Annotated in this window: 50 protein-coding genes and 1 pseudogene (2 of these 51 cut by a window edge); 23 read left to right on the top strand and 28 right to left on the bottom strand. The window is 71.4% G+C overall.

The features are described 5' to 3' along the window. The 7 genes from CRP56_RS09015 to CRP56_RS49070 form a co-directional block, all read right to left on the bottom strand. A protein-coding gene (locus CRP56_RS09015; RefSeq protein ID WP_097262024.1) for a lipopolysaccharide biosynthesis protein crosses the window boundary here: on the bottom strand, positions 1-2,560 show its 5' portion. 1,247 nt of this gene lie to the left of the window's left edge; only the first 2,560 of its 3,807 coding nucleotides appear in the window; its start codon is at positions 2,558-2,560; the stop codon falls past the left edge of the window. Continuing rightward, positions 2,553-3,344, bottom strand: a complete 792-nt coding sequence (locus CRP56_RS09010) for a polysaccharide deacetylase family protein (protein WP_179850973.1) — start codon at positions 3,342-3,344, stop codon at positions 2,553-2,555. The genes CRP56_RS09015 and CRP56_RS09010 overlap by 8 nt, the downstream gene beginning before the upstream one ends. Then, positions 3,341-4,327, bottom strand: a complete 987-nt coding sequence (locus CRP56_RS09005) for a glycosyltransferase (protein WP_097262019.1) — start codon at positions 4,325-4,327, stop codon at positions 3,341-3,343. Before CRP56_RS09005 ends, CRP56_RS09010 begins: the two co-directional genes overlap by 4 nt. Continuing rightward, positions 4,324-5,145, bottom strand: coding sequence for a glycosyltransferase family 2 protein (locus CRP56_RS09000; protein ID WP_097262017.1), 822 nt, complete (start codon positions 5,143-5,145; stop codon positions 4,324-4,326). Before CRP56_RS09000 ends, CRP56_RS09005 begins: the two co-directional genes overlap by 4 nt. A gap of 377 nt (positions 5,146-5,522) precedes the next feature. Further along, entirely contained in the window at positions 5,523-6,620 is a 1,098-nt protein-coding gene (locus tag CRP56_RS08995; protein ID WP_097262014.1) for a GNAT family N-acetyltransferase, read from the bottom strand. A 1-nt stretch (position 6,621) separates the two neighbouring features. Next, positions 6,622-7,029 (bottom strand): hypothetical protein, encoded by a 408-nt coding sequence (locus CRP56_RS08990; protein ID WP_257040321.1) that lies wholly within the window; start codon positions 7,027-7,029, stop codon positions 6,622-6,624. A 166-nt stretch (positions 7,030-7,195) separates the two neighbouring features. Further along, on the bottom strand, positions 7,196-8,407 hold the full coding sequence (locus tag CRP56_RS49070; RefSeq protein WP_097262012.1) for a S8 family peptidase: 1,212 nt from the start codon (positions 8,405-8,407) through the stop codon (positions 7,196-7,198). A 316-nt stretch (positions 8,408-8,723) separates the two neighbouring features. On the opposite strand from CRP56_RS49070, the gene CRP56_RS08980 reads away from it, so the two are divergent. After that, on the top strand, positions 8,724-9,518 hold the full coding sequence (locus tag CRP56_RS08980; protein WP_097262009.1) for an SGNH/GDSL hydrolase family protein: 795 nt from the start codon (positions 8,724-8,726) through the stop codon (positions 9,516-9,518). A 3-nt stretch (positions 9,519-9,521) separates the two neighbouring features. Here the strand turns inward: CRP56_RS08980 and CRP56_RS08975 are convergent, their stop codons facing one another. The 4 genes from CRP56_RS08975 to CRP56_RS08960 form a co-directional block, all read right to left on the bottom strand. Then, on the bottom strand, positions 9,522-11,111 hold the full coding sequence (locus CRP56_RS08975) for a serine/threonine-protein kinase (protein ID WP_097262006.1): 1,590 nt from the start codon (positions 11,109-11,111) through the stop codon (positions 9,522-9,524). Positions 11,112-11,186: 75 nt separating this feature from the next. Further along, a complete protein-coding gene (locus tag CRP56_RS08970; RefSeq protein ID WP_097262004.1) occupies positions 11,187-12,767 on the bottom strand; it encodes a HoxN/HupN/NixA family nickel/cobalt transporter in 1,581 nt (526 codons plus the stop codon). Beyond that, on the bottom strand, positions 12,764-14,140 hold the full coding sequence (locus tag CRP56_RS08965; protein WP_107484043.1) for a tetratricopeptide repeat protein: 1,377 nt from the start codon (positions 14,138-14,140) through the stop codon (positions 12,764-12,766). The genes CRP56_RS08970 and CRP56_RS08965 overlap by 4 nt, the downstream gene beginning before the upstream one ends. Before the next feature lie 178 nt (positions 14,141-14,318). Next, positions 14,319-15,851, bottom strand: a complete 1,533-nt coding sequence (locus CRP56_RS08960) for a DUF4331 domain-containing protein (RefSeq protein ID WP_179850972.1) — start codon at positions 15,849-15,851, stop codon at positions 14,319-14,321. A gap of 209 nt (positions 15,852-16,060) precedes the next feature. Between CRP56_RS08960 and CRP56_RS08955 the strand changes: the two genes are divergently transcribed. The 3 genes from CRP56_RS08955 (at position 16,061) to CRP56_RS08945 (ending at position 17,841) form a co-directional block, all read left to right on the top strand. Next, positions 16,061-16,603 carry a sigma-70 family RNA polymerase sigma factor gene (locus CRP56_RS08955; protein ID WP_097262001.1) on the top strand — a complete coding sequence of 181 codons (543 nt, stop codon included), beginning with the start codon at positions 16,061-16,063 and terminating at the stop codon, positions 16,601-16,603. Next, a complete protein-coding gene (locus CRP56_RS08950) occupies positions 16,600-17,445 on the top strand; it encodes an anti-sigma factor (protein WP_097261998.1) in 846 nt (281 codons plus the stop codon). The genes CRP56_RS08955 and CRP56_RS08950 overlap by 4 nt, the downstream gene beginning before the upstream one ends. Before the next feature lie 126 nt (positions 17,446-17,571). Further along, positions 17,572-17,841 carry a hypothetical protein gene (locus tag CRP56_RS08945; protein WP_097261995.1) on the top strand — a complete coding sequence of 90 codons (270 nt, stop codon included), beginning with the start codon at positions 17,572-17,574 and terminating at the stop codon, positions 17,839-17,841. 235 nt (positions 17,842-18,076) lie between these two features. Here CRP56_RS08945 and CRP56_RS08940 read toward each other — a convergent pair whose 3' ends face one another. Together CRP56_RS08940 and CRP56_RS08935 are read right to left on the bottom strand one after the other, a co-directional pair. Next, complete coding sequence (locus CRP56_RS08940; protein WP_097261993.1) at positions 18,077-18,859, bottom strand: ABC transporter permease; 783 nt, start codon at positions 18,857-18,859, stop codon at positions 18,077-18,079. Continuing rightward, entirely contained in the window at positions 18,856-19,806 is a 951-nt protein-coding gene (locus CRP56_RS08935) for an ATP-binding cassette domain-containing protein (RefSeq protein ID WP_097261990.1), read from the bottom strand. The genes CRP56_RS08940 and CRP56_RS08935 overlap by 4 nt, the downstream gene beginning before the upstream one ends. Before the next feature lie 63 nt (positions 19,807-19,869). Between CRP56_RS08935 and CRP56_RS08930 the strand changes: the two genes are divergently transcribed. Next, entirely contained in the window at positions 19,870-20,586 is a 717-nt protein-coding gene (locus CRP56_RS08930) for a TetR/AcrR family transcriptional regulator (RefSeq protein ID WP_097261987.1), read from the top strand. Here the strand turns inward: CRP56_RS08930 and CRP56_RS08925 are convergent. Genes CRP56_RS08925 through hmgA form a run of 3 tightly spaced genes read right to left on the bottom strand, consistent with a single transcriptional unit; the run spans position 20,583 to position 23,867 of the window. Continuing rightward, entirely contained in the window at positions 20,583-21,737 is a 1,155-nt protein-coding gene (locus CRP56_RS08925) for a type ISP restriction/modification enzyme (protein WP_097261985.1), read from the bottom strand. The genes CRP56_RS08930 and CRP56_RS08925 overlap by 4 nt on opposite strands. Positions 21,738-21,763: 26 nt before the next feature. Next, complete coding sequence (locus tag CRP56_RS08920) at positions 21,764-22,513, bottom strand: GntR family transcriptional regulator (RefSeq protein WP_097273858.1); 750 nt, start codon at positions 22,511-22,513, stop codon at positions 21,764-21,766. Positions 22,514-22,541: 28 nt separating this feature from the next. Then, positions 22,542-23,867, bottom strand: a complete 1,326-nt coding sequence (gene hmgA / locus CRP56_RS08915) for a homogentisate 1,2-dioxygenase (RefSeq protein ID WP_097261983.1) — start codon at positions 23,865-23,867, stop codon at positions 22,542-22,544. A gap of 179 nt (positions 23,868-24,046) precedes the next feature. On the opposite strand from hmgA, the gene CRP56_RS08910 reads away from it, so the two are divergent. The 10 genes from CRP56_RS08910 to CRP56_RS08860 all read left to right on the top strand — a co-directional run bounded on the left by CRP56_RS08910 (position 24,047) and on the right by CRP56_RS08860 (position 36,479). Beyond that, a complete protein-coding gene (locus tag CRP56_RS08910) occupies positions 24,047-24,652 on the top strand; it encodes a hypothetical protein (RefSeq protein WP_097261981.1) in 606 nt (201 codons plus the stop codon). Then, positions 24,649-25,278 carry a TetR/AcrR family transcriptional regulator gene (locus CRP56_RS08905; protein ID WP_097261979.1) on the top strand — a complete coding sequence of 210 codons (630 nt, stop codon included), beginning with the start codon at positions 24,649-24,651 and terminating at the stop codon, positions 25,276-25,278. The genes CRP56_RS08910 and CRP56_RS08905 overlap by 4 nt, the downstream gene beginning before the upstream one ends. A 139-nt stretch (positions 25,279-25,417) precedes the next feature. Continuing rightward, complete coding sequence (locus CRP56_RS08900) at positions 25,418-27,649, top strand: molybdopterin oxidoreductase family protein (protein WP_097261976.1); 2,232 nt, start codon at positions 25,418-25,420, stop codon at positions 27,647-27,649. 122 nt (positions 27,650-27,771) lie between these two features. Next, positions 27,772-29,178: a CitMHS family transporter gene (locus CRP56_RS08895; RefSeq protein ID WP_097261974.1), complete on the top strand. Its 1,407-nt coding sequence runs from the start codon at positions 27,772-27,774 to the stop codon at positions 29,176-29,178. A 22-nt stretch (positions 29,179-29,200) separates the two neighbouring features. Further along, positions 29,201-30,439, top strand: a complete 1,239-nt coding sequence (locus CRP56_RS08890) for an MFS transporter (protein WP_097261972.1) — start codon at positions 29,201-29,203, stop codon at positions 30,437-30,439. A 102-nt stretch (positions 30,440-30,541) separates the two neighbouring features. Next, on the top strand, positions 30,542-31,180 hold the full coding sequence (locus CRP56_RS08885; RefSeq protein ID WP_097261970.1) for a hypothetical protein: 639 nt from the start codon (positions 30,542-30,544) through the stop codon (positions 31,178-31,180). Positions 31,181-31,265: 85 nt separating this feature from the next. Next, complete coding sequence (locus CRP56_RS08880) at positions 31,266-32,156, top strand: class F sortase (protein ID WP_257040307.1); 891 nt, start codon at positions 31,266-31,268, stop codon at positions 32,154-32,156. A gap of 172 nt (positions 32,157-32,328) precedes the next feature. Further along, positions 32,329-33,672, top strand: coding sequence for an ABC transporter ATP-binding protein (locus tag CRP56_RS08875; protein WP_097261968.1), 1,344 nt, complete (start codon positions 32,329-32,331; stop codon positions 33,670-33,672). A gap of 327 nt (positions 33,673-33,999) precedes the next feature. Further along, on the top strand, positions 34,000-35,388 hold the full coding sequence (locus tag CRP56_RS08865) for an aldehyde dehydrogenase family protein (protein ID WP_097261966.1): 1,389 nt from the start codon (positions 34,000-34,002) through the stop codon (positions 35,386-35,388). A gap of 11 nt (positions 35,389-35,399) precedes the next feature. Then, positions 35,400-36,479 carry a Zn-dependent alcohol dehydrogenase gene (locus CRP56_RS08860; protein WP_097261963.1) on the top strand — a complete coding sequence of 360 codons (1,080 nt, stop codon included), beginning with the start codon at positions 35,400-35,402 and terminating at the stop codon, positions 36,477-36,479. 19 nt (positions 36,480-36,498) lie between these two features. Here CRP56_RS08860 and CRP56_RS08855 read toward each other — a convergent pair whose 3' ends face one another. From CRP56_RS08855 to CRP56_RS08845, 3 genes are all read right to left on the bottom strand, one after another. Next, positions 36,499-37,416, bottom strand: a complete 918-nt coding sequence (locus CRP56_RS08855; protein ID WP_179851298.1) for a DMT family transporter — start codon at positions 37,414-37,416, stop codon at positions 36,499-36,501. A gap of 163 nt (positions 37,417-37,579) precedes the next feature. Further along, positions 37,580-38,314, bottom strand: coding sequence for an ArsR/SmtB family transcription factor (locus CRP56_RS08850; protein ID WP_097261959.1), 735 nt, complete (start codon positions 38,312-38,314; stop codon positions 37,580-37,582). A gap of 34 nt (positions 38,315-38,348) precedes the next feature. Continuing rightward, on the bottom strand, positions 38,349-38,990 hold the full coding sequence (locus CRP56_RS08845) for a TetR/AcrR family transcriptional regulator (RefSeq protein WP_097261956.1): 642 nt from the start codon (positions 38,988-38,990) through the stop codon (positions 38,349-38,351). A gap of 78 nt (positions 38,991-39,068) precedes the next feature. On the opposite strand from CRP56_RS08845, the pseudogene CRP56_RS08840 reads away from it, so the two are divergent. From CRP56_RS08840 to CRP56_RS08830, 3 genes and pseudogenes are all read left to right on the top strand, one after another. Next, a pseudogene (locus tag CRP56_RS08840) lies at positions 39,069-40,209 on the top strand (acyl-CoA dehydrogenase family protein). A gap of 69 nt (positions 40,210-40,278) precedes the next feature. Then, a complete protein-coding gene (locus CRP56_RS08835; RefSeq protein WP_059196614.1) occupies positions 40,279-40,566 on the top strand; it encodes a YiaA/YiaB family inner membrane protein in 288 nt (95 codons plus the stop codon). A gap of 103 nt (positions 40,567-40,669) precedes the next feature. Continuing rightward, positions 40,670-41,293 carry a TetR/AcrR family transcriptional regulator gene (locus tag CRP56_RS08830; protein WP_097261954.1) on the top strand — a complete coding sequence of 208 codons (624 nt, stop codon included), beginning with the start codon at positions 40,670-40,672 and terminating at the stop codon, positions 41,291-41,293. A gap of 21 nt (positions 41,294-41,314) precedes the next feature. On the opposite strand, the gene CRP56_RS08825 is transcribed toward CRP56_RS08830, so the two are convergent. Beyond that, complete coding sequence (locus tag CRP56_RS08825) at positions 41,315-41,776, bottom strand: MaoC family dehydratase (RefSeq protein WP_097261950.1); 462 nt, start codon at positions 41,774-41,776, stop codon at positions 41,315-41,317. A 91-nt stretch (positions 41,777-41,867) separates the two neighbouring features. Here CRP56_RS08825 and soxR point away from each other — a divergent pair, with 91 nt between their 5' ends. Next, complete coding sequence (gene soxR / locus CRP56_RS08820; protein ID WP_097261947.1) at positions 41,868-42,353, top strand: redox-sensitive transcriptional activator SoxR; 486 nt, start codon at positions 41,868-41,870, stop codon at positions 42,351-42,353. Positions 42,354-42,434: 81 nt separating this feature from the next. Here soxR and CRP56_RS08815 read toward each other — a convergent pair whose 3' ends face one another. The 3 genes from CRP56_RS08815 to CRP56_RS08805 form a co-directional block, all read right to left on the bottom strand. Next, positions 42,435-43,502 carry an RNA ligase (ATP) gene (locus tag CRP56_RS08815; RefSeq protein ID WP_097261945.1) on the bottom strand — a complete coding sequence of 356 codons (1,068 nt, stop codon included), beginning with the start codon at positions 43,500-43,502 and terminating at the stop codon, positions 42,435-42,437. 106 nt (positions 43,503-43,608) lie between these two features. Continuing rightward, entirely contained in the window at positions 43,609-44,340 is a 732-nt protein-coding gene (locus CRP56_RS08810; RefSeq protein WP_097261942.1) for a 3-keto-5-aminohexanoate cleavage protein, read from the bottom strand. 140 nt (positions 44,341-44,480) lie between these two features. Beyond that, positions 44,481-45,083 (bottom strand): hypothetical protein, encoded by a 603-nt coding sequence (locus CRP56_RS08805; RefSeq protein WP_097261940.1) that lies wholly within the window; start codon positions 45,081-45,083, stop codon positions 44,481-44,483. Positions 45,084-45,304: 221 nt separating this feature from the next. Here CRP56_RS08805 and CRP56_RS08800 point away from each other — a divergent pair, with 221 nt between their 5' ends. Beyond that, on the top strand, positions 45,305-48,091 hold the full coding sequence (locus CRP56_RS08800; RefSeq protein WP_097261937.1) for a penicillin acylase family protein: 2,787 nt from the start codon (positions 45,305-45,307) through the stop codon (positions 48,089-48,091). Positions 48,092-48,109: 18 nt separating this feature from the next. Here CRP56_RS08800 and CRP56_RS08795 read toward each other — a convergent pair whose 3' ends face one another. Then, positions 48,110-49,426 (bottom strand): serine-threonine protein kinase, encoded by a 1,317-nt coding sequence (locus CRP56_RS08795; protein ID WP_097261935.1) that lies wholly within the window; start codon positions 49,424-49,426, stop codon positions 48,110-48,112. 107 nt (positions 49,427-49,533) lie between these two features. Next, positions 49,534-50,769: an exo-beta-N-acetylmuramidase NamZ family protein gene (locus CRP56_RS08790; RefSeq protein ID WP_097261933.1), complete on the bottom strand. Its 1,236-nt coding sequence runs from the start codon at positions 50,767-50,769 to the stop codon at positions 49,534-49,536. Positions 50,770-50,931: 162 nt separating this feature from the next. Here CRP56_RS08790 and CRP56_RS08785 point away from each other — a divergent pair, with 162 nt between their 5' ends. Genes CRP56_RS08785 through CRP56_RS08775 form a run of 3 tightly spaced genes read left to right on the top strand, consistent with a single transcriptional unit; the run spans position 50,932 to position 54,000 of the window. Beyond that, positions 50,932-51,705, top strand: a complete 774-nt coding sequence (locus tag CRP56_RS08785; protein ID WP_097261930.1) for an SDR family oxidoreductase — start codon at positions 50,932-50,934, stop codon at positions 51,703-51,705. Then, positions 51,702-53,369 carry a class I adenylate-forming enzyme family protein gene (locus CRP56_RS08780; protein WP_097261927.1) on the top strand — a complete coding sequence of 556 codons (1,668 nt, stop codon included), beginning with the start codon at positions 51,702-51,704 and terminating at the stop codon, positions 53,367-53,369. The genes CRP56_RS08785 and CRP56_RS08780 overlap by 4 nt, the downstream gene beginning before the upstream one ends. A gap of 37 nt (positions 53,370-53,406) precedes the next feature. After that, positions 53,407-54,000 carry a TetR/AcrR family transcriptional regulator gene (locus tag CRP56_RS08775; protein WP_097261925.1) on the top strand — a complete coding sequence of 198 codons (594 nt, stop codon included), beginning with the start codon at positions 53,407-53,409 and terminating at the stop codon, positions 53,998-54,000. Here CRP56_RS08775 and CRP56_RS08770 read toward each other — a convergent pair. From CRP56_RS08770 to CRP56_RS08760, 3 genes are all read right to left on the bottom strand, one after another. After that, positions 53,936-54,859, bottom strand: coding sequence for a LysR family transcriptional regulator (locus CRP56_RS08770; RefSeq protein WP_097261922.1), 924 nt, complete (start codon positions 54,857-54,859; stop codon positions 53,936-53,938). The genes CRP56_RS08775 and CRP56_RS08770 overlap by 65 nt on opposite strands. Before the next feature lie 171 nt (positions 54,860-55,030). Continuing rightward, positions 55,031-56,245 (bottom strand): acyl-CoA dehydrogenase, encoded by a 1,215-nt coding sequence (locus CRP56_RS08765; RefSeq protein ID WP_097261919.1) that lies wholly within the window; start codon positions 56,243-56,245, stop codon positions 55,031-55,033. A 6-nt stretch (positions 56,246-56,251) separates the two neighbouring features. Further along, a protein-coding gene (locus CRP56_RS08760) for a phosphotransferase family protein (protein WP_097261917.1) crosses the window boundary here: on the bottom strand, positions 56,252-57,116 show its 3' portion. It continues 158 nt past the right edge of the window; the window shows 865 of its 1,023 coding nt (coding positions 159-1,023); its start codon lies beyond the right edge, outside the window — the gene reads right to left on this strand; its stop codon occupies positions 56,252-56,254.

Below are 57,116 nucleotides of genomic sequence, written 5' to 3'. Positions count from 1 at the left end.
TCGCCGCGAACAGCCCTATGACCACCATGAGGAGCACGGCCCGCTGACGGCGGTCGGTCGGTTCGACCTCCACCTCGCCGGGGCGCTTCTTCGTCCAGATCACGCGCGGGGCGCGGAAGTAGACGAGGAGGATCGCCGCGAAGACCAGGTAGAGGAGGTAGGTGAAGCCCTGGGGGGAGAAGTAGTCCTGGCCGACCCAGCCGGACAGCACGAACACCCACAGGCCGGTCCACTTGGCCTTCCAGCTCGCCCGCATCGAGCGCACCAGCAGGAACATCGGGGCCAGATAGAGGAGTTGGATGGCCAGCGGCCACCAGCGGATGAGCTCGGTGAAGTCCGTGACCCCGCAGGCCTGGGCGACGAACGCGGCCGCCGCGAAGAAGCCGGGCCAGCTCCAGCGCGCGTCCAGGTCGGGCACCGCCGACCCGGTCCGGTCGATGTAGTCGAGGAAGCCCAGATGCTGCCAGGCGGTCGCGAAGCGGGGTTCCGTCTCGATCACCGCGGGCAGCGCGTGCAGGGACACCACGGTCGCGAGCAGCGCGATCAGCAGCAGCGCCTTGTGCTCGCGGTTCAGCCACAGCAGCGAGCCGAAGGCCACCACGAGCAGGGCCGCGCCGAGCAGGGTGGTCTTCGGCAGCACCGAGATCAGCCCGAGCCCGCCCATCCGGTCCAGGTCGGTCTCGCCGAGGCGCAACGCGGGCACCCAGTAGAGCAGGAGTGCGGTGGTCAGCAGACAGCCGAGGATCACGCCGACGCGCGTGGGGTGGAGCCGGTCGCGCCAGGAGAGAGGCGGGTCCGGGTCGGGGGCCGGTTCCTCGTCGAGCTGTACGGTGCCCTCTTCTCGTACCTCCGCCTCGTACGGCTCGAACGGCGCGTCCACCTCCGCGTCCGGTGTCTGCACCGGGCCCAGGGACGCCTCCGACCCGGGTTCCCGTTCCTCCACCGGCAGCCCCACCTCGGGCAGTTTCTGCGCCCAGGTCGGCCGGTGCGGTGCCGGGCGGACGGCGGGGAAGCCGGTGGGCGGGGTGCCGGGGCCGGGGCGGACGTCCGGGCGGCGTTCCAGGTGGTCGAAGTCGACGTGGATGCCGAGGGCGAGGGTGTCCTGGTCGAGCGCCCAGGCCGGCCCGCGCCTGCGCGTGCCCGACGGGAGGGGGGCCTCGCGCGTTCCCAGGTCGGAGAGGTCGCCGTCGGGTGCCGTGTCCTCGGGGACGGCATCGGCCGGCGCGGCCCGCACGGTCCTGTACAGCTTCGGCGCGGCGATCGCCACGATCACCGCGAGCGAGGAGATCTCGGCGACGCCCGCGCCGGTCAGCCCCATGCGGGGGAGCAGGATCAGCGTGAGGCCGAGCACCAGGGCGCACAACAGGCCCTGCAACCAGGCGAGTCCCGCGGTGCGGCTCTGCGCGCGCAGCACCGCGAAGTACGTCTCCATGACGACCCGCAGCACCGCGCCGACCGCGAACCAGCGCAGCAGCGGGGTGGCCGCGTCGGCGTACCCAGAACCGAAGACGCCGAGGATCCAGGGCGCCCCGAAGAACAGCACCCCGGCGACCGGCAGCATGATCCGCGCCATCCGCTTGAGCGCCGCCCGGGTGTTGGCGGCCAGCCGCCCCGGATCGTGCGAACCCTCGACGGTCAGGGAGGCGCCCATGTTGATGGCGAGCAGGTTGCAGGTGCCGCCGATGGTGGTGGTGATGTAGAAGTACGCGTTGTCCTCGGAGCTGACCTGTGAGGCCACGATCACCGGGACGAGATAGACGACGGCCAGCGAGAACAGCGAGCCGGTGTAGTCGCCGGCGAGGAACCGGCCGACCTCCCTGACGGTCGGCGGGCGCGCGTGGTCCTCGGTGGCCTTCACATGCCGGGGCACCAGCCGCCGGAACACCAGCCAGCCCAGCGGCAGCACCGACACCGCGATCGCCGCGACCCACGACACGAAGACACCGGCCGTCGGGATCGCCACCGCGAACGCGACCAGCAGCCCCAACTTGACGGCGGAGAACACGGTGTTGCCGAACGGCACCCAGATCGCGCTGCGCAGCCCGGTCAGCACCCCGTCCTGGAGGGTGAGCAGGTTCCAGGCGACGACGGCCGCGATGAAACCGAGCCCGTTCACCGTCCCGTGCAGGAAGCGGTACGACGGCCCCCACATGTCCAGCGTCAGCAGGAAGACACCGGCGGCGAGCGCCACGAGCACCGAACTGCCCGCGTACGTACGGAAGATGAGCCGTCCGGTGGCGCGGCCAGAGACCGGGATGAAGCGGGCCAGGGCGCCGGTCAGGGTCACCGCGGTCAGCCCCGCGAGGAACTTCATCGCGGCGATCGCGGCGGAGCCCTGGCCGACCGCGGACTCGGAGTAGTAGCGGGCGGCGGCCAGCCAGAAGCCGAGGCCGAGCACGGCGGAGATACCCGTGTTCAGCATCAGGGCGTAGGCGTTGCGGAAGAGTTGATTGCCGCCGGACGGGCGCCCCATGCCGGGCAGGCGCAGCCGGCGCCCCGACTGCTGGGGCGCTTCGGTCGCGGGCTCGGTCGACTCGGTGGTGGTCGTCGTGTCAGACACGGGAACGGATGGCCTTCCGGCGGACCTGGCGTGCTCTTCGGACCATGGCGTATCCCTTGGTGAACGCGCGGTCCCGGGCGAAGGTACGGGCGATGGCCCGGCCTTCGATCAAGCGCTGGAACTCCTCGGCGTCCGTGGCGCGGCGCACGGTGACCCGCAGCAGCGCGTACGGCCCCTGCCGGCGCCGCGCGAGTCCGTTGCCGACGGCGAGGGCCTGGGCGTACCCCGTCTCGCGGACCCGCTCGCGGACCCGGCGGCTGGAGTAGCCGTAGGGGTAGGCGAACGAGACCGGGGCGGCGCCGAGTTCGTCGGTGACGATCTCCTTGCAGAGGATCAGCTCGCGGCGCAGGCTGTCGTCGTCGAGCTGGTCGAGCTGCGGGTGGGTGTGGCTGTGCCCGCCGATCTCCACGCCCTCGGCGGCGAGTTCGCGCACCTGCGGCCAGTCCAGCATGGTGTCCAGTGCCTTGCCGTTGTCGTGCGGGCCGCGCAGCCACGCCGTCGACACGAACAGGGTGGCGGCGAAGCCGTGCTTGGCGAGCACGGGCAGGGCGTGCCGGTGGACGCCCTCGTAGCCGTCGTCGAAGGTGACCAGGACGGGGCGCTCGGGCAGCGGGCGGCCGTCGCGCCAGTGCGCCGCGAGCTGGGCCGTGGTGATCGGCGTGTGGCCCAAGTCCCCGATGAGGTCCATCTGTTGGCCGAAGGCCTCGGGCGTCACCGAGAGGTCGCGGGTGGCGTCGCTCGGGTCGGTCGCGATGGCGTGGTACATGAGGATCGGCACGCTCATCTCGGTCCCCCTTCGATCGGCGCCACCTGGAACGCGGCGCCCCCCTTCCGGGTCCGTACGCTCCCCACGACGTACCCGCCGGCAGCCGTCAGCACCCCCGCGACGATCGCGCCCGCCCGCCCCGCGCCGCCCGGCCGGGCCAGCACGGCGTCGCGCAGCCCGCGGGCCACCCCGGCGGGCAGCACCCGGGTGGCGTACCGGCGTTCGGACTCAAGCCCCTTGCTCGCGCCGACACTTCGGGCCACCAGCGCCTTCGACAGGCCCTCGGCGTAGGCGCGCGTGCGGAAGTACCCGAAGTGCTCACGCGCCTCGGGCACCCGGTGGTGGATCACCGCGCGGTCGTCGATCAGCAGCACCGCGTCCGGTCTGGCCCGGCTGAGCCGGATGCACAGCTCCGTCTCCTCACAGCCCAGCGGGCGCTTGTCGCCGTCGCGCCCGATGCCGGTGGCGAACCCGCCGGCCGCGTCGAACGCCGTACGCCGGAACGAGGCGTTGCCGCCCAGGACGTTGCGCACCCGTACCCGGCCCTCGGGCAGGCCCTTGTAGGTGCAGCCCACCACCCAGTCGAACTCCGCCGGGAACCAGGCGGGACGGCGGCCCGACGCCCAGATCGGCAGGGTGCGCCCGCCGACGGCCATCACCTTCGGGTCGGCGTACCCGGCGGCGAAGTGGCGCAGCCAGTCGCGCTCGGCGACGGCGTCGTCGTCGAGGAAGGCGATCACCTCGCCGTACGAGGCGGCGATGCCGGTGTTGCGGCCCGCGGACAGGCCTCGGGGGCCCGCGTTGGCGAGCACCCGTACCTCCGTGACCTCCTTGTACTCCTTGGCCAGCCGGTCCAGGAGCGCCGGATTGTGGTCGACGACCAGCAGTGTCTCCCGCGCCGGATACGACTGCGCCCGCACCGAGGAGACCGCCGCGAGGATGTCCTCCCAGCGGTCCTCGGTGTAGACGCAGATCACGACGGAGACGTCGGGACCGCTCAAGACACCTCTCCCCGGACCGAGTCGAGCAGCGGGGAGTGGTGGGCCTGGCGGCGCAGCTCACGCCGGTTGGAGCGCTCGCCGAGGATCACCTTGAGCACCCGGAACCCGTCGCGCACCGCGCGAAGATTGCTCGCGCCGTGGATGCGGAGGTACTCGTAGCTCGGTATCTCCTGCACCTTCAGGCCGGCCTTGACCACCCGGATGTTGATCAGGGTCTCGATCTCGAAGCCGGTGCAGTCGAGGTCGATCTTGTCGAGGCAGTGCCGCCAGAACGCGTTGTAGCCGTAGCAGAGATCGGTGTAGCGGGCGCCGAACTTGCGGTTGACGATCGTGCACAGCGCCCAGTTGCCGAGCTTGCGGATGAAGGTCATGTCGTCGGTGCCGCCGCCGTTGGCGAAGCGGGAGCCCTTGGCGAAGTCCGCGCCCGAGAGCAGGGCGGAGACATAGCTGAGGATCTCGTTCCCGTCGGCCGAGCCGTCCGCGTCGACCATCACGATGATGTCGCCGGTGCACGCCTCGAACCCGGTGATCAGCGCGTCGCCCTTGCCCTTGCCGGTCTGCCGGACGACCTTGACCTCCGGCCACAGCTCGCGGGCCACCTCGACGGTGTCGTCGGTGGAGTTGCCGTCGACCAGGACCACTTCGTGGATCCAGTCGGGCAGCGTCTTGAAGACGTACGGAAGGTTCTCCGCCTCGTTCATGGCGGGGATCACGACACTTACCGGCGGCGCGATGGCCAGGTGAGTGGAGACGGGCCGGTACTTACCGGCTGTCGGCGGCTCCTGGCCCGTTGCCGCCGGGCGCAGAACAGAGCTCATGAGTCTGGTTCCCTCTCGTCCGGCTGGACCGCCCGCCCCTGGGCGACCCGGCTGCTGTCCGGTTCGAAAGGGGGGTTGTTTCACCTACGGCATGCCGAAAGGGATCTCCGAGCACGCCCGGGTGAGCTGGCAAAGCCTGGCCGACGAGGAATACGGTCGCCGGTCGCGCGGCACGACCCGGTCACCGGTGCGGTCACCGAGTACGGCACCCCCCTACCGCGCCCCGCGCCGGTCTGTCACGGTCCTTGAGCCCTCCCCTAGTACCGCTGACGACGGACCGATGCGGGTGAGATGTATGACGGTATTGACGATTGAACCCCTATGGCAAGACCTGGAACCAGGCCTCACGTTTTTGTTGGTTTGACCGTTACGGAGCCTTATTGGTTGTGCGAACGCAGCCTTCCAAATTTCTTGAGCATCCGGTCGGCCGGCGCGAACAGTTCCGGCCGGGACTGGACGGTGTTGCGCAGCGCCCGGACGGGGGCGCGGCGCGCCCGGTGCCCGATCGCGACCGGGTGACGCCGGGTCACCCACCCCTCCGACACGGTGATCTCCCGGGTCTTCAGGGCGTCCTTGTACTCCTTGTGCCCCCGGCCGAGATCGAGGTACGCGATCCCGTCGGCGGCGGCCGCCTCGGCCATCCGCAGATGCAGCACCAGCCCCGGCGAGTACTTCGCGTAGGCCGGGTCGTACGCCGGGAACCAGCACGCGAGGACCCGCTCGGTGCGCAGCCCGAAGTGCGCCGCGACCGGCCGGTCGCCCGCGTACAGCACCGACAGGATGCCCGCGAACGGCTCGGAACGGGTGTGGAACAGCTGCTGCACGAGCCGGCTGATCCAGTCGTGGGCGAACCGGTCGCTGCGCCCGGTCCTGCGGTACTGCGCGGACTTCCAGCTCATCAGGGTGTGCAGCACCGCCGGGTCGCGCTCGTCGTGGACGTACCGCACCCCGCCGGCGTCCCGGCCGAGCCGGCGTTCCTTGGCGAGCGTGGTCCGGGTGAACTTCGGTGCCTGGGACCGCAGATGGCACAGATAGGCGTCGTAGCCCTGGTCGACGTCCATGACCGGGGACGGGTAGCTTCGCCGGGCCCCCGCGGTGAACGGCTCCTGGGCCGCCACGAGGTGGTCGAACTCCCAGACGGCGAGCCCACAGGCGCGCAACAGCTCTCGCGTGTCGCACACGAACCCGGGCCGGTGGACCAGCCCCTGGGCGTCCGAGACGCCGAGGCCGACGGCCCGGCCGACTCCGGACGCGGTCCGCTGGAAGGGGAAGAAGGCGGCGGGCTCGCCGTCCTCCCGTACGACCGCGATCCGCACGCCCCGCCGGCACCGGCCGACGGCGAGCGTGAACTCGGGGGACAGGAACGGGTTCGCCAGCTCGGGCGAGCCCTGCAGATGTGCCTTGGACTGCAACGACGTCCACGCCGCCCGGTCGGCGGCGGTCAGCTCGCCGGGGCGGTACACGCTGATGTCCACGTCAGGCAGTCCGTCCCGGCCTCGTACGGCCGCGTCGCCGTCGTACCCACAGCAGCAGCAGGAGCAGCGCGCTGATCGCGGTCACCGCCACGACGCCGCCGCGGTAGGACCACCGGTGGGTGGCCAGCATTCCCTGCGCCACCAGCATGTTCACGACGACCGAGCTGGCCAGGGCGGTGAGCACCCGGGCGAGCGGTTCGAGGCCGCGCAGCGCGACGGCGAGGGCGACGGCGGGTGCCGTCAGCAGGAAGAACAGGGTGAACGGGCCGCGCAGCGGCGAGCTGGCGCCGGTCAGCGCGAGGAGCGCGCCGAACCCGCCGACGGCCGTGGCGGCGCCCGCGAGCAGCGGCGAGAGGTCTCTCGCCGAGCCTTGATCCTTTGGAGATGTCCTGATACGGATGGTCTGCATTGGCGACTTTGCCCCCTGAAGCGCCGGATGCCGGGCTTCAATGTGACCCAGGCGCGTGGCGGCCGTCAAGGGTCTGAGGACCTGTGGGGAGGGATGGTCCGGACCACGGGACGAGTGTTCCCCGGAGGCGCAAGTCGCCTCCGGGGAACGGAAGTTCACGTGTGGGCTACGGGACGACCTTGAGGAGCTTGTTCGGCGAGCCGCTGCCCGCGCTGGTGACCACGCCGGAGGTGGCGCCGTTCACCAGGGCCGAGGCGACCGTGGCCGGGGAGGCCGAGGTGTGGCCGGCGAGGTAGACCGCCGCGGCGCCCGCGACGTGCGGGGTGGCCATCGACGTGCCGGAGATGGTGTTGGTCGCGGTGTCGCTCGTGTTCCAGCCCGCCGTGATGGAGGAGCCGGGCGCGAAGATGTCCAGGACCGAGCCGTAGTTCGAGTAGCTGGCCTTGGCGTCCGTGCTGGTCGTGGCGCCGACGGTGATCGCGCTGGCGACGCGGGCCGGGGAGTACGAGGAGGCGTTGGCGGAGCTGTTGCCCGCCGCGATGGCGTAGGTGACGCCGCTCGCGATGGAGTTGGAGACCGCCGTGTCCAGCGAGGTGGAGGCCCCGCCGCCGAGCGACATGTTGGCGACGGCCGGGGTGGTGTGGTTGTTGGTCACCCAGTTGATGCCCGCGATCACACCGGCCGTGGTGCCCGAGCCGCTGTCGTCGAGCACCCGCACCGCCACGATCTTCGCTTTCTTGGCGACGCCGTAGGTGCTGCCCGCGATCGTCGTGGCCACATGGGTGCCGTGGCCGTTGCCGTCGGAGGCGGTGGTGTCGCCGTCGACCGCGTCGTAGCCGTAGGAGGCACGGCCGCTGATCTGGGTGTGGGTGATGCGCACGCCGGTGTCGATGACGTAGACCGTCACGCCGCTGCCCGCGCTGTCCGGGTAGGTGTACGTGCCGGAGAGCGGAAGCGCGGCCTGGTCGATGCGGTCGAGGCCCCAGGGGGCGCTGGACTGCGTGGTGTCGGTCAGCTTCACGACCTGGTTCTGCTCGACGTGGGCCACGGCCGGGTCGGCCGCGAGTCTGCGGGCCTCGGTCGCCGAGAGGGTGGCCGAGTAGCCGTTCAGCACGGTGCCGAACGTCTTCTTGACCGTGCCGCCGTACTCCTTGACCAGGTTCTTGCCCGCGGCCGAGCTCGCCTTCAGGCCGGCGGACCCGGACTTGAGCGTGACGATGTAGCTGTCCTTGATCGCGGTGGGGGAGTCGGCGGCAAGGACCTTGCCCTCGGCCGGGGCGGCCTGGGCGGGGAGGGTGGTGAGCCCGCCGACGAGGGCGGCGGTCGCCAGGCCGGTTATCGCGGCGAACCGGAGCTTCTTGCTACGCAGTTGTGCCATTACGAGGGAGTCCTCCTCATAGGCGACGCGCGCCGGGGTCGGGCGGGCGTCTGTGGGGGGTGCGCGCGTGATCGCGCACACGACCCGGAACGTCGCGTTCCCGTCTCGGGCTGAGTAAAGACTCGGTCATCTACGGGCGTGGCTCAAGGGTGTTGAGCACCCGTCAACAAACCTGTCATGCCCACGTAATCAAACACCGTGCGAACGCGCCGGGTCGCGGTGTGTACGACCTGAAAAGTCTTGGCATGGACACTTCCCGTCAACACGCGTAGTTGCTACGACGGTTGTGGCAGAGATCCTGCTAAAGGGAGGTTCCATGAGACGTTCCCGATTTGCCGCTTACGTCACCTCGCTCCTCCTCGCCGCCGGCGCCGCCCTCACCGGGGCGACCTCGGCTCAGGCGGCGACCGGCCCCTATGTGGCCCTCGGCGACTCCTACTCGTCCGGGGTCGGCGCCGGCAGCTACATCTCCTCCAGCGGCGACTGCAAACAGAGCACGAAGGCCTACCCCTACCTCTGGGCCGCCGCCAACTCACCCTCGTCGTTCAGCTTCAAGGCCTGCTCGGGCGCTCGAACGGGTGATGTTCTGGCGAACCAGCTCGGCACCCTCACCACCAGCACGGCGCTCGTCTCGATCAGCATCGGAGGCAACGACGCCGGCTTCTCCGACGTCATGACGACCTGTGTGCTCCAGTCCGACAGCGCCTGCCTGTCCCGCATCAACACCGCCAAGGCGTACGTCGACTCGACGCTCCCCGGACAGCTCGACTCCGTCTACTCGGCGATCCGCAGCAAGGCCCCCAACGCCCATGTGGTCGTCCTCGGCTACCCGCGCTTCTACAAGCTCGGCACCACCTGCGTGGGCCTGTCAGAGACCAAGCGCTCGGCGATCAACGGCGCCGCCGACTACCTCGACGCCGCCGTCGCCAAGCGCGCCGCGGACCACGGCTTCACCTGGGGTGACGTCCGCGGCACCTTCACCAACCACGAGATCTGCTCCGGCAGTTCGTGGCTGCACAGCCTGAACTGGCTCAACATCGGCGAGTCGTACCACCCCACCGCGGCCGGCCAGTCCGGCGGCTATCTGCCCGTCATGAACAGCGCGGCCTGAGCCTCACTCGGTAGCAGTCGGAGAGACGGAGGCCCCGCCCGTCGGGGTCTCCGTCTCGCACGTCACCGAGAACGGCACGGAGTTCGACGTCCGGTGCTGCGGATCGCGCACCTCGACACTGATCTCGTTCCGATACGTCCCGCTGTCGTCGTACGTCGTCACGAACGCCGTGTCCTGCTTGGACTTGCCGCCCCCCTCGGAGAACACCAGCGTCTTCCAGCCCTGGTCCATGACCTTGCCGTCCTTGGACTTCCAGCGGTACGTCACCTGCGCCGGCAGCCGGCTCACCGTGATCGTCGCCGTGAAGGAGGGCGCCTCGGACTGCGCCGGCGGACACGTCCCCGCGTAATCCGTGTGCGCGCCGGACAGCACGACCTGCACGGTCTGCGGCGCGGGCGCGCTCGTGGTGGGGGTGGCCGGCTCGGACGACGAGGGCGGCGGCGCCTCGGTGTCCTGCCCCGGCGAACTGGCCGTGGTCTCGCTCCGGCTGGTGCTGCTGCCGGTACGGGCGTCGCCGCCATCGCCGTCGCCCCGGTTGAGCAGGGCGTACGTCAGCCCCGCTGCCGCCAGCGCCAGAGCGGCGACGCCCGCGATCAGGACGACCGCGGCACGGCGGTTGCGCTCGGGAGGCTCGGGCGCCGTCGTCGGCGCGGCCCGCGTGGGAGCCGTGGGCGGCAGCGGCGCCGTCGGCGGCTCCTCGCGGTGTCCGGCGAACGTCGGTGTATACGGAAGGGGCCCCGGCGGGACCGCGCCCGAGCGCAGCGTGCCTCCGGCCGCGATGATCCGCAGATCCTGCTCGGCGCGGTCGGCGGGCAGCCGCTCGGCCGGGTCCTTGCGCAGCAGCCCCTCGATGACGGGGGCGAGCGGACCGGCCCGGTGCGGGGTCGGCAGCTCCTCGTCGACGATCGCGCGCAGGGTGCTCAGCGGGGTGTTCTGCCGGAACGGGGAGTTGCCCTCGACCGCCGCGTACAGCAGCACGCCCAGCGACCACAGGTCCGACTCCGGACCCGGCGTACGCCCCAACGCCCGCTCCGGGGCCAGGAATTCGGGCGAGCCGATCACCTCGCCGGTCATCGTCAGCGCCGAACTGCCCTCGACCATGGCGATGCCGAAGTCGGTGAGCACCACCCGCCCGTCGTTCGACATCAGCACGTTGGCCGGCTTCACGTCCCGGTGCAGCACCCCCGCCTCGTGCGCCGCCCGCAGCGCGGAGAGGATCTCGGCGCCGATGTGCGCCGCGCGCTGCGGCGACAGCGGGCCCTCGGCGTCCAGCACGTCGGCGAGCGAGACGCCCCTGACCAGCTCCATGACGATCCAGGGGCGGCCGTCCTCGGTGGCCACGTCGTACACCGTCACCACGTTCCGGTTGGCGACCCGGGCCGCGGCCCACGCCTCCCGCTCAAGGCGGGCGTACATCCGCTCCACCTCGGAGGCCGGCAGCCCGGCCGGTGCCCGCACCTCCTTGACGGCGACCTCGCGGTGCAGCACCTCGTCACGGGCGCGCCACACGGTTCCCATGCCGCCCTCGCCGAGCGGGGACAGGAGGCGGTACCGGCCGGCGATCAGACGTTCACGGCCCGGCTCTTCGGACACGGGCGTCCCCCATTCGCAACGTTCGCAGCGTTCGCGACTCGGCCTGACTTCGCGTGATTTCTCCCCAAAAGTAGCTCAGCCGAGTGCGGATGCCGCCCCCTTGAGCACCAATCCAGCCCCGAGCGCCACCACGAGGAACGCCGACAACAGGGGCGCGTGCCGCCGCACGAGTGCCGTGACCGGATGCGTGGTCCAGCGCGGACGCCGGTCCAGCAGCCGATTCATCCCGGTACCCAGCCTGACGACGGCGAATCCCGCCGCGCTGAGCGTGAGGGCGAGTCCGACGCCGTACGCGACGACGAGCAGGAACCCGAACCAGGCCTGCCCGAGCGCCATCGCGCCGACGAGCACGACGACCGCGGAGGGGCTGGGGACGAGCCCACCGGCGAAGCCGAGGAGGATCGTGCCGCGGAGGGTGGGGGCGATGGAGTGGGTGTGGGTGAAGCCGCCGTGGGTGTGTGTATGGGTGTGGGAGTGACTGTGGTCGTGGTGGTGGTCATGGTCATGCGCGTGACCGTGGTCATGGTCATGGTCATGTGCGTGGCCGTGATCGTGGTCGTGACCGCCGACCAGCGCCAACTCGCGCTGGGGGGCCGGGGCAGGTGCGTGCGCGTGCCCGTGGGCGCGCTGGTGCCAGGCCCGTCGTACGAGGGTCAGCCCCGCCCCCGTCACCAGTACCCCGCTCGCGACGCCCAGCCAGGTGATGACCGAGGGCGCCGCTCCCGAGCCCGCCGTGACGAGGAGGCCCAGGGCGACCACACCGAGGGTGTGGGTGACCGTGACCGACGCGGCCAGGGGCATGACGTCCTTGAGGCGGGCCTTGCCGCCGCGGGCGGTGGCCACCGCGGCCATGAGGGTCTTGCCGTGGCCCGGTGCGAGCGCGTGGAGCGCGCCGAGGGCGACGGCGATGAGAAGGGCGAGCGCGGCGAAGCCCACGGTGAGGTCGTGGCGGGCGACCAGGGAGTCCAGCGCCCGCGTCCAGCGGTCGGCGCCGCGCGGCAGGACGGAGGCGGCCGGGGCGTCCTCGCGGTCCTCGGCCAGGGCGGGCCCGCCGGGGCGGACACGCACGGAGGCGGTGGTGGTGTCGGCGGGGGAGGAGAGCAACTTCCCGGGGTAGCTGGTCAGTTCGTGGGAGACCGAGGTCTTCGGTACGTCCGACGCGGTGAGGGTCATCCGGTCGCCGCGCGCGGTGATCTCCCGCCAGCCGGGCCCGGAGTCCGTCCCCGCGCTGTGGAAGGTCAGCGCCACGGTCGCGTCCTCGGGGAGCGGCGCCGTCAGCTCGCACTCCACGCGGAGGGTGTGCAGCCCGGCCTGACCGGGCCGGACCGTCGCCTTGCTGCTCCGGACGCTCAGGCTCGCCGCGGCGCCGTCGACCGTGACCTCGCCGCCCTGCGCGGCCGTCTCGCAGCGCTGCCGGGCCCACCCGGTCATGCCCTGCTTCTCGATGTCCGGCTCGGCCTGCGTCGCCGGGATCTCGGCCAGGTCCTCGACATGGTCGACGCGGAGCTGTCCGGGGGCGGCGACGAGTCCGTCGTAGCGGTTGACGGTGAAGTTGCCGAGGGGGTGCGCGCTCGCGCTGCTGGAGGGGACGAGCACGAGCGCGCACACGGCCGTCAGGACGGCCGCACCGGAGGCGAACAGGCGACGGGACTTCACTTGGCCGCCTCCAGGGTCTTCAGTGCCTTACGGGCCTCGGCCGCGCCCAGAGTCGAGAAACCGGGGTTCAGCTTCAGCGCGGCCTTGAGGTGGGAGCGGGCGTCCTTGGTGTGGCCCGTGGCCCGCTCGATGATGCCGCGGTGGTAGAGGAACGCGGCGTTGCGGTAGCCGGTGGCGGTGGCCTGGCGGGCGTAGGGGAGGGCTTCGGCGTCCTTGCCGTTGACGTGCAGGGCCCACGCGAGGGCGTCCGCGGTGTGCACGGTGTGCCGGCGTTTCCACTCGGCGCGGGCCGCGCGCAGCGCCGCGGCCTTGTCGCCGTGGTCGGCGGCGGCGAGGGCGGTGTCGAGGTCGGCGTTGACGCCGTTGGCGCGGGCGAGGGCGATCCAGGCGTCGACGAGCGCGTACTGGTCGTCGGCCTTCTCCTGGTCGCCGGCCTGCTGGTACAGCTCGCCTAGTTCGACGAGCGGGCCGGGCAGCGGATAGCGGGCGACGACGTCCGCCATGGTCTTGAGGGCGCCGGCCCGGTCGCCGCTCGCGGCCTGGGCGCGGGCCCGGCCCTCGAGCGCCGGGATGTAGTCCTCGTCGGCGGCGAGCGCGCGGGCGTAGTCGGTGAGGGCGGCCTTGTAGTCGCCCTGGTTCCACGCGAGTTGACCGAGCTGGGCGGCGACGTACGCCACGTCGCCCGGGGTGGTCGCGGAGCCGAGGGCCTGCTTCAGCACCCGCTCGGCGGTGCCGACGTCGCCGCGCAGCTCCCTCACGTAGGCGTACCGCGTGAAGACCGGGATGCCGGGCTTGCGGTCGTCGGCCGTGTCGGCGGCCTTCGCGGCGTCGCCGTAGCGGCCGAGTTCGACGAGGGCGTCGACGCGGGAGGACAGGGCGCGTTCGTCGTAGGGGTTCTGCTTCAGCACCTGGTCGGCGTACTTCAGGGCGTCGGCGAACTGGTGCCGGGCCGCGGCGAGGGCGGCGCGGCCGGCGAGGGCCTGTTCGTTGTCGGGCGCCAGCTTCAGGGAGCGCGCCAGGGCCTTGTCGGCCTGCGGGTAGCGGGACGGGTCGCCCTTGGTGCGGGCCTGCTCGACGTAGGCGAGACCGAGGGTGGCCCAGCCGCCGAAGTCCTTGGGCTGGGACCGGAGATGGTCCTGGAGGGAGGCGATGCTCGTGTCGAGGTCGCCGCCGGTGAGCAGCGCCGGTGACACGGCACTCGGCGCGGCGGCGGCCGTCGTCGTGGTGCCGCCGTCCCGCAGCGCGCCGACGGCGATGGACCCGGCGGTCAGCGCGATGGCCAGCAGCACGGCCGACCCACCGAGCCGCACCCGCCGCGCGACGGCACTCTCGGCCGACGTCTCCGACTCATCGGCGTTCGTACGCGAGGCCATGCCCTCTCCTAGTTACGAGGCTTGCTGTGCAAGGAAGTTGATGAGCGTGCGACGCGGCCCGCACCGTGGGGGTTGAGTATGTGCGGGCCGCGCCAGTCGAGGGGGGACGACTGCGGATGCTTGGGGGCGCGGGGAACTGCGCGACCAGCCCCCACACACCCGCACCCGAGGAACCGGCCTAGTACGCCCGAGACCTCATCCGCCGCCACCACATGAGACCGCCTCCGATGAGCAGGATCCCGGCGGCGCCCGCCCCGGCAGACGCGGCGATCAGCGTCGTGTCGTCCGACCCTGAAACCCCGGCCGGCTGCAACGCGTCACCCAGCTGGTTGCGGACGTCGGCGCCGTCCGTCGTGCCCTTGGCGAGCGGCCCCCGGGACCCCTCGGTCGGCAGCGCGACGTACGGGAAGGACTTCTCGAAGTCCTTGTCGTTCTTGTCGACGGCGTCGCCCAAGTCGTTCTTGGAACCGACCAGTTCACCCTCGACGACCTGGAGCGACGCGTCGATCACGTCGTCCGTCAGACGGCGCCCGTTCGGGAACCCGGCGTTGTCGCCATCAAGCACACCGAGCCGCTTCGGAGAATCGGTGGGCTTGATGGACGTGTTGAGGCGCAGCTCTTCTGCGGGCCGCACGTAGGGCGGCTGATTCAGCCCCTTCACTCCCTTGAGGAACACGTCCACGAGGTCGTTGCGAGGCTCCTTCGGGGCGGGGATCTTGTAGATCGCCTCGATGAGCTTCGGCAGTTCGGGGTTGGTCACGTTCTTCAGGAACTGCGCGTCGTCCGTGGGCACGGACGCGTTGAACTTGTCCTTGTCCTTCAGCGGGTTGACGACCTCATTGACGAGCGGGTTCCCGAGGCGCGAGACCTGGGAGTAGTAGCCCCGGGCGTTCCTGCGCTGGGTCGTCGACCAGATGCCCACGACCGGCTGGTGCGAGGACTCGGCTATCACGTCGTTCGGCACCTGGAGGGCGATCGAGTTGACGTTGTAGCCCTTGAGCGTGTCGTTGCCGACCTCGCTGAGGTTCCCGCCGTACAGCAGGTCGAAGACGCGCAGGTCCGCGAAGAACGGGTCGTCGGCCTGGCCGGCGAAGGCCGTCGCGTCGCCGGGAAGCTTGTAGACCGCCTGGTCGCGCAGCTTCTCGTAGTTCGGCATGGACGCCTTGCCGACGTTCGACGGCGCCACCGGGATGTCGTCGGCGACCTTCGTCTTGTACTGGACCCTGCCGTACTTCAGCCGGAAGAGCTCGATGTCGTACGTCTGCGTCACGTTCAGGTCCGGGTCGTCGAGGCTGTCGACGACGCCGGTGTTGTACAGGAACGACTTCTTGTTCTTGACGTGCGTCTTGAAGGTGAAGCGGTAGAGCAGGTCGCCCTGTCCGTCACCGTTGTTGTCGATGTGGACGTCGTACTGCGCGTCCTCGGCGAACTGGTAGAAGTTCGGGCCGCCCCCGGGCTCCTCGAACGGGATCCAGTTGGCGATGATCGTCGTCGAGTCCGGCTTGTCGGGGCTGACGAACGCGTACAGGTCGGTGTTGTCGTACTGCGGGGTCCCCGAGATCAGCGGGGCCTCCCGGTGGCTGGAGGCGGAGGCCGCCCCCGGTTCCAGCGTGGCCACGCCGGCGGCGGCGAGCCCGCCGGTGGCCAGCGCAGCGCAGATGAGGGTCGCGAGGCTCCTGCGCCCCGCACCGCTCCTGGAGTTAGGTGTCATGCCGTCCGTCCTCAGTCCCAACTTGCCTGACGCTGGGGGATTCGGAGCGGGGGGCGGGCCGGATTGGTCGAACCTGAAAACTTATTTCCTCGCAGTTGGACCCGCGTTTTCGGCCTTCTGATCCGTAACCCCATCCGGAGGTGTGTTCGTTGCGAATACCTCGTGAGACGGGGCGGCCCAGATGTGGACTCGCGGGAGGGGGAGACGAGTTGGAGGCGGACGAGCTTCTGGTACTCGTGGCCGGCGGTGACCAGAGGGCATTCGAGAAGCTGTACGGACTGGTGTCCGGGCCGGTGTTCGGCCTCGTACGGCGTGTGGTGCGCGATCCCGCGCAGTCCGAGGAGGTGGCCCAGGAAGTGCTGCTGGAGCTCTGGCGGTCCGCCGCGCGGTTCGACCCCGGCCGGGGCAGTGCCCTGTCCTGGGTCCTCACCCTCGCCCACCGGCGGGCCGTGGACCGGGTGCGCAGCGCCCGCGCGGCCGGTGAGCGCGAGCAGCGCGAGGCCTGGCGTGCCCACCACCCCGCCTTCGACCAGGTGACCGAGGAAGTGGAGGCGGGGCTCGAACGCGAGTGGGTGCGCCGCTGCCTGGAACGGCTCACCGACCTCCAGCGGCAGTCCGTCACCCTGGCCTACTACGACGGTTACACCTACCGTGAGGTGGCCGAGCGGCTCTCGCTGCCGCTGGGCACCGTCAAGACCCGGATGCGCGACGGACTGACCCGGCTGCGCGAGTGCCTGGGAGGTGTGGCGTGAGCCTGCTCGACAAACTGCTGCGCCGCGACGACCCGCACTCGCTGGCCGCCCCCTACGCCCTGGACGCGCTGGAGCCGGCCGAGCGGACCCGCTTCGAGAAGCACTTGAGGAACTGTCCGGTCTGCGCCGCCGAGGTCCGCGCGCTGTCCGAGGACGCGGTCCGGCTGGCCTGGTCCACGGCCGCCCCGCCGCCGCCCGCGATGCGGGACCGGGTGCTGGCCGCCGTCCGCACGACCGCACAGGAACAGCCGGTGCGCAGCACGCACGCGCCACAGCTCCCGGCGCATGTCTGGGGCCGCCAGGCGCCGCCCGCTCGCTCCGGGGGCCGGTCCCACGCTTCCGGCAGTGGGGGGGCGCCCCGCGCACGCCGCCCCCTGTTCGTGCCCTTCGCCACCGCCACGGCCGCCGCCGCTCTTGTCGTCGCCTCCCTGTTCGCCGTACAGGCGAACCAGACGCAGGACCAGCTGAACGCCGAGCGCGCCCAGGCACGTGAGATCGCCCACGTTCTCGCGGCTCCGGACGCCCGGGCCAGCACCGGCAAGGACGCGCGGGGCCGCAGCATCGGCGTGGTCGCCTCCGCGGCGGAGGGACAGGCGGTCATCACCCTGAGCGGATACGACGACATCCCGAGCGACCGCGTGAACCAGTTGTGGCTCATGCGCCCCGGCGCGCAACCGCGCTCCCTGGGGCTCTTCGACGCCGACACGCCCTTGGTCGCCAACGGTCTCGACAAGTCCGCCACGTCACTCGCTGTGACCGTCGAGCCCGATGGTGGCTCAGTGCAACCCACCAGCCAGCCGGTTGTCCAACTCGCCCTGAAATCGGTTGGATTCGGAGAGTAATCAAAGAGGGGTCGTCAACGCCCTTACGGGGAAGGTGAATCCTGTGACCTCGATACACGCGTGCCCCGTGGGGGCGATAGGGTTACCCTGCCCGGGCCGGGTGGACTCGTACGGGTGGGGAGTGACATGGAACAGATAACAGTGCGGAGCAGGGCGAGGGTCCCTGCCATCACCTGCGGGAGCAGCGCGACCAGTTCGCGTCTCGACCGCCATCTCGCGGTGCTGGGGGGTCCCGCCGTGCCGCAGCAGAAGACGGCCGAGGCCACCACGCTGATGCGGGAACTGACAGCGCGTGAGCCCGTACGCAACCACAGCGACCAGAAGGCGCGGGTCCGTCGGGTCTCGCTCTTCGCGCCGCTGCGCCGACTGCGTCGTTCGCTGTTCGGCGGGCACTGAGCTCCCGACTCGCGCTCGGGCGGTCGCCCCGGTCCGGCACGGCGCCGCGACCCCGTCGTCCGTCATCCCCACGGCATGCGGCACCCTCCGGGGTGACCGCCCGGCGCGAGTACACACCTTCCCCCCGCCCGCATGAACTCGTCGGCGACACCCACCCGTTGACGAAGAAGCCCCGGGATCACCCGGGGCTCCTCTGTGCCTGTGACCGCTCAACTCACCCGTCGGTCACCGGAATTCATCCCTCGCCGCGCGCGTACCGGCGCACCCCGAGCGGTACGAACACCGCCAGCAGCACCGCGCACCAGGCCAGCGACCCGGCGACCGGATGCGCCACCGGCCAGGCGGCACCCTCCGGGACCGGCGCGTTGCCGAACAGGTCCCGCAGGGCCGTGGTGAGCGCGCTGATCGGATTCCACTCGGCGATCGTGCGCAGCCAGCCCGGCAGGTTGCCGGTCGGGATGTAGGCGTTGGACAGCAGCGGCAGCATGAACGTCGCGCTGCCCAGCTGACCGGCCGCCTCCTCGCTCCGCGTCAGCAGCCCGAGGAAGATCCCGGCCCAGGTGCACGCGAACCGGAACAGCAGCAACAGCCCCACGGCCGCGACCGCCTCGAGCGCCGACCCCTCGATCCGCCACCCCACCGCGAGCCCGACGAGCAGGAACGGCACCGTGCCGACGGCCGTGACGAGCACGTCCGCCACCGCCTGTCCCACCGGTACGGCGGCCCGGCTGACCGGCAGGGTGCGCAGCCGGTCCGTCACGCCCCGGTGGACGTCCTGCGCGGCCTGGAACATGCCGGTCATGATCCCGTTGGCGGCGGTCGCCACAAGGAGGCCCGGCACCAGGAACGAGCGGTACTCCGCGCCCGGCATCGCCAGCGCGCTGCCGAAGACATAGCCGAAGAACAGCAGCATGCTGATCGGCATGGTCTGGGTCAGGATCACCAGCGCCGGGTTGTTGCGGACCCGCAGCAGCTGGCGGCCCAGCATGGCCGTCCCGTCGAAGGCGAGGGTGCTCATGCGGCGACCTCCTGCTCTTGTTGGGCTGTCAGACGCAGGAACACGTCGTCGAGCGTGGGCGGTTTCAGGCTGGCGTCGAGCAACGGCACCCCGGCCGCGTCCAGTTCACGCACCAGCCGGGGCAGCGTGAGCGTGGTGTCCCGGGTGACCGCGCCGACGGCCGCCCGCTCGTGGTCGAACGTCGGCCGTCCGCCGGTGAGCCGGTCGAGCACGCCCGCCGCCTCGACGAGCACCTCCGGATCGGCGACGACGACCTCGACGTAGGTGCCGATGACGGCCTTGAGCTGGGCCGGCGATCCGGTGTGGGCCACCAGCCCCCGGTCCACCAGGGCGATGTCGTCGGCGAGCTGGTCCGCCTCCTCCAGGTACTGCGTGGTCAGCAGGACCGTCGTGCCGTCCTGCTTCAGCGCGCGTACCGCGTCCCAGATGGCGCCGCGGCTCGCCGGGTCGAGGCCGGTCGTCGGCTCGTCCAGGAAGAGGATCTCGGGGCGGCGGACCAGGCTCGCCGCGAGGTCCAGTCGGCGGCGCATCCCACCCGAATAGGTGGACGTGGGCCGGTCGGCGGCCTCGGTCAGCCCGAAGCGCTCCAGCAGCTCACCGGCCCGCTCGTTCGGCGCCCGCATCCGGTGCAGCCGGGCGAACAGCCGCAGGTTCTGCCGCCCGGTGAGGTCCCCGTCGACCGACGCGTACTGCCCGGTCACGCCTATGGCGCGGCGTACGGCGGCGGCCTCGCGGACCAGGTCGTGCCCCGCGACGCTGGCCGACCCGGCGTCCGGGCGCAGCAGCGTCGTCAGCAGCCGTACCGCCGTCGTCTTGCCCGCCCCGTTCGGCCCGAGCACCCCGCAGACCGTGCCCCGCGGGACGGCGAGGTCCAGCCCGCGCAGGGCGCGCACCTCGCCGAACCGCTTCTCCAGACCCTCACTAAGTACAGCGTACGTAGTAGTCATGAGGTGACCATAGCGCACTACGTACGCTGTACGTAACTAGGATGGTGGCCGAGGTGATGATCGATGGCGGGCCGAGCGGCCGTACCCGAAGTGATCTGGGCGCGCCCCGAGCGCGCCGGCCGTGGGCCGAAGCCGGCGTACACCCGTGCCGACATCGCGGCGGCGGCGGTGCGGATCGCCGACGCGGAGGGGCTGGACGGGGTGTCGATGCGGCGGGTCGCGGCCGAGCTGGGCTGCGGGACCATGTCGCTGTACAACTACGTCCCCCGTAAGGAGGACCTGTACGAGCTGATGATCGACGCGATCGGCGCCGAGCACGAGATCCGGGAACCTTCGGGTGACTGGCGGGCCGACATGCTCCGCAACGCGATGGAGACGCGCGGGATCATGCACCGGCACACCTGGGTGCCGCGGCTGATGTCAGGGGTCTACGGGTTCAGCCCGAACAGCCTGCGCTACCTGGAGCACTGCCTGGAGTGCCTGGAGCCGCTCGACCTGCCGTTCGCCACCAAGACGGAGCTGGTCGCGCTGCTCAACGGGGTGGTGACCACGTACACCGCGAACGAGATCGCCACGGCTGAGCGGACACGGTCGATGCCATGGTCAGAGGAGGAGGAGAACGCGGTGCGGATCGCCTACCTCGGGAGTCAGGTGGCGACCGGGGCGTACCCGAGGCTGGCGGCGGCGTTCATGGAGCAGAGCGGGCCGATCGATCTGGAGGGGGTGTTCCGGCGGGCGTTGGAGCGGGTGCTGGACGCGTTCGATCCGGAGAGGCGCTAAAGCAGGGTGAGTTGACCCTCGGGGCCTTCTTCGTGACCGTCGAGCACCGACGCCGGCCCCCGAGCCCAGTCCGGCACCGGCAGCACGCCCGCCCTGCGCAGGTCCGCCGCCCTGATCCCGGACGTCAACTCGTCCTCCAGCGGCTCCACTTCCGCCAGCAGCGCCAACACCGTGATGAGCTCCAGCAGTTCCGATGTCCACGTCTGGGTCCAGGTCGCCGGGCGGATCGCCGCCAGCGTGCCCGGCTCGGGTTCCGCCGTCCGGGCCGTGAACCACTCCTCCAGGACCCGGACCCCGCTCACCTCGTAGTCCCAGGCCTCCGGCGGTACCGGGGAGATGCGGCCCTCGTCCAGGTGGAGGGTCTCCTCGTCGCGGTCGTAATGCAGGGTGAGGGGGCGGGAGGGCAGGGGAGCGCGGACGTAGGGGCGGCGGCCGCCCGGCAGCCGGGGGCGTTCGCCGTCGCGGCGCATGAGCCACAGCAGGCGGTGGCCCGACTCCACGCCCCGCGCCCAGAGTTCGGGGTCGTCGGTGAGCGGGACGGCCAGGTCGGGGCGGATCGCCGTCATGATCCAGGCGAGGACGTCCAGAGGAGCGGGCTGCCGGCCCAGACGCTCGCCCAGCAGCGCCAGCAGCCCCGGCGCCAGGTTCGGTTCGGTGCCTCCGGGGCGGCGGTACAGCGGGCGGACGCGGCCGGGCCGCAGCAGCGGGAACAGCGACGTGGCGACCAGCAGCGGGCCCGGGCCGCCGCCCGCCGTCTCCGCCACGAACACCTGGTCGTCGTCCGCCACCCGCCACAACTCCGGGCGGGCGGAGTCGATCAGACGGTGGTCGGGGATCAACCACTGCTCGTCGAAGGGGGCGTACAGCACCCGGACGGGCTCGGGGCAGGGGCCGGTCGCCCGGATCAGCTTCTCGGTGCCGCCGGTCCGGCCCGGCAACTGCCCCACCGCCGAACGCAGGGTGCGCGAGCGCGTCGGCTCGAACAGGGCCTCGCGATCGGGGCCTTCGGCCTTCAGCAGCGCGTCCCAGCGGGCTTTCAGGGATGCGGAGTCGGGGCCCGCCGGCCACCCCCGGCCGAGCCGCGGCGGTGCGACGGACCACGGCATGAGGTCCGCGAGCAGCGGAGCGTCGTCGTGCGTCACGCTGGGCATCGTACGACTTCGATACGGCACCGGGGTCAGGTCGCCTCCAAGGTCACCGTGAAGGAGAAGCGGTCGCCGCGGTAGTGGATGACCGCCGCGTCCAGCACCTGCCCCTGCGGGTCGTAGGTGACACCGGTGTAGTGCAGGATCGGGCTGAGCAGCGGGACTTGGAGCAGCTGGGCCGTCTCCGGGTCCGCGAGCCGCGCCTCCACGGTGTCCGTGATGCGCCCGATGTCCGCGCCGACGACATCGCGCAGCACCTTGGTCATGGGCCAGCGGACGAGGTCTTCGGGGTCGATACGGGCGGCGAGTTCGGGGCGGACCCAGTTGCGGGCGTGGTTCGTCGGCTCGCCGGTCTTCTCGTCCGAGCGCAGCCGGTGGTACGTCCCCACCTCGTCCAGCCCGGGGAAGTACTCGGTGAGTTCGCCCGGCACCGGCCCCCTGCCGTGGGCGAGGAGTTCCGTGGTCATGCCGGACTGCTGGGCCACGATCGCGTCCACCGAGCCGAGCAGCCGCACCGGCGCGGTCCGCAGCGCCTTCGGCTCGATGAACGTGCCGCGTCGGCGGTGGCGGGTGATCAGCCCCTCGTCCTCCAGCTCCTTCAGCGCCTGCCGCATGGTCAGCACGCTCACCCTGTAGTGCCCCGCCAGCTGCTCCTCGGTGGGCAGCCGCAGCGGGTCCCGGGGCGAACGGCCCAGTATCGAGGCGCGCAGCGACTGCGACACCTGATACCAGAGCGGCAGTTTGCGGTTCAGGACGATCGAGTCCGGGGCGAAGGAGGTCACGGGGAACATCCGTACCGGTAGGGGATCTTCAGTGCAAGGGGCGGAAGTGCCGCTCCATGCTCTGCCACACGTCGTCGTAGTGCCGTTGCAGATGGTCCGCGCGGGCCGCGTGCGCGGTGAGCGTCACCGGCCACCGCGTCTCGAACATGAACGCCAGCCCGTCGTCCACCTTCTGCGGCTTCAGTTCGGCCGCGCTCGCCTTGTCGAAGGTCTCCCGGTCCGGACCGTGTGCCGACATCATGTTGTGCAGCGATCCGCCGCCGGGCACAAAGCCCCCGGGGCCGGAAGTCTTCGCGTCGTAGGCTCCCTCGATCAGGCCCATGTACTCGCTCATCACGTTCCGGTGGAAGTACGGCGGCCGGAAGGTGTCCTCGCCGACCAGCCAGCGCGGCGCGAAGACGACGAAGTCGACCCCGGCGAGCCCGGGGGTGTCGCTCGGCGACGTCAGCACCGTGAAGATCGACGGGTCCGGGTGGTCGTACGAGATCGTCCCGATGACGTTGAAGCGGCGCAGGTCGTAGACGTACGGCACGAGGTTGCCGTGCCAGGCGACGACGTCCAGCGGGGAGTGGTCGTAGGTGGCCGTCCAGAGGTTGCCGCAGAACTTGTTCACCACCTCCACCGGGCCCTCGACGTCCTCGTACGCGGCGACGGGTGCCTTGAAGTCCCGGGCGTTCGCCAGGCCGTTGGCGCCGATCGGGCCGAGGTCGGGGAGGCGGAAGGGGGCGCCGTAGTTCTCGCAGACGTAGCCGCGGGCCGACGCGTCGAGGAGCTCCACCCGGAAGCGGACGCCGCGCGGGATCAGGGCGACATGGCCGGGCTCGGCGTGCAGCAGCCCGAACTCGGTGCGCAGCAGGAGGCCGCCGCGCTCCGGGACGATCAGCAGCTCGCCGTCGGCGTCGCTGAAGACCCGGTCCATGGAGTCGGTGGCGTGGTAGAGGTGCACGGCCATGCCGGAGCGCTGGGCCACGTCGCCGTTGCCGCCGAGGGTCCACAGGCCGGCCAGGAAGTCGGTGCCCTCGGCGGGCTCGGGGAGGGGGTTCCAGCGCAGCCGGTTCGGGTCGGGGACGGACTCGGTGAAGGGGGCCGTACGGAGCCGGCCGTTGTGGGTGTGGGTGAACGCCGGGTGGGCGGCCGAGGGGCGGATGCGGTACAGCCAGGAGCGGCGGTTGTGCGCGCGGGGCTCGGTGAAAGCCGTGCCGCTCAGTTGCTCCGCGTACAGGCCGAGGGGGGCGCGCTGCGGTGAGTTGCGGCCCTCCGGCAGGGCCCCCGGGGCCGCCTCCGAGCTGTGCTCGTTGCCGAACCCGGAGAGGTAGGTGAGTCCCTCCGCGGTCTTCCGCATGTCCCCGCTCATGATCGCTCCCTCGCGGTCTGATTCCTATGGTCCACCGTAGGATTGCGATTTCGCCTCCGCAAGAGGTGCCCCGAGCCCGCGCCGGACGGGGGTTGGGGGTCCGGCCTCCTCATCAGGGAGGAGGAGAACCCACCTCCAGGGGGATCCGACTTCCGGACGGCTGTTCTACTCTCGCCGTCATGACGTGGACGCGGGCCCTCCCGGCCGCGCTCGCGGTCTGTGTCCTAGTGCTGACCGGAACCGCGAGCTGCGACGCCGGCGATGCGGGGCAGAAGGAGAAAGCGGTCTCACCTTCACCGGTGGGCAAGGTCCTCAAGGACACCGACGAGGAAGGGCGGCACTACCGCGAGGTGGACGGCAAGGACGCCCCCGAGGTCGGCATCGAGGTCACGCCCGACACCGACGGCGGCTGGGACGTACGCCTGACCCTCACCCGCTTCCGCTTCTCGCCGCCGGGCGCCAGGGCGACACCGGTGGAGGGGCGCGGGCTCGCCTACCTGTACGTCGACGGCGACCTCGTCACCCGGCTGCGCACCCCTGAGTACCGAATCCCCGGCGACCTCGTCCCGCGCGGCACCCACACCGTCACCGCCCGGCTCTACGCCGACGACGGCACCGTGTGGGCGGCCGACGGCGACCCCGTGGAGAGCACGGCGGACATCACGGTGTCCGGCGCGGAGGGCACGCCGGACACGTCGGTCTCCCCGGACGTACTGAGTGCACCGGGCACGTATGTGCGTACTGGGGGGCGAGGTTCACCGGACCGCGCCGGAAAGGCATCATGAAGCCCGTGCCCCACGCGACACCCGCGACCCCCGAGCCGCCGCTGCGCCGAGCGCCCGTGCAGCGGCGCAGCGCCGAACGGCTGACCAGGATTCTCGACGCCTGCGCCGACCTCCTCGACGAGGTCGGCTACGACGACCTGAGCACCCGGGCCGTCGCCCAGCGGGCCGGCGTCCCCATCGGCTCCGTGTACCGCTTCTTCGGCAACAAACGGCAGATGGCCGACGCCCTCGCCCAGCGCAACCTCGAACGCTTCAGCGAGCAGGTCGGCGAACGCCTCAAGGGCGCCGACGGAGGCTGGCGGGACGCCCTGGACGCCGTCCTCGACGAGTACCTCGCCATGAAGCGCACCGCGCCCGGCTTCTCCCTCGTCGACTTCGGAAACCAGATCCCGGTGGGCACCCGCGCCGAACCCAACCACCGCGTCGCCGACCGCCTCACCGCACTCCTCTCCGGCTACCTCGACCGCGAGCCCGACGAGGACCTGCGCCGCGCCTTCCTCGTCGCCGTGGAGACCGCGGACACCCTCGTGCATCTGGCGTTCCGGATGGCGCCGGAGGGGGACGAACGGATCATCGCGGAGGCCCGGGAGATGATCCGCGCCTATCTCGCGCGCGTGCTGGACTGACCTCAGCCTGCGCGGCCCCCGCGCAAGCACTCCGCTCCCTGTCGACCGCGGCCCGCACCGCCCCCGCGCAGGGGCTCCCCTCCATGCCTACTGGTCGGTATGCTCGGCCAGGACCGGCACCGCTGCCCCGGGAGGACCCGTGTCCCGCACCGCCCTGCGTATCTGCCCCCTGTGCGAGGCCACCTGCGGCCTCACCCTCACCATCGAGGGGACCCGGGTCACCGGCGCCCGCGGCGATCGCGACGACGTGTTCAGCCGGGGCTTCATCTGCCCCAAGGGCGCCTCCTTCGGGGCCGTCGACGGCGACCCCGACCGGCTGCGCACCCCGCTGGTCCGCAAGGACGGCGAGCTGCGCGAGGCCACCTGGGAGGAGGCCTTCGACGCGGTGGCCGTCGGGATCAGGACGGCCGTGGAGCGGTACGGTCCGAACGCCGTCGGCGTGGTGCTCGGCAACCCCAACGTGCACACCATGGCCGGCGCCCTCTACCCGCCGGTGCTGCTCGCCGGCCTCGGCACCCGCAGCGTCTTCACCGCCTCGACGGTCGACCAGATGCCCAAGCACGTCTCCAGCGGGCTGCTCTTCGGCGACGCCAACGCGATCCCGGTGCCCGACCTCGACCACACCGACCATCTGCTGCTCATCGGCGCCAACCCCCTCGAGTCCAACGGCAGTCTGTGCACCGCCCCCGACTTCCCCGGCAAGCTCAAGGCGCTCAAGGCCCGCGGCGGCACCCTCACCGTCATCGACCCGCGCCGCACCCGCACCGCCAAGCTCGCCGACCGCCACCTCGCGATCCGCCCCGGGGCCGACGCGCTGCTGCTGGCGGCGATGACGTACACCCTCTTCGAGGAAGACCTCGTCGACACGGGGGAGTTGACCCCGCATCTCCAGGGGCTCGACGAACTCCGTGACGCCGTACGGGACTTCACCCCCGAGGCGGTCGCCGACGCCTGTGACGTCGACGCCGGCACCATCCGCACCCTCGCCCGTGAACTCGCCGCCGCGCCCACCGCCGCCGTCTACGCCCGCATCGGCAGCTGCACCGTCCCGCACGGCACGCTCGCCAGCTGGCTGGTCGACGTGCTGAACATCCTCACCGGCAACCTCGACCGGCCCGGCGGCGCCCTCTTCCCGCAGGCCGCCACCGACCGCACACCCCGGCCCGCCGGCCCCAGCCACGGCTTCGCGCTCGGGCGCTGGCACTCCCGGGTGAGCCGGCACCCCGAGGCCAAGGGCGAGCTGCCGATCTCCGCGCTCGCCCAGGAGATCGACACCGCGACCGAGGAGGGCGAGCCGATCCGGGTGGTCGTCACCGTCGCCGCCAACCCCGTCCTGTCGGTGCCCGACGGCGACCGGCTCGACAAGGCCCTCGGCGGGCTCGACTTCATGGTTAGCGTCGACCCCTACCTCAACGAGACCTCGCGCCACGCCGACGTCGTGCTGCCCCCGCCGCCGCCCTCGCAGAGCCCGCACCACGACTTCGCCTTCAACACCCTCGCCGTCCGCAACCAGGTCCGCTACACCCGCCCCGCGGTCCCGCTGGAGCCCGGCCGGATGGCCGAGACGGAGATCCTCGCCCGGCTGGTCCTCGCCGCGACCGGCATGCACGGCGCCGACCCGTCGGCCGTGGACGACCTGGTCATCGGGCAGACCCTCGGCAAGGCGGTCAAGGAGCCGTACTCGCCCGTGCACGGCCGTGACGCCAAGGAACTCGCCGGTCTCCTGACCGGCGTCACCGGCCCCGAGCGACGGCTCGACATGATGCTGCGCCTCGGTCCCTACGGCGACGGCTTCGGCGTACGACCGGACGGGCTGAGCCTGGAGAAGCTGCTGGCACATCCGCACGGCATCGACCTCGGGCCGCTCGCCTCCCGGCTGCCGCAGCCACTGAAGACCCGCAGCGGGAAGGTGGAGCTGCTGCCGCAGCCGATCGCCGACGACCTGCCGCGCCTGCGGCAGGCCATGGCCGAGCGCGCCGATGGGCTGGTCCTCGTCGGCCGCCGTCATCTGCGCTCCAACAACAGCTGGATGCACAACGTCCCCGCCCTCACCGGCGGCACCAACCGCTGCACCCTGCACATCCACCCCGAGGACGCCGCAGGTCTCGGGCTCGTCGACGGGCAGGCGATCGGGGTGAAGGGGGCCGGGGGAGCCGTGACCGCGCCCGTGGAGATCACCGACACCGTGCGCCGGGGCGTGGTCAGCCTCCCGCACGGCTGGGGTCACGACCGCCCCGGGACCCGGATGAACCACGCCGCCCAGGACCCCGGTGTCAACGTGAACCAACTGCTCGACGGCCGTCTCCTGGACCCGCTGTCAGGCAACGCGGTCCTCAACGCCGTACCGGTCAAGTTGATCACAAAGCTGTGACCTGCAGTTTTGCGCTTATTGCTCGCACGTCAACGTCTTGTTAACACCGCTTGACGGCGCCTAACGTCCATCGCACCGCCGGCCCTGGTGGGAGTTCAAGGGCGAACGTTAGGTATCCACTCATGCTGACCATCCTCGGCTTCGCCATGATCGCGACCTTCCTGGTCCTGATCATGATGAAGAAGATGTCGCCGATCGCGGCGCTCGTACTGATCCCGGCACTGTTCTGTGTGTTCGTCGGTAAGGGCGCCAAGCTCGGTGACTACGTCATCGACGGCGTCACCAGCCTCGCCCCCACCGCGGCGATGCTCATGTTCGCGATCGTCTACTTCGGTGTGATGATCGACGTCGGCCTCTTCGACCCGATCGTGCGGGGCATCCTGAAGTTCGCGAAGGCCGACCCGATGCGGATCGTCGTCGGCACCGCGATCCTCGCCGCGATCGTCTCCCTCGACGGCGACGGCTCCACCACCTTCATGATCACCGTCTCGGCGATGTACCCGCTGTACAAGCGCCTGAAGATGAGCCTGGTCGTGATGACCGGTGTCGCCGCCATGGCCAACGGCGTGATGAACACCCTGCCGTGGGGCGGCCCGACCGCCCGTGCCGCCACCGCGCTCAAGCTCGACGCCAGCGACATCTTCGTCCCGATGATCCCGGCCCTCGCGGTCGGCCTGGTCGGCGTGTTCGTCATGTCGTACTTCTTCGGACTGCGCGAGCGCAGGCGCCTGGGCGTGCTCACGCTGGACGAGGTCCTGGTGGAGGAGAAGGAGTCCGAGACGGTTCTCGTGGGCGCCGGTTCCGGTAACACGAAGGCTCCTGTGACCTCCGGAGGAGCCGGCAACGGCACCGGCACGGACGCCGAGGACGACGAGGAGCAGGAGCGCTTCACGGTCCTCGACCCCCAGCGCGCCACCCTGCGTCCCAAGCTGTACTGGTTCAACGCCCTGGTCACCGTCACCCTGCTGACCGCCATGATCATGGAGTGGCTGCCGATCCCGGTGCTGTTCATGCTCGGTGCCGCGCTCGTCCTCACCGTCAACTTCCCGCACATCCCCGACCAGAAGGCCCGGCTCGCCGCCCACGCCGACAACGTCCTCAACGTCTCCGGCATGGTCTTCGCCGCCGCCGTCTTCACCGGCGTCCTCCAGGGCACCGGCATGGTCGACCACATGGCCCGCTGGATGGTCGACGTCATCCCCGAGGGCATGGGCCCGCACATGGCCCTCGTCACCGGCGTCCTGAGCCTTCCGCTCACCTACTTCATGTCCAACGACGGCTTCTACTTCGGTGTCCTGCCGGTCCTCGCCGAGGCCGGCGCCGCCCACGGCGTCTCGCCGCTGGAGATGGCCCGCGCCTCCCTCGTCGGCCAGCCGCTGCACATGTCGAGCCCGCTCGTCCCGGCCGTGTACGTCCTGGTCGGCATGGCCAAGGTGGAGTTCGGCGACCACACGAAGTTCGTGGTCAAGTGGGCCGCGCTCACCTGCCTGATCATCCTCGGGGCGGGCATCCTCTTCGGCATCATCTGACCCTCACAGGGAGAACCCGATCATGGTGCCCGGCAGGAACCGCGGCTGGCTGCTCCGCCTCGTCATCGCCTTCAGCTTCGCGCAGGGGGCGGTGTCGATGGCCCGGCCCGCCGTCTCCTACCGGGCCCTTGCGCTGGGCGCGGACGAACAGGCCATCGGCGTCATCGCGGGGGTCTACGCCCTGCTCCCGCTGTTCGCCGCGGTCCCGCTGGGCCGGCGCACCGACCACGGCCGCTGCGCGCCCCTGCTGCCCGTCGGCGTGGTCCTGATAGCGGGCGGCTGCGCACTGAGCGGTGTCGTCAACTCCCTGTGGGCGATGGCGATCTGGAGCGGCGTGATGGGCCTCGGCCATCTCTGCTTCGTGATCGGCGCGCAGTCCCTGGTCGCCCGCCAGTCCGCCCCGCACGAACAGGACCGCAACTTCGGCCACTTCACCATCGGCGCCTCCCTCGGCCAGCTCGTCGGCCCGGTCGCCGCGGGCGCGCTGATCGGCGGCAAGGACATGGCCGGCACAAGCGCGCTCGCCCTGCTCGTCGCGGGGGCGGGCGCCGCGGTCGCGTTCACCTCGCTGTGGCGCATCGAGGACCGTACGGCGGTCAAGTCCCGTGCGGAGCAAGGCGACCGGGTCCCCGTCGGACGCATCCTGCGCGCCCGGGGCGTTCCCGCCGGCATCTTCATCAGCCTCGCCGTCCTCTCCGCGACCGACATCCTCACCGCCTACCTCCCGGTGGTCGGCGAGCACCGCGGTATCGCCCCCTCCGTGATCGGCCTCCTGCTCAGCCTCCGCGCGGCGGCCACGATCGCCTGCCGGCTGGTGCTGACCCCGCTGCTGCGGCTGCTGGGCCGCGCCATGCTGCTGACGGTCACCTGTCTGCTGGCGGCCCTGCTGTGCGCCGGCATCGCGCTGCCGGTGCCGGTGTGGGCGCTCGCGCTGATGCTGGCCGTGCTCGGCTTCTGCCTCGGCGTCGGACAGCCGCTGTCCATGACGACGGTCGTGCAGGCGGCCCCCGACGGCGCCCGCTCCACCGCCCTCGCCCTGCGCCTGACCGGCAACCGCCTCGGCCAGGTCGCCGCACCGGCCACGGCCGGCCTGGTCGCGGGCGTCGCGGGCGTGGCGGCCCCCTTCGTGATGCTGGGCGCGCTGCTGCTCCTGTCGGCGGGGGTGGCGCTGCGGTCGCCGGCGCGGCCGGCCGGGGAGGCGGGGGCGGCGCCCGGGTTCCGCCGTTCGGGAACGGCTGTGGGCCGTAAGGAGGATGCCTGACGGTGTGTCGGGCCGTGTCCTCACGCATGAGGCGGCACATGTGACACAGAGTCAGACGCGATGCGATTTGTATGAAAATCGCCTGACTCGGAGGAACTACGCATGCCCATCGCCGCCCGTCCCCGCCGCGCCAGCGGCCGTACAGCAGCCCTCGCCGCGCTCACCGTCGCCGCCGGCACCGTACTGATCGGCGTACCTGGCACCGCCGCGGCGGCCCCCGGCGACAACGGAGACGTCAAGATCCACAACCCCGACACGGACCCCGGCGACCCCAGGAACGAGCCGAAGGTCTGTGAGTTCTATCTGGACGCCCTCAACTTCGACGCTCTTGAGCACTTCACCTACACCATCGACGGGCAGGGCAACGGACCGAACGCGGGCACCGGGCACCTCTCGGGCAGCGCCACGGCAGACGCCAACGGTGCCGCGCACACCGGGACGCTGACGCTGCCCGACGGGCTGTACAAGCTCGTCTGGAAGGGCGACAACTGGCAGGGCGCGGGCAAGCAGAAGGTGTTCACCGTCGACTGCACGAGCCCGAGCCCCAGCCCGACGCCGACCCCGACGTCGACGAGGCCGGGCGGCGGTCCGGGCGGCCCCAACGGCGGCCCGCCGGCCGGCGGTGGCGGACTCGCCCGGGACGCGGCGATGGGGCCGGTCGCCGGTGCGGCGGCAGTGGGTCTGGCCGCGGCCGGCGGTGCGGTGTGGCTGCGGCTTCGCCGTCGCCCGCATGGCGCGTAGCGGTCCCAGGCGCGCGCCTCGGCGCGGGCACCGGCCCGGACCACGGCGCCCGACGCGGGCCTACCGGCTGGCGCGGACGGCGGCGGTGGCCGGATGCCTGATCCTGGCCGGCGTGCTGTGGACGCACGACGAGGATCCCGGTGGGGCGGCGGCGACCGACGAGACGGTCGCCGCCGCCGGGCGGGGGATCGCGGGCGGGGTGGGGGCCGGTGGTGGGCCGGGTGCCGCCGGAGCTCCGGGTGTACGGGGCGAGGTGGGCCCCGCACCCGAGGAACTGCCCGCCAGAGGCACCGGCCTGCACCTGCCGCCGACCGCCTCGACCGCCCCCGCGGCTCCCGGCGCTCCAGGTGCTCCAGGCGCGCCGGGCACTCCAGGCGCCGACAGCGCTGGGCAACCGGCGACCGCGCCCGGCGCGCGCCGGGCACCGGCCCAGTCGGCCCGCCCCGGCGCGCAGGGCGTACGTCCGCCTCGCCACCGGGCGGCTCCGGCGCTCCGCACCCTGCCGCCCTCCCGGGCCACCCGGATCCTCATCCCCTACCTGGACGTCGACGCCCCGGTCACAGACCTGCGCCTCGACCGGAACCGGCGCCTGGGGGCACCGCCGGGTGATGATCCGAACCTCGTGGGCTGGTACCGGGACGGTCCCGCTCCCGGCGGGCAGGGCACCGCCGTGGCCGTGGGTCATCTGGACACCGACACCGGCGGCGCGGTCTTCGCGGGCCTGTCCGAGCTGAAGCGCGGACGCCTGATCGAGGTGCGGCGGGCGGACGGTCGTACCGCCGTATACACCGTCGACGCCATCCGGGAGTTCGAGAAGGCGCACTTCCCCGACCGGGAGGTCTACGGCGCCCGGGGCCGCGCCGAGCTGCGGCTCATCACCTGCGGTGGCAACTATGACCGCAGAAAAGGCTACTCGGGCAACCTTGTCGTCTTCGCCCACCTGGTGGCGGCCCGGGAGGCACCCGCCCGGCGCTGAATCTGGCCGTCCGGTTTCTCACCTGCTGGACCGTGCCGTCCGATCCTGCCCATTCTCTTCCCCCGGCCGCACACATTCCGTTAACTTCCGTGACCCATAGGCCCCGTGCGACTCGCCCGGGGCATTCGGCCACGGAGCAACAGCGCTCAGTCAGCCCCCGGGGGCACCTGCCATGACACGCGCCATCTCTCTGCACGACGTGAGCAAGAGCTATACGCGAGGCACCCGGGTGGTGGACCGGCTGACGCTGGACATCGCCCCGGGTGAGTTCCTCGTGCTGCTGGGACCCTCCGGGTGCGGCAAGTCGACGGTGCTGAGAATGATCGCCGGTCTTGAGGACATCGACGAGGGCGACCTGTTTCTCGACGGCGAGTTCGCCAACGATCTCCCGCCGTCCGGCCGGGACATCGCGATGGTCTTCCAGAACTTCGCCCTGTACCCGAGCATGACCAGCCGCGACAACATCGGCTTCCCGCTGCGCATCGAGACCCCCGGCGCCGACCCGCGCCCGCGCGTGGACGCCACCGCCCGCATGCTCGGCATCGAGGACCTCCTCGACCGCTTCCCCGCCCAGCTCTCCGGCGGTGAACGCCAGCGCGTCGCCATGGGCCGGGCCATCGCCCGCCACCCCTCGGCGTTCCTGATGGACGAGCCGCTGTCCAACCTCGACGCGAAACTCCGCAACCACCTGCGCGCCGAAATATCCGCGCTCACCCGGGAGTTGGGCGTCACCACGGTCTACGTCACCCATGACCAGGCCGAGGCCATGTCGCTCGGCGACCGGGTCGCCGTGCTGCGCGGCGGCGTCCTGCAGCAGGTCGGCAGCCCGCGCGAGGTCTACGCGCTGCCCCGCAACGTCTTCGTCGCCGCCTTCATCGGCACTCCGCGGATCAACCTCCTCCAGGGCCTGGTTCGCGCCCCGTTGGACGGCGCGATGACCATCAGCCTCGGCAAGCAGTACCTCCGGCTGCCCGAACCCCTGTCCCTGGACCACCAGTTGCTCCGCGTCCAGCAGGGCCGCGAGGTCATCGTCGGCCTGCGCTCGGAGGCGGTGCGCATCGCCAAGCCGTCCGCCGCCCGCCCCGGCGAGATGCCGCTCACCGGCCTCGTCGAGCACGTGGAGTTCCAGGGCCACGAGAACCTCGTCCACTTCAACACCGGCTCCCGCCCGGCCGTCGTACCCGACCTGGAGGCCCCGCGCCCGGCGGCCCGCCCGGCCCGGCGCCGCCGCCGCGAAGGCGGTCCCGGCGTCCTGGACCGCCTCCGGCAACGCGCCGACGCCCTGCGCGCGGGCCCGGTCGTGGTCATGGACCGCCCGGCCGAGCCGGCTCCGCAGCCGGCGCCCGCGGAGGGCCGCCTCCCCGGCGACCTGATCGTCCGCACCACCCCCGACCTCCAGCTCCGCCACGGCATGCACGTCCCCCTCCTCGTCGACCTCGCCCATCTGTTCGTCTTCGACCAGCACGGCGAACGCATCTGCCCGGCCCCGGCCCGCCTGCCCGACCTGGAGGAGTGAACCCCGGCGCGGTGTCCGGGCGCGGCGGAGCGGATCCCGCTGGGCATACGTCCCCGGGCTTCCCGCACGGGCTGACCGTGCAGAACGGGCGCGGGCAGTGACGGGACGCCAGCGGGACGATCGAGAAGGAGCGGTCGTAAGAGCTGATCCTGCTGTACCCGGTGGCGCGCGCGGGCGCGAGTGACCGGAAGATCGAGGAGATCCGGCGCGCGTACGAGAGTCAGCTTCTGGCCGCGTGGGGCGGGAGCGTCTGGCATTCGAAAACTAACGTCGCTAGTTTATGAGCCGGACGACGACACGGGCACGCCCCCGCCGGGAGGACGCACGATGAAGGCACACGACGGCATGTACATCGACGGCACATGGCGGCCCGCCGCCGGCCGGGACGCGATCGAGGTCGTGAACCCGGTCGACGAGCAGGTGATCGGCCGGGTCCCGGCCGGCACCGCCGAGGACGTCGACACCGCCGTACGGGCCGCCCGTGCCGCCCTCCCGGCCTGGGCCGCCACCCCGCCCGCCGAGCGGGCCGCGCGCCTCGCCGCGCTCCGGGACGTCCTCGCGGCCCGCAAGGACGAGATCGCCGAGACGGTCACCGCCGAACTCGGCTCGCCCCTGAAGTTCTCCCAGAACGTGCACGCCGCCGTCCCGATCGCGGTCGCGGGCTCGTACGCCGAACTCGCCGACACCCACGCCTTCGAGGAGAAGGTCGGCAACTCGACCGTCTTCCACGAGCCCATCGGCGTGGTCGGCGCGATCACGCCCTGGAACTACCCCCTGCACCAGGTCGTCGCCAAGGTCGCCCCGGCGCTGGCGGCCGGCTGCACGGTGGTCCTGAAGCCCGCCGAGGACACCCCGCTCGTCGCCCAGCTCTTCGCCGAGGCGGTCCACGAGGCCGGGGTGCCGGCAGGCGTCTTCAACCTCGTCACCGGTCGCGGCCCGGTCGCGGGCCAGGCCCTCGCCGAGCACCCGGGCGTCGACCTGGTCTCCTTCACCGGCTCCACCGCGGTCGGCCGCCAGATCGCCGTCACCGCCGGTGCCGCGATCAAGAAGGTCGCCCTCGAACTCGGCGGCAAGTCCGCCAACGTGATCCTGCCCAGTGCCGACCTGGCCAAGGCCGTGAACGTCGGCGTCGCCAACGTGATGTCCAACTCCGGCCAGACGTGCAGCGCCTGGACCCGCATGCTGGTCCATCGCGACCAGTACGACGAGGCCGTGGCGTTCGCCGCGACCGCCGCCGCCAAGTACGGCGACCGCATCGGCCCGGTCGTCAATGCCAAGCAGCAGGCCCGGGTGCGGAGTTACATCGAGAAGGGCATCGCGGAAGGCGCCCGGCTGGTCGCCGGGGGCGCCGAATCCCCGCGCGAACAGGGTTACTTCATCGCCCCGACCGTCTTCGCCGACGTCACCCCCGAGATGACGATCGCCCAGGAGGAGATCTTCGGCCCGGTCCTGTCGATCCTCCGCTACGACGACGAGGACGACGCCCTGCGCATCGCCAACGGCACGGTGTACGGCCTCGCGGGCGCGGTCTGGACCGGGGAGGAGGCGGAGGCGGTGGCCTTCGCCCGCCGGATGGACACCGGGCAGGTCGACATCAACGGCGGCCGCTTCAACCCCCTTGCCCCGTTCGGCGGTTACAAGCAGTCCGGCGTCGGCCGCGAGCTGGGCTCGCACGGACTCGCCGAGTACCTCCAGACCAAGTCCCTCCAGTTCTGAGGAGCGTTTCCATGGTTCGCGCAGCAGTCCTTCCCGCCGTGGGCGCCCCGCTGGAGATCACCGCCATCGAGCTCCCGGACCCCGGCCCCGGCCAGGTCCGCGTCAAGCTCGCCGCCGCCGGCGTCTGCCACTCCGACCTGTCCCTGTCCAACGGCACCATGCGGGTCCCGGTCCCGGCGGTCCTCGGTCATGAGGGCGCGGGCACGGTGGTCGCCGTCGGTGACGAGGTGGGTCATCTTCAGGTCGGTGACAGTGTCGTCCTCAACTGGGCCCCGTCCTGCGGCAGTTGCCACGCCTGCTCGCTCGGCGAGGTCTGGCTGTGCGCCAACGCCCTCAACGGCGCCGCCGACGTGTACGCCCGTACCGCGGACGGCACCGACCTCCACCCCGGCCTGAACGTCGCCGCGTTCGCCGAGGAGACGGTCGTATCGGCGTCCTGCGTCCTGCCGCTCCCCGACGGCATCCCGCTCACCGACGCGGCCCTCCTCGGCTGCGCCGTCCTCACCGGCTACGGCGCCGTCCACCACGCGGCACGCGTCCGCGAGGGCGAGACGGTCGCGGTCCTCGGCGTCGGGGGAGTGGGCCTGGCGACCCTCCAGGCCGCCCGGATCGCGGGCGCGTCGAAGATCGTCGCGGTCGATGTCTCCCCGGAGAAGGAGGAGTTGGCGCGCGCGGCCGGGGCCACCGACTACGTGGTCGCCTCCGACACCACCGCCCGCGAGATCAGGGGCCTCACCGGCAAGCAGGGCGTGGACGTGGCCGTCGAGTGCGTGGGCCGCGCCACGACCATCCGCACCGCCTGGGACGCCACCCGGCGCGGCGGCCGTACGACGGTCGTCGGCATCGGCGGCAAGGACCAGCAGGTCACCTTCAACGCCCTGGAGATCTTCCACTGGGGCAGGACCCTGTCGGGCTGTGTCTACGGCAACTCCAACCCCGCCGAGGACCTGCCGGTGCTCGCCGAACACGTCCGTACGGGCCGCCTGGACCTGGGCGCCCTGGTGACGGAACGGATCGCCCTGGACGGCATCCCGGCGGCCTTCGAGAACATGCTCGCGGGCAAGGGGGGCCGGGCGCTGGTCGTCTTTTAGCGCACCTGGCAGGGCACGTTCACACCGAGTCGGAGACCTTCGCGGGCTGCGGCGCAGCCGCCGCCGCGGCCCGCGAACGGGACACCGCGACGCCCGCGAGGCACAGCACCCCGCCCACCAGCGTGAGCAGCCCCGGCACCTCCCCGAGCACCGCCCAGGACATCAGCACGACCAACGCGGGCACCGCGTAGGTGGTCGCGCCCATCCGGCCGGCGGTCGTACGGGCGAGGGCGTAGGCCCAGGTGGTGAAGGCGAGCGCGGTCGGAAAGACGCCCAGATAGACCATGTTGAGCGTCGCGGAGACAGGCGCGTCGGCCACCTGGTGGACGAGTTGCCCGGCGAACGGCAGACAGACCACAGCGCCCACGAGGCAGCCGTACGTGGTCACTTGCAGCGCGCTCGCCGACCCGAGGGCGGGCTTCTGCGCGACGACCCCACCGGCGTACGCGACCGCCGCCAGCAGACACAGCACCACCCCGAGGACGGACGACCCGCCCCCACCCGACATCGACAGCCCCACGGTGACGGCCCCCGCGAACGACACCGCCATCCCCGCCAGCAGCCGCGGCGGCATGGCGTCCCCGAGCAACCGCGCCCCGAGCAGCGCGATGAGGATCGGCCCGATGTTCACGACCAGCGCCGCGGTACCGGCGTCCACCTGCTGCTCACCCCAGTTCAGGACGACCATGTAGATCCCGAACCAGAGCAGCCCGGACACGGCGATGCCGCGCCAGGCGGCTCGGGGCGGGGGCCCTTCACGGCGTACGACACAGATGATCCCCAGCGCGAGAACCCCGGAGAGCAGCCGCCCGAGCGCGAGAGCACCGGGGGAGTAGGCGTCCCCCGCACTCCGGATGGAGACGAAGGCGGAGGCCCAGAACAAGACGGTGACGACGGCGGCACCGGCGGCGAGCAGATCAGGACGACGGGGGTTCATCATGCTCCCGAGGCTAGGTATGAGGCAGAAGAGAGGCTGGCGCATTTCGGACACGGCGCTGGCAACGCCCTCAGGGGCGCGGGGCTGTATCGATTTGCGGCTCCGCCGCGTGGGCGCGACCAGCCACAACGCACCCGCAGACACACACGAACCGGCGGAAGCGTCACCTCAACATCCCCGCTTCGATACCCAACAGCTGGGCCAAGGCCCGCTCCCCCTCCCCGGTCACCCGCACCGCACGCTCCGTACCGATCCGCACACACCACCCCATCTCCAACGCATGCCGACACAACGCCGCCCCCGCCACCCCCGCAAGATGAGGCCGCCGCTCGGTCCAGTCCAGACAAGCCCGCACCAACGGGCGCCGACTCTGCCGGTCGAGCCCGATCCCCACCGCGTCGAACCACGCCAGCCCCGCGTCCGTAAGAGCAAAACCGGCGTCCTGGCTGAGCAGCAGACGCGTCGTCATCGCATCCGTGACCACAATTCCGAGCCGCCCCGCAAGATGGTCGTAACAGGTCCGCCCCCGCGCCATGGCCGACCCCGCACTCGACTCCCGCAGATTCCGCGCCCGAGGCTGCGCCCCCACCTGCGCCGACAACTCCTCGACCACCTGCGCGACCCGCGCGTCGGCGAGCCGCACATACCGGTGCCGCCCCTGCCGTTCCTCCGCGAGCAGCCCGCCCGCGACGAGCTTGCCGAGATGCTCGCTCAGCGTCGACGCGGCGACGCCCGCGTGCCGGGCGAGTTCGCTCGCCGTCCACGCCCGCCCGTCGAGCAGCGCCAGCAGACACGCGGCCCGCGTCTCGTCGGCGATGAGCCCGGCGAACCGGGCCAGCCTGGTCGCCTGGAGGTTCCTGGGGTTCTCGGAGTCCCTGGAGGTCATGCGTCCCAGCATGGGACACGAACACTTCGGCGCCCACCGAAGCGTGCTACGCGGGCCGTCTGACCTGCTCGTACTGCATCGCCAGCCCGTCCAGCAGCGCCGCGATCCCCGTCTCGAAGGCCCGCTCGTCGATCTTGTCCTGCTGCTCGGCGAGCAGGTGGGCCTGGCCGAGGTGCGGATAGTCGGCGGGGTCGTACGCGCTCTGGTCGTCCACGAAACCCCCGGCGAAGGAGCCGAGCGCGGAGCCCATGATGAAGTACCGCATCAGCGCGCCGATGGAGGTGGCCTGCGCGGGCGGCCAGCCGGCGTGGACCATGGCGCCGTAGACCGCGTCCGCGACCCGGAGTCCGGCGGGGCGCCGGCCCGGCCCGTGGGCGAGGACGGGGACGATGTTCGGGTGCTCGCGCAGGGCCGCGCGGTAGGAGACGGCCCAGTCGTGCAGCGCGGTCCGCCAGTCGCGGCCGTCGTCGAACATCGACAGGTCGACCTGCGCGCTCACCGAGTCGGCGACGGCCTCCAGGATCTCGTCCTTGGTGCGGAAGTGGTTGTAGAGGGAGGGACCGCTGACGCCCAGCTCGGCGGCGAGCCGCCGGGTGGAGACGGCCGCGAGGCCCTCCGCGTCCACGAGGGCCCGAGCCGTCTCGACGATCCGGTCGGTGCTCAGGAGGGGCTTGCGCGGTCGGGCCATGGCGCACATAGTAGGGCTGCACCTGGAAACTAGCAGTGCTAATTTAAATGTACGCCTTTCAAGTGGGGTGATCGCGTGGTGAACCTGGGACTCAGCGAGGAGCAGGAGGCCGTACGGCAGCTCGCCCGGGACTTCGTGGCACGCGAGATCGCCCCGCACGTCATCGACTGGGACCGGGCCGAGGAGGTCGACCGGGGCATCGTGAAGAAGCTCGGCGAGGTCGGCTTCCTGGGGCTGACGATCGACGAGGAGCACGGCGGCTCGGGCGGCGATCATCTGGCGTACTGCCTGGTGACCGAGGAGCTGGGCCGGGGCGACTCCTCGGTGCGCGGGATCGTCTCCGTCTCGCTCGGCCTGGTCGCCAAGACGGTCGCCGCCTGGGGGAGTGAGGAGCAGAAGCGGCAGTGGCTGCCCGGGCTGACCTCCGGGGAGTACGTCGGCTGCTTCGGCCTCACCGAGCCCGGCACCGGCTCCGACGCCGGGAACCTCACCACGCGCGCGGTGCGCGACGGCGACGACTACGTCATCAACGGCACCAAGATGTTCATCACGAACGGCACCTGGGCCGACGTCGTGCTGCTTTTCGCCCGCTCCACCGACGCCCCCGGCCACAAGGGCGTCTCCGCCTTCCTCGTCCCGACCGACACCCCCGGCCTGAGCCGCCGCACCATCCACGGCAAGCTCGGCCTGCGCGGCCAGGCCACCGCCGAGCTCGTCCTGGAGGACGTGCGCGTCCCCGCCGCCGCGCTGCTGGGGGAGGAGGGCAAGGGGTTCACGGTCGCCATGTCCGCGCTCGCCAAGGGGCGGATGTCGGTCGCGGCGGGCTGCGCAGGCCGCTCTGGACGCGGCCGTGCGGTACGCCGGTGAGCGGGAGCAGTTCGGCAAGCCGATCGCGAGCCACCAGCTCGTCCAGGAGCTGATCAGCGACATCGCCGTGGACGTCGACGCGGCCCGGCTGCTGACCTGGCGGGTCGCCGACCTCGTCGACCGCGGCCTGCCCTTCGCCACCGAGTCGTCCAAGGCCAAGCTGTTCGCCTCGGAGGCCGCGGTCCGCGCCGCCAACAACGCCCTCCAGGTCTTCGGCGGCTACGGCTACATCGACGAGTACCCGGCGGGCAAGCTGCTGCGCGACGCCCGCGTCATGACCCTCTACGAGGGCACCAGCCAGATCCAGAAGCTCGTCATCGGCCGTGCGCTGACCGGGATCTCGGCCTTCTGAGTAGGAGCGTCGGCCGGCCTGAGTATCTCGGCGGATGTGGCGCGCGCCGCGTCCGCCGAAGCTGTCCCCATGAGTGACACACCGGTCAAGCAGCAGAGCACGGCGGCCTTCTACGGCCAGGCCGTCGCCTCCTTCGCCGTCGCCATGGCGGCGACCGCCATCGGCATCTTCCGCCTCGACGCCAACGCCTGGGTGCGCGGCTTCCTCGCCATCGCCGTGCTGTACCTGGTCACCTCCGCCTTCACGCTGGCCAAGGTCATCCGGGACCGCCAGGAGGCCGGGCAGATCGTCAGCCGGGTCGACCAGGCCCGGCTGGAGAAGCTGCTCGCCGAGCACGACCCGTTCGAGAAGCTCTGACGCCGTGCTGCTGGACTGCGGCCACTCGGGTCCCTTGTCTAAGCGGTTGCTCACCTTCGGCGGTATGGTGGTCCTTCGATCAGTGGAGAGGGGCGAGCAGGCGATGAGTACGGCGGAGGAGACGGCCGGCGGCGAGACGTCGGCGTGGGGCGAGGTCACGCCCGACGCGGCACGGCGGCTGCTGATCGCCGCGGTGGAGGCCTTCGCCGAGCGCGGCTACCACGCCACGACGACGCGGGACATCGCGGGCCGCGCGGGCATGAGCCCCGCCGCGCTCTACATCCACTACAAGACCAAGGAGGAGCTCCTCCACCGCATCAGCAGGATCGGCCACGCCAAGGCGCTGGAGATCCTGCAGACCGCGTCCCGCCGCGAGGGTACCGCCACCGAGCGGCTCGCCGACGCGGTCAGCTCCTTCGTCCGCTGGCACGCGGGCGGCCGTACCACCGCCCGGGTCGTCCAGTACGAACTCGACTCCCTCGGCCCGGACGCCCGCGAGGAGATCCTCGCGCTGCGCCGGCAGTGCGACGCCGAGGTGCGCGCGATCATCGAGGACGGCGTGGCGTCCGGCGAGTTCGACGTCCTGGACGTCAAGGGCACCACCCTCGCCGTCATGTCGCTCTGCGTCGACGTCGCCCGCTGGTTCAACGTCGACGGCCCCTGGACGCCCGACGAGGTCGGCGCGCTCGACGCCGACCTCGTGCTGCGGATGGTGGGGGCCAAGTAGCGCGCGCCCGGCCCGGGGCGCTCAGAGGTAGTAGCGCGACACCGACTCGGCGACACACACCGGCTTGTCGCCGCCCTCGCGCTCGACGCTGAAGGCGACGGTCACCTGGACGCCGCCCGTCACGTCGTCGACCCCGGTGATCGTCGCCGTGGCGCGCAGCCGGGAGCCGACGGGGACGGGGGCCGGGAAGCGGACCTTGTTGGTGCCGTAGTTCACGCCCATCTTCACGCCCTCGACCTTGATGAGCTGCGGTCCGAAGAGCGGGAGCAGGGACAGCGTCAGATAGCCGTGCGCGATGGTCGTGCCGAACGGGCCGGCGGCGGCCTTCTCCGGGTCGACGTGAATCCACTGGTGGTCACCCGTGGCCTCGGCGAACAGATCGATCCGCTTCTGGTCGACCTCCAGCCAGTCGGTGTACCCCAGCTGCTCGCCCACCGCCGCCTTCAGCTCGTCGGCGCCCGCGAAGATCCTCGGCTCTGCCATGTCCCGCCTCCTCGTCCCAAACTCTAAGCGACTGCTTAGCATGGTCGCCCTCGGGGGCCGTGTCAACGGAGGCCTGGGTAGGGTTCGAGAGGTGCCCCAGATTCCTGAGAAGATCCACGAGCTCACGGTCGGCCAACTCGCCGCGCGCAGCGGTGCCGCCGTCTCCGCCCTGCACTTCTATGAGTCCAAAGGCCTGATCAGCAGCCGCCGCACCACCGGCAACCAGCGCCGCTACTCCCGCGACGCGCTGCGCCGGGTCGCCTTCGTACGGGCCGCACAACGCGTCGGCATCCCGCTCGCCACGATTCGCGAGGCACTCGCCGAGCTGCCGGAGGAGCGGACGCCGACGCGGGCGGACTGGGCGCGGCTGTCGGAGGCGTGGCGGTCCGAACTCGACGAGCGGATCAAGCAGTTGAACCGGCTGCGGGATCATCTGACGGACTGCATCGGGTGTGGGTGTCTGTCGTTGGAGTCGTGTGTGTTGTCCAATCCGGATGACGTGTTCGGGGAGCGGCAGGGGGCGGGGTCGCGGCTGCTCGTCGAGAAGCGGCGCGAGCGTGAGGAGCGGTGCGGCTAAGGGGGCGGGGGGACTGTGCGCGTTGCCGGGTGCGGGTGCGTTGTGGCTTGGCGCGCAGTTCCCCGCGCCCCTTAGGGAGGCTTACTCGTACTCTGTTCCATTCTTCCTGGTCAGATAGGCGGGGCTGACCGCCTTCGCTATCGCCCTGCCGCCCGTCACCTCGCTGTAGCGCTCTACGGTCGGCCGGATGACCACGCCCTCGCGGAGGTGCAGTTCACGTCCGGACACCGTCTCCCTCCCGCTCGCCACCTCCAGTACCCGCTCGATGTCGTACGGCCCCTCGAAGAGGCGCGGCACCAACGGCAGCTCCCCGTCCAGGAGTTCCTGCGCGTTCAGCCACCGGACCTCGCCGTCGATCTCCGCTGAGACGTCGAAGACCGCGTAGCCGAGGGTGTCCCGGCGGCCGTCCGCGCCGTACGTGAGGTCCTGGACGCCCGCGCCGTAGACCTCGCCGAAGATGCCGACCCGGCTCGCGCCGAGGCGGGTGGCCAGGCGGGCGGCCGCGTCGGCGACGCCGTGGCCCTGTACCGCCCGCCAGTACAGGTTCCGCGGGTCCGCCTTCAGCGCCAGGGACTTGGCGCCGAAGCCCTTCGAGGAGACGTACACCCGCTCGTCGGCCGCGACATAGGTGACCAGGCACGCCGAGCCGTGCAGCTTCTCGGTCAGGACCACCGGCTCGCCCGGGGTGAAGACGTCCGGGTAGCGCTGGATGTTCTCGATGTCGACCCAGGACAGCAGGTCGGGGGCGGACTCCACCTCGCCGCTCATCGTGGGCGGGATCGGGGGCACCCACTTGGTGATGCCGAGCAGTTCCGCGAAGTCGGTGCCGTCCTTCGCCGCCCGCGCCAGCTCGACGCCGCTCAGCGCCGCGGGCCGGCACACGATGCCCTGCGAGAGCTCGCCGCGCAGCCGGACCGCCTTGACCCGGTCCGCGTTGCCGCCGGCCAGCCGTCCGGTGAGGCCGAGTTCCTCGATCAGGGCGGCGGGCAGCACGGACTGCTCGGGGATGTACACGGCCGCGTCGCCGGTGCGGTAGGCGCCCTTGGCGACGACGGCCCGGTACAGGCCCACCTGGGCCAGTTCGAGCGCGTCGGCGTTGGGGTGTTCATGGACGGTCAGCACTTCGGCGGTGACGCGCAGCGTCGACATCGGGGTTCCTCGTTCCTGTGCTCAGGTGCGTTTCATCGCCTCCAACTGTCCGGGTGTGAAAGGGGTGGAGCGAGGGGATTTGTGGCTGGTACCGTCGCCGGTCCGGTCACGACGAGTGTCTCGCCGACTCGTACTGGACCAGTCCCGCCGACACCAACTGGGCGTTGGACAGCGCCGGTTCGCCGTCCGGGAGCAGCAGGGTGTCCTCCAGGCCGATGCGCGTCGCCAGTCCCAGCTGTCCGGCCAGCCGCAGCACCGGCCAGGCCCCGCCGTCCTCGCCGTGCAGCAGCACCGGGCGGCCGTGCGGTGCCGTGCCGAGGTCGGACAGCAGGGCGCGGGCCGTGTCCTGGGCGGTGTCCGGCGAGGTGTCCGTCACCTCGGCCAGCACCCGCAGCACTGCCGGGCCGAGCGGCGACTTGGCGAACCGCGCCGCCCCGTCCGTACCGGACCAGATCCCGGCCTCCACGCCGACACCCCGGTCGATCAGCGCGGCGGCCAGCTCCTCGGCGCCCGGTTCGTGCCAGTTGACCGAGGCGTGGTCGGGGAGCACCGTCCAGCTCCGGATCCGCTCCAGCCGGGCCGCCGGGTCCGGTTCCGCCCAGGCGCCCGTGGTGACGCCGACCGGGACCGACACCAGCGCCCGTATCGCCTCCAGGGTCGGCGCGAGGACGCGGGGTGACAACGAGTCGCTGCCGCAGGGCGTCTTGGGGTGGACATGGATGTCCGTGGCCCCGGCCGCGACGGCCGCCGCCGCGGACTCGGCCAACGCCTCCGGCGTCAGCGGCACCACCGCTCCGTCGGCTGCCCCTCGGGGCCCGTTGAGACACACCTGAACCATGACTCGATGGTGCCAGCCGGCACCGACATCGGCCCGGGCCCGAGCCGTTCCTGTGGACAACCGGCCCGATGTGGAAAACCAGGTGAACCCGCCGTCAAAGAGGGGGTGCGGCATCCCCGGCGCACCCCCGGTCGCACCACTCAGGCGGACACCAGCAGCCGTCCACGCTTGGACGACGCCAGGGCCTCGGGTGTCAGTACCGGACGGGGGACCACGATCCCGCAGTCCGTGCAGACCGGGCCCGAGGAGGGTTCGTGGGCCAGGTCGTACTTCCAGATCAGTCGCTCTCCGCTGCACACCGGGCACACAGCTCCCGGTTCGCGCTCCAGCGCGGAGATCAGTTTGCGCAGCACCTCAGCCAGCGGCTCACGGGGGTGGAGCCGCGGGTCGTCGCACCAGGCGACACCGAAGCCGCCCCAGGTCAGCCGGTGCCAGTCGTCGACACTGCCCGGCCTGCGCAGACCGTCGTGCTTCTCCTTCTTGCGTCGCTCGGCGAACTCGACCTCGTAGGCGAGCCAGACCGAACGCGCCTCCTCCAGTTCGTCCAACGCGGCCACGAGCCGCGCCGGGTCGGGGGACCGGTCCTCAGGACCGAATCCGGCCCGGGAGCACAAGTGGTCCCAGGTCGCCCTGTGCCCGTAAGGAGCGAACCGCTCCAGGCACTTGCGCAGTGAGTAGCGTCGCAGCGCCAGATCACACCGCGGATCTCGCACCTGTCTCGCCAGACTCCGGAAACCGGCCATCGCCCTGCACCTCCGTCACACCTGCACCTGTACTTCGGTCACTTCGGCGTCGTCGAACGGACGTCGCCGAATAGACGTATCGACAAGCGATTTGGCTCCATCCGATTTCCGATGACCCCCATTCGCCTCCGGATCGGGTACCAAAACTTGACGCATGTTCATCTTCAATCCCGGGGATACCGGCGGTAACGTCCGGCCCACCCCCGTCGGTAGGAGCTGCCATGCCTCGGCGCACCTCACGCACCGCTCTCGACAGACTGAGAACTCCCGGCAGAGTCACCGGGTTCCTGAAGACCGCATCCGTATGCGCCCTGATTGCCGGTCTTTTGTCCCCTCTTGGCCAAGCAGCGGCGGCAGCCGAGACCGTGGCCGCCAACGACTACTGCGGCAGCCAGTGCTCCGACATCCTGCCGCCCGGCGAGAACGGCAACGCCACCCTCGCCCAGATCCTCCTCAACCAGGCCTTCGGCAGCCAGCCAGACCACGCCGAGGACCAGCTCGGCCCGTACGCGAACCTCGCCAAGGGCTACTCGTCGCTCACCAACGCCACGATCAACACCTTCTTCAACGACGCCTCGTTCGGCGTGGCCTCCGACCAGGTCGCCTCCACCCTGAACCCCGCCGGCCGCACCGACGTGACGATCGTCCGCGACAAGAAGACGGGTGTGCCGCACATCACCGGTACCACCCGATACGGCACCGAGTTCGGCGCGGGCTATGCGGCCGCCCAGGACCGGCTGTGGCTGATGGACGTGTTCCGCCACGTCGGGCGCGGCCAGCTCACCACCTTCGCGGGCGGCGCCCCCTCCAACCAGGGCCTGGAACAGCAGTTCTGGCGCAACGCCCCCTACAGCGAGGCCGACCTCCAGGCGCAGATCGACAACGCGGTCGCCAGCAACGGCACCCGGGGCCAGCAGGCCCTCGCCGACGCCAACGCCTACCTCGCGGGCATCAACGCCTACATCGACGCCTCCGACAGCGGCCGCTACTTCCCCGGCGAGTACGTCCTCACCGGTCACAAGGACTCCGTCACCAACGCCGGCACCATCGACCACTTCAAGATCACCGACCTGGTCGCGCTGGCCTCCGTCATCGGTGCCCTGTTCGGCTCCGGCGGCGGCGGTGAGGTCAACAACGCGATATCGCTGCTCGCCGCCCAGGAGCAGTACGGGGTGACCAAGGGCACCGAGGTCTGGGAGTCCTTCCGCGAGCGCAACGACCCCGAGGCCGTCCTCACCGTCCACAACGGCGAGAGCTTCCCGTACGCCACCAAGCCCACCACCCCGCAGGGCGAGGCGCTCCCCGACGCCGGCACCGTGGCCACCGAGCCGCTGGTCTACGACCCGACCGGCACCGGTGGCGACCAGAGTGCCTCCAAGGCCGCCGCCACGGCCACCGCGAACGCCCTCACCTCCGCCAAGCGCGGCATGTCCAACGCCCTCGTCGTCAGCGGCGCCCACACCGCGAGCGGCCACCCGGTCGCCGTCTTCGGCCCGCAGACCGGCTACTTCGCCCCTCAGCTCCTCATGCTCCAGGAGATCCAGGGCCCCGGCATCAGCGCGCGCGGCGCCTCCTTCGCGGGCCTGAGCATGTACGTCGAACTCGGCCGCGGCCAGGACTACTCGTGGTCGGCGACGACCTCCGGCCAGGACATCATCGACACCTACGCCGTCGAGCTGTGCCAGGACGACTTCCACTACCTGTACCACGGCACCTGCACGGCCATGGAGAAGATCGAACAGAAGAACTCCTGGGCCCCGACCACGGCCGACGGCACCGCCGCCGGCTCCTACACCATGCGGGTCTGGAAGACGAAGTACGGCCCCGTCGCCTACCGGGCGACCGTCGGCGGCAAGAAGGTCGCCTACACCACCCTGCGCTCCTCCTACATGCACGAGGCCGACTCGATCATCGGCTTCCAGATGCTCAACGACCCCGACTACGTGAAGAGTCCGCAGACCTTCCAGAGCGCGGTGCAGCACATCAACTACACGTTCAACTGGTTCTACGCCGACTCCACGCACACCGCGTACTACAACAGCGGCGACAACCCGGTGCGCGCGAGCGGCGTGGACGCGGAGTTCCCGGTGTGGGCGCAGGCGTCGTACGAGTGGAAGAACTGGAACCCGACGACCAACACCGCCGACTACACGGCGGCTTCGGCCCACCCCAACTCCATCGACCAGGACTACTACATCTCCTGGAACAACAAACAGGCGAAGGACTACACGACCGCGCCCTGGGGCGACGGCTCGGTGCATCGCGGCAACCTCCTGGAGGACCGCGTGAAGAAGCTCGTCGCCGCGGGCGGTGTCACCCGGGCCTCGCTGGTGAAGGCGATGGCCGACGCGGCCCTCGCCGACCTGCGCGCGGAGGACGTGCTGCCCGACCTGTTGAAGGTGATCAACAGCAGTACGGTCACCGACTCCACGGCCGCGGCCGCGGTGACCAAGCTCCAGACCTGGCTCACCGCGGGCGGCAAGCGCACGGAGACGTCGGCGGGTTCGAAGACGTACGCCAACGCGGACGCGATCCGCATCCTCGACGCGTGGTGGCCGCTGCTGGCGGAAGCCGAGTTCAAACCGGGCCTCGGAAGTGACCTGTTCACCGCCCTCCAGGCCAACCTGCCGGTGGACGAGTCGCCTTCGGCCGCGCACGGCCCGACCGGCTCGCACGCGGGCAGCTCCTTCCAGTACGGCTGGTGGTCCTACGTCGACAAGGACATCCGCGCGGTGCTCGGTGAGCCCGTGCAGGGACCGCTGGCGGACAAGTACTGCGGCGGCGGCAGCCTCAGCGCCTGCCGGGACATCCTGATCAGCACCCTGAAGACGGCGGCCGGCAAGACCGCGGCCCAGGTCTACCCGGGCGACGACCTGTGTTCCGCGGGCAACCAGTGGTGCGCCGACTCGATCGTCCAGCGCACCCTCGGCGGCATCAAGCACTACAACATCAGCTGGCAGAACCGGCCGACCTACCAGCAGGTCGTGGAGTTCACCTCACACCGGTGACCTTCGGGTGGCGGCGGGTCAGCGGATGCGGCCCGCCGCCACCACCACCTGCGCCAGCTCCCGGTGCACGATGTCGCTGTGCGCCCCGGCCGGCGCCTTGCCGTCCTTCACCACCGACGCCGCGTCGATGTTCACGCACCCGGACGTCGGCAGCGGGGTCCTGAGCGCGTCGGCGAGCTTCCACGCGCGCGTGCCCGGCACCGCCTGCACCCCGTCGTGGCCCATCGCCCCCCACTTGGCGCCCAGCATCCGCCCGATGTCCAGGGCGGCCCCCTCCGCGTCCCCGGCCATGCGCGAGGCGAGTGGATACATGGTGCTCAGCGCCATGTCGAAGTGGGAGTAGCAGCACACCAGCGGGCCGTCGATGCGGTTCTGCTGCCCGTGCAACACCCCGCCCGCGCGCGCGTCGTGCGGCAGCCGGGCGGCGAACGCGTAGTGCGAGAAGGCCCCTTGGAGCAGCGTCACCGACTTCACCGTGCGCACCCCCTCGGGCAGCCCGCGCAGCGCGAACGACACCAGGCGCCCGCCGAAGCTGTGCCCGACGAGATGCACCCGCACCTCGGGCCGCTTGGCCGCGAGCTGCCCGATGACTCTCCCGAGCCCCCGCTCACCGACCGTCCCAGCACGCCGTTTCATCGCGTAGTACGTCGCCTGCCGCAGCAACTCGTGCGCCCCGTCCCAGGGGTTGGGGAGCGAGAATCCCTCCGTCACGCCGTCCGGCGCCTCGATCTCGGCGAGCCCCCGCGCGAAGTCCCCGCACACCCCGGCCGCGGGTCCGGAGAACATGTCCGGCTCGCTCTGCGGCACGCCTTCCGCGAGGGTGTCCGCCCCGAACAGCGCCTGCGGCCCCGCCGGCACCACCTCGACCAGCAGCCGCACCAGCCGCCTGAACTCCTCCAACTCGGCGTCCTCGCGCGGCTGCTGGTCCAGCAGCCGCGCGATCTGGTCGATCACGGTGGCCCGGCCGGGGAAGGTCTCAAGGAGCGCGTGCCGGGTGTCCTTGTCCAGCGCCGGCCGCCGTGTGGTCTCGGCCGTCACCGACCTCGGGAAGTCCGGGATGGGCTCGTCGCAGAACCGCATCGACGGCCACACGACTCCCACGTACCCGAGCTTCGCCTGCGGCGCGAGCTCGGGGATCGGCGCGAAGAAGCGGCTGCAGAGCCGCGTCGCCCCCGAACGGTCGTTGTTCCAGCCGTGCGCGAAGACGATCAGATCCTTGACGCCGTGCTCCGCGACACCGGCCAGCAGCCGGTCCCGCCGTGCGCCGTCCGGGTCACCGTCCGCGTCGAACGTCAGCTCCCAGTACGGGCTCACGCTCATTGCCGGATCCGCCATGACAGGCCCCCTTGTCCCCCGAAGCGGTGCGATGCCGTCGCATCGTCCTGCTGTGGGGCGAAGTTGGCCATACTTCGCGAGTCAACTGCCCTGTTCGGCCCAGGGGATCATCTGTACAGCAGGTACTCCTTACGGGTGCGGCGGAACGCGGCCAGCTCCTGACGCCAGCCCGCCACCACGTCGTCGACGCCCGCGCCCGCGTCGATCGCCGTCCGCACCTGCGGGGAACCGGTGAGTTTGTCGATCCAGTTGTCGGACCGCCACGCGAACCCGGACCACACACGCTTGGCGGTCACCAGCAGCCCGACCCCGGTGCGGACCGGGTCGTACGCCGCCCGGTCGTGCACATGGATCTGTACCCCGCCGACCGTCTTCCCCTGGAACTTGGAGAACGTCGGCGCGAAGTACGCCTCCCTGAAGTGCACGCCCGGCAACCCGAGTTCGTTCGCGGCGGCGGCCCACCGCCCGTCGATCCCCTCCGCGCCCAGCAGTTCGAAGGGGCGGGTGGTGCCACGGCCCTCGGACAGGTTCGTGCCCTCGAAGAGACACGTCCCCGAGTACACCAGCGCGGTGTCGGGGGTGGGCATGTTGGGGCTCGGCGGCACCCAGGGCAGGGCTGAGGCGTCGTAGAAATCAGCCCGCCTCCATCCCGTCATCAGTACGGTGTCCAGCGCGACGGGCGCGGTCAGGAACTCCCCGTTGAACAGCCGCGCCAGCTCGGCGACCGTCATGCCGTGCGCCTGCGAGATCGGCTCCCGGCCGACGAAGGTCGCGAACTCCTTGTGCAGGACAGGGCCTTCGGCGGAGCGGCCGGTGACGGGGTTCGGGCGGTCGAGCACCACGAACCGCTTCCCCGCGACCTGCGCCGCCTCCATGCAGTCGTAGAGCGTCCAGATGTACGTGTAGAAGCGGGCGCCCACGTCCTGGATGTCGAAGACGACGGTGTCGACGCCGGACGCGGTGAAGACGTCGGCGAGGGGTTGGCCGCTCTTCAGGTACGTGTCGTAGACGGGGAGCCCGGTGGCGGGGTCGTCGTAGCGGCCCTCGGAGCCGCCCGCCTGCGCGGTGCCGCGGAAGCCGTGCTCGGGGCCGAAGACGGCCACCAGGTTCACGCGGGGGTCGGCGTGCATGACGTCGACGATGTGGCGGGCGTCCCGGGTGATGCCGGTGGGGTTGGTGACGATGCCTACGCGCTGGCCGTTCAGGAGGGTGTAGCCGTCGGCGGAGAGTCGTTCGAAGCCGGTACGCAGGTGGCGGTGGGGGGCCGCGGAGGCCGGGGGTGCGGAGGAGAGTGCGGTTGCTGCCGTCGTCGCTGCGAGGAGGGCTCGTCTGGATAGGCGCATGAGGGGCACGGTATTGCTCCCGCCGGTTGTGTGGAAGGTGCGGGTGAGTCGTGGCTTGTCGCGCAGTTCCCCGCGCCCCTAGCGGCATGACCTCGCCCCTTCCTAGAGACATACCGACCGGTTAGTCTGGCCGAAGTCTGGAGCCGCAGTCGAAGGAGACCGATGGTGGAAGCCGTGCAGGGTGCTGGTGTCGTCGTCACCGGAGCCGGGGGAGGGATCGGGGCCGCCCTCGCGCGGCGGTTCGCCGCCGAAGGGGCCCGTGTCGTCGTCAACGATCTCGACGCCGACCGGGCCAAGGCCGTCGCCGACGAGATCGGTGGCGTCGCCGTGCCCGGAGACGCCTCCGCCGTCGTCGCCGATGCCCGGGCCGCGCTCGGCGGGACCGTCGACGTCTACTGCGCCAACGCCGGTGTCGCCTTCGGTGGTCCGGACGTGGACGATCTCGCCGACGCCAAGGCCTGGGAGCTGTCCTGGGACGTCAACGTCATGGCACACGTGCGTGCCGCGCATGAACTGCTGCCGGCGTGGCTGGAGCGGGGCAGCGGGCGGTTCGTGTCGACCGTGTCCGCGGCCGGACTGCTGACCATGATCGGCGCCGCCCCGTACGCCGTCACCAAGCACGGGGCGTACGCCTTCGCCGAGTACCTGTCGCTGACCTACCGGCACCGCGGGATCAAGGTCCACGCCATCTGCCCCCAGGGCGTGCGCACCGACATGCTCGCCGCCACCGGCAGCGCGGGCGACCTGGTGCTCAAGCCGACCGCCGTCGAGCCGGAGGACGTGGCCGAGGCGCTCTTCAAGGGCATCGAGGAGGACCGCTTCCTGATCCTCCCGCACCCCGAGGTCGCCGCCTACTACCAGGCCCGGGCCGCCGAGCCCGACCGCTGGCTGGCCGGCATGAACCACATCCAGCAGAAGTGGGAGGAGGCCCGGTGACCGACTCCCTGTACGCCGCCAAGCCCTGGGTCGCCCTGCTCAGCGACGCCCAGCGCGCGCCGATCGACCCCGCCGACTCGCTGGTGCACGCCCTGCGCACGGCAGCCTCCGAGGTCCCCGACCGCACCTTCCTCGCCTATTTCGACGGGCGGCTCAGCTACCGCGAGGTCGACGAGCTGAGCGACTCCGTCGCCGGGCATCTCGCCGCGCGCGGCCTTGCGCGCGGCGACCGTGTGGCGATCCTGCTGCAGAACTCCCCGCACTTCCTGCTCGCTCTCCTCGGCGCGTGGAAGGCGGGCGCGACCGTCGTGCCCGTCAACCCCATGTACAAGGCGGGGGAGGTCACCCACGTCCTGCGGGACGGCGAGGTGGCCGCGCTGATCTGCTCCGACCGGGCCTGGGAGTCGTATCTGCGCGAGACGGCCGCCGACTCGCCGGTGCGGATCGTGCTCACCGGGTGCGAGCTGGACTTCCAGACGCGCAACGACGCGCGCGTGCTGAGCTTCGAGCGGCTGCCGCGGGCCGCCGACGCCGAGGACCTGACGGCCGTGGCGCGGGCGGGACTCAAGGCGCCGGAGGGCCGGGACCCCGAGCCGTCCGACATCGCCCTCATCAGCTACACCTCGGGCACCAGCGGGGCTCCCAAGGGAGCCACCAACACGCACGCCAACCTCATGTACAACGCCGAGCGGCAGCGGACCGGGCTCGAACTGCCCGACGCGCCCGTGTACTTCGCGCTGGCGCCGCTGTTCCACATCACCGGCATGGTCTGCCAGCTCGGCGCCTGTCTGAGCAGCGCGGGCACGCTCGTGCTGGCGTACCGCTTCGAGGCGGGCGTCGTCCTCGACGCGTTCGCCGAGCACGGCCCGCACTACACCGTGGGCCCGTCGACGGCCTTCATGGCGCTGGCAGCGCACCCGGACGTCACCCGCGACCACTTCGCCTCCTTCCGGATGATCTCCTCCGGCGGCGCCCCGCTGCCGCCCGCCCTGGTGGAGAAGTTCCGGGCCGCCTTCGGGCCGTACATCCGCAACGGCTACGGCCTCACCGAGTGCACCGCCCCCTGCGCCTCCGTGCCGCCCACCCTGGAGGCCCCCGTCGACCCGGTGTCGGGGACGCTGGCCGTGGGCCTGCCGGGGCCCGACACGGTCGTACGGATCGTCGACGACCAGGGCGCCGAGGTGCCCTTCGGAGAGCAGGGCGAGATCGTCGTCCGCGGCCCGCAGGTCGTGCCCGGCTACTGGCGCCGCCCCGACGCCACCGCCGAGACCTTCCCCGACGGCGAGCTGCGCACCGGCGACATCGGCTTCATGGACGAGCAGGGCTGGCTGTACGTCGTCGACCGCAAGAAGGACATGATCAACGCGTCCGGCTTCAAGGTCTGGCCGCGCGAGGTCGAGGACGTGCTCTACACCCACCCGGCGGTGCGCGAGGCGGCCGTCGTCGGCGTGCCCGACGGGTACCGCGGGGAGACCGTGAAGGCGTACATCAGCCTGCGCCCGGGGGCCGACACGGACCCGGATGAACTCGCGGTGTACTGCAAGGAGAGACTGGCCGCCTACAAATACCCGAGGCAGGTGGAGATACTCTCCGACCTGCCGAAGACGGCGACGGGGAAGATCCTCCGTCGGGAACTGCGTTCCCGCGGGCAGGCCGAGCAGTAGAACGCGCAAGAGCGAACGGAAGGGCAGGTGGCGGCAGGTGGCCAGGACGAACGACGGGGACGGTACGCCCGTCCCGCAGCGGCTGCTGGCCGCCGCCACCCGGCTCTTCGCCGAGCAGGGCTACGACCGCACCTCCGTGCAGGAGATCGTCGAGGCGGCCGGCGTCACCAAGGGGGCGCTGTACCACTACTTCGGCTCCAAGGACGACCTGCTGCACGAGGTGTACGCGCGCGTGCTGCGCGTCCAGCAGGAGCGCCTCGACGCCTTCGCCAACGCCGACGAGCCCATCGAGAAGCGACTCAGGGGGGCGGCGGCGGACGTCGTCGTCACCACCATCGAGAACCTCGACGACGCGTCGATCTTCTTCCGCTCCATGCACCATCTGAGCCCGGAGAAGAACAAGCAGGTCCGCGCCGAGCGCCGGCGCTACCACGAACGCTTCCGCGCGCTGGTGGAGGAGGGCCAGGAGAGCGGGGTCTTCTCCAAGGCCACCCCGGCCGACCTGGTCGTGGACTACCACTTCGGCTCCGTCCACCACCTGTCGACCTGGTACCGCCCCGACGGCCCTATGGGCCCGCAGGAAGTCGCCGACCACCTGGCCGACCTGCTGCTGCGGGCGCTGCGCCCGTGAGGTGACCGAGCAGGGCCCCGGCCGCCGGATTGCGCGGCCTGGCCCCCCGCCCCGCCAGCACCACCGTGCGCCCCGGCTCCGGCTGCCGGATCGTCACACACGGCAGCCCGGCCCGCTCCCCGATCGGCCGGGGCACGAACGCCACCCCGATCCCGGCCCGCACCAGCTCCACCAGCAGCCCCGCCTGGGTGACGTCACAGGTGATCCGGCGCTCCAGGCCGCAGTGGGCCGCCAGCCGCCGTACGGCCGTCTCCAGGCCCGTCCCCGCCCGGAAGTCGACGAACGGCTCTTGGGCGAGGTCCTTGATGAGCGTGCGCCCCGCCTCGGCCAGCGGATGCCCCGGCGCGGTGATCAGCACCAGCTCCTCGTGCCAGGTCGCGTACGCCGTCAGCCCCTCGGGCAGCTCCCGCGCGTCCGGCGCCAGATACGCCAGGTCCAGCTCCCCGGCGCGCAGCGCCTCCGTCAGTTCGCTCACCGTCGCGTCCCGCACGGACACCTGGATGCCGGGGAAGCCCTGGTGGAACGCGGCGAGTTCGGCGGGGAGGTTGACGCAGGTCAGCGTCTGGATGGTGCCGATCGCCACCCGTCCGGCGGACAGCCCCGCCACGGCGGCCACGGCGTCCCGCGCGGCGTCTGCGCCGGCCAACAGTGCGCGGGCCTGCGGAAGCAGCGCCCGGCCCGCCTCGGTGAGCACCACCCGCCGACCCGTGCGGTCGAACAGATCGGCGCCCAGCTCCCGTTCCAGGTTGCGGACCGAGGTGCTGAGCGCCGACTGGACGATGAGCTCGGCACGGGCGGCCGCGGTGAAGCTGCCCTCGGTGACGACCGCCATGAAGTGGCGGAGCTGACGCATCTCCATCCATCTATTCTAGAGATGCAGCCCAGCTAATCCATCTGTTGGACCGCTGGCCGGCCCGCGAGCCAGCCTGGACCCATGACTCGCCGACCGACTCTCTGGCTCCGCCTCGTCTCCTTCGTCCGCGCCCTCGCGCGCGCGGACCACCACTACTCGGGCGGCTATTAGCGGCGGCTAGAGGTACTTCTTCAGCTCCCGTCGCGCCAGCGACCGCTGGTGCACCTCGTCCGGGCCGTCCGCGATCATCAGCGTCCGTGCCCCCGCGTACAGCTCGGCCAGCGGGAAGTCCTGGCTGACGCCGCCCGCGCCGTGCAGCTGGATCGCGCGGTCGATGATGTCGACCACCGCACGCGGGGTGGCGATCTTGATGGACTGGATCTCGGTGTGGGCGCCCCGGTTGCCGACGGTGTCCATCAGCCAGGCCGTCTTCAGGACCAGCAGCCGCAGCTGCTCGACCGTCACGCGCGCGTCGGCGATCCAGTTGTGCACCACGCCCTGCTGGGCCAGCGCCTTGCCGAAGGCATTGCGGGACACGGCCCGCCGGCACATCAGCTCGATCGCCCGCTCGGCCATGCCGATCAGCCGCATGCAGTGGTGGATACGGCCCGGACCGAGGCGGGCCTGCGCGATGGCGAAGCCGCCGCCCTCCTCGCCGATGAGATTCGCGACCGGCACGCGCGCGTGGTCGAAGATCACCTCGGCGTGGCCGCCGTGGTAGTGGTCCTCGTACCCGAAGACCTTCATGGCGCGCTTGACCGTGACGCCCGGGGTGTCGCGCGGGACCAGCACCATGGACTGCTGGCGGCGGATGTCGGACCCGTCCGGGTCCGTCTTGCCCATCACGATGAAGATCTTGCAGTCCGGGTTCATCGCCCCGGAGATGTACCACTTGCGGCCGGTGATCACGTAGTCGTCGCCGTCGCGCTCGATGTACGTGGTGATGTTGGTGGCGTCCGAGGAGGCCACCTCCGGCTCGGTCATCGCGAACGCCGAGCGGATCTCACCGGCCAGCAGCGGCTCCAGCCACTGCTTCTTCTGCTGCTCGTCGCCGAACTGGGAGAGCACCTCCATGTTGCCGGTGTCCGGCGCCGCGCAGTTCAGCGCGGTCGGCGCCAGCTGCGGGGAACGGCCGGTGATCTCGGCGAGCGGCGCGTACTGGAGGTTGGTCAGCCCGGCACCGTACTCGGCGTCGGGCAGGAAGAGGTTCCACAGGCCCTGCCTGCGCGCCTCCGCCTTCAGCTCCTCCACCACGGCCGGGGTGTCCCACGGGGACGCCAGCGCGGCCCGCTGCTCCTCCGCCACCGCCTCGGCCGGGTAGACGTACTCGTCCATGAAGGCGAGCAGCTTGGCGCGCAGTTCCTCAGTGCGCGCGTCGAACGCGAAGTCCATGGCGGGTCAGCCTTCCTGAAGGGTGGTGAGGCCGTGCTGGATGAAGACGGGGACGAGGTCGCCGATGCGGTCGAAGCCGCGGCCGACCGTCTGGCCCAGGGTGTAGCGGTAGTGGATGCCCTCCAGGATCACGGCGAGCTTGAACCACGCGAACGCCGTGTACCAGGAGACCTGGGAGACATCGCGTCCCGAGCGGGCCGCGTACCGCTCGACCAGCTCGGCCGGAGCGGGATGCCCGGGCGCCTCGGCGGTCGTGGACACGGGGGAGTCGGGCATGCCGAGCGGCAGGCTGTACATGACCAGCAGGCCCAGGTCGGTGAGCGGGTCGCCGAGGGTCGACATCTCCCAGTCGAGGATCGCCTTGATCTTGTCGTCGCCCCCGATGAGGACGTTGTCGAGCCGGTAGTCGCCGTGGATGACCGTGGCCGCCGGAGAGGCCGGCAGTCGGCGGCCCAGCGTCGCGTGCAGCTCGTCGATGCCGGCCAGCTCGCGGTTGCGGGAGGCGTCCAGCTGCTTGCCCCAGCGGCGCAGCTGCCGGTCCAGGAAGCCCTCGGGCCGGCCGAAGTCGGCGAGGCCCACCTCGGCGGGGTCCGCCGCGTGCAGCTCGACGAGCGTGTCCACGAGCGCCAGCACCGCGTCACGCGTGCGTGCCGGGCCGAGCGGAACCAGCTGGTCAGCCGTGCGGTACGGCGTGCCCTCGACGAACTCCATGACGTAGAACGGCGCCCCGAGCACCTCCTCGTCCTCGCACAGCAGCAGCGGCTCGGGCACCGGCACACTCGTCGGGTGCAGCGCGCTGATCACCCGGTGCTCGCGCTTCATGTCGTGCGCGGTGGCCAGGACGTGGCCGAGCGGAGGACGTCGTACGACC

Source organism: Streptomyces sp. TLI_55 (assembly GCF_900206255.1).
GTDB classification, from domain to species: Bacteria; Actinomycetota; Actinomycetes; order Streptomycetales; family Streptomycetaceae; genus Streptomyces; species Streptomyces aquilus.
This window is presented reverse-complemented; position numbering and strand designations above follow the sequence as displayed.

Coding starts and splice junctions, on each gene's coding strand:
- CRP56_RS08930 (WP_097261987.1), top strand. CDS start 19,870: ATGGCGGGCCGAGCGGCCGTACCCGAAGTGATCTGGGCGCGCCCCGAG.
- CRP56_RS08990 (WP_257040321.1), bottom strand. CDS start 7,029: ATGCAGACCATCCGTATCAGGACATCTCCAAAGGATCAAGGCTCGGCG.
- CRP56_RS08790 (WP_097261933.1), bottom strand. CDS start 50,769: ATGCGCCTATCCAGACGAGCCCTCCTCGCAGCGACGACGGCAGCAACC.
- CRP56_RS08980 (WP_097262009.1), top strand. CDS start 8,724: ATGAGACGTTCCCGATTTGCCGCTTACGTCACCTCGCTCCTCCTCGCC.
- CRP56_RS08810 (WP_097261942.1), bottom strand. CDS start 44,340: ATGGTTCAGGTGTGTCTCAACGGGCCCCGAGGGGCAGCCGACGGAGCG.
- CRP56_RS08805 (WP_097261940.1), bottom strand. CDS start 45,083: ATGGCCGGTTTCCGGAGTCTGGCGAGACAGGTGCGAGATCCGCGGTGT.
- CRP56_RS08910 (WP_097261981.1), top strand. CDS start 24,047: ATGACGTGGACGCGGGCCCTCCCGGCCGCGCTCGCGGTCTGTGTCCTA.
- CRP56_RS08965 (WP_107484043.1), bottom strand. CDS start 14,140: ATGGCCTCGCGTACGAACGCCGATGAGTCGGAGACGTCGGCCGAGAGT.
- CRP56_RS08835 (WP_059196614.1), top strand. CDS start 40,279: ATGAGTGACACACCGGTCAAGCAGCAGAGCACGGCGGCCTTCTACGGC.
- CRP56_RS09010 (WP_179850973.1), bottom strand. CDS start 3,344: ATGAGCGTGCCGATCCTCATGTACCACGCCATCGCGACCGACCCGAGC.
- CRP56_RS08860 (WP_097261963.1), top strand. CDS start 35,400: ATGGTTCGCGCAGCAGTCCTTCCCGCCGTGGGCGCCCCGCTGGAGATC.
- CRP56_RS49070 (WP_097262012.1), bottom strand. CDS start 8,407: ATGGCACAACTGCGTAGCAAGAAGCTCCGGTTCGCCGCGATAACCGGC.
- CRP56_RS08785 (WP_097261930.1), top strand. CDS start 50,932: ATGGTGGAAGCCGTGCAGGGTGCTGGTGTCGTCGTCACCGGAGCCGGG.
- CRP56_RS08890 (WP_097261972.1), top strand. CDS start 29,201: ATGGTGCCCGGCAGGAACCGCGGCTGGCTGCTCCGCCTCGTCATCGCC.
- CRP56_RS08795 (WP_097261935.1), bottom strand. CDS start 49,426: ATGGCGGATCCGGCAATGAGCGTGAGCCCGTACTGGGAGCTGACGTTC.
- CRP56_RS08830 (WP_097261954.1), top strand. CDS start 40,670: ATGAGTACGGCGGAGGAGACGGCCGGCGGCGAGACGTCGGCGTGGGGC.
- CRP56_RS08940 (WP_097261993.1), bottom strand. CDS start 18,859: ATGAGCACCCTCGCCTTCGACGGGACGGCCATGCTGGGCCGCCAGCTG.
- CRP56_RS08770 (WP_097261922.1), bottom strand. CDS start 54,859: ATGGAGATGCGTCAGCTCCGCCACTTCATGGCGGTCGTCACCGAGGGC.
- CRP56_RS08960 (WP_179850972.1), bottom strand. CDS start 15,851: ATGACACCTAACTCCAGGAGCGGTGCGGGGCGCAGGAGCCTCGCGACC.
- CRP56_RS08905 (WP_097261979.1), top strand. CDS start 24,649: ATGAAGCCCGTGCCCCACGCGACACCCGCGACCCCCGAGCCGCCGCTG.
- CRP56_RS08800 (WP_097261937.1), top strand. CDS start 45,305: ATGCCTCGGCGCACCTCACGCACCGCTCTCGACAGACTGAGAACTCCC.
- CRP56_RS08875 (WP_097261968.1), top strand. CDS start 32,329: ATGACACGCGCCATCTCTCTGCACGACGTGAGCAAGAGCTATACGCGA.
- hmgA (WP_097261983.1), bottom strand. CDS start 23,867: ATGAGCGGGGACATGCGGAAGACCGCGGAGGGACTCACCTACCTCTCC.
- CRP56_RS08925 (WP_097261985.1), bottom strand. CDS start 21,737: ATGCCCAGCGTGACGCACGACGACGCTCCGCTGCTCGCGGACCTCATG.
- CRP56_RS08845 (WP_097261956.1), bottom strand. CDS start 38,990: ATGGCCCGACCGCGCAAGCCCCTCCTGAGCACCGACCGGATCGTCGAG.
- CRP56_RS09000 (WP_097262017.1), bottom strand. CDS start 5,145: ATGAGCTCTGTTCTGCGCCCGGCGGCAACGGGCCAGGAGCCGCCGACA.
- CRP56_RS08850 (WP_097261959.1), bottom strand. CDS start 38,314: ATGCTGGGACGCATGACCTCCAGGGACTCCGAGAACCCCAGGAACCTC.
- CRP56_RS08895 (WP_097261974.1), top strand. CDS start 27,772: ATGCTGACCATCCTCGGCTTCGCCATGATCGCGACCTTCCTGGTCCTG.
- CRP56_RS08765 (WP_097261919.1), bottom strand. CDS start 56,245: ATGGACTTCGCGTTCGACGCGCGCACTGAGGAACTGCGCGCCAAGCTG.
- CRP56_RS08855 (WP_179851298.1), bottom strand. CDS start 37,416: ATGAACCCCCGTCGTCCTGATCTGCTCGCCGCCGGTGCCGCCGTCGTC.
- CRP56_RS08945 (WP_097261995.1), top strand. CDS start 17,572: ATGGAACAGATAACAGTGCGGAGCAGGGCGAGGGTCCCTGCCATCACC.
- CRP56_RS08815 (WP_097261945.1), bottom strand. CDS start 43,502: ATGTCGACGCTGCGCGTCACCGCCGAAGTGCTGACCGTCCATGAACAC.
- CRP56_RS08825 (WP_097261950.1), bottom strand. CDS start 41,776: ATGGCAGAGCCGAGGATCTTCGCGGGCGCCGACGAGCTGAAGGCGGCG.
- CRP56_RS08885 (WP_097261970.1), top strand. CDS start 30,542: ATGCCCATCGCCGCCCGTCCCCGCCGCGCCAGCGGCCGTACAGCAGCC.
- CRP56_RS08865 (WP_097261966.1), top strand. CDS start 34,000: ATGAAGGCACACGACGGCATGTACATCGACGGCACATGGCGGCCCGCC.
- CRP56_RS08935 (WP_097261990.1), bottom strand. CDS start 19,806: ATGACTACTACGTACGCTGTACTTAGTGAGGGTCTGGAGAAGCGGTTC.